This window comes from Bacteroidota bacterium (assembly GCA_037133915.1).
Classification (GTDB): Bacteria; Bacteroidota; Bacteroidia; order Bacteroidales; family CAIWKO01; genus JBAXND01.
On sequence record JBAXND010000028.1, the window covers coordinates 1 to 54,917 of the forward strand.

31 protein-coding genes are annotated in these 54,917 nt (G+C 44.5%); 18 read left to right on the top strand and 13 right to left on the bottom strand.

Going from position 1 to position 54,917, the window contains the following annotated elements; genetic code table 11:
• The 4 genes from WCM76_10360 to WCM76_10375 all read left to right on the top strand — a co-directional run.
• On the top strand, positions 1-4,958 hold a 4,958-nt coding region (locus WCM76_10360), incomplete at its 5' end, for a gliding motility-associated C-terminal domain-containing protein (GenBank protein ID MEI6766035.1).
• Positions 4,959-4,988: 30 nt separating this feature from the next.
• Complete coding sequence (locus WCM76_10365; GenBank protein ID MEI6766036.1) at positions 4,989-5,942, top strand: type IX secretion system membrane protein PorP/SprF; 954 nt, start codon at positions 4,989-4,991, stop codon at positions 5,940-5,942.
• Between the two features lie 19 nt (positions 5,943-5,961).
• Positions 5,962-7,989 (top strand): OmpA family protein, encoded by a 2,028-nt coding sequence (locus WCM76_10370; GenBank protein MEI6766037.1) that lies wholly within the window; start codon positions 5,962-5,964, stop codon positions 7,987-7,989.
• 589 nt (positions 7,990-8,578) lie between these two features.
• Entirely contained in the window at positions 8,579-17,230 is an 8,652-nt protein-coding gene (locus tag WCM76_10375) for a T9SS type A sorting domain-containing protein (protein ID MEI6766038.1), read from the top strand.
• A 626-nt stretch (positions 17,231-17,856) separates the two neighbouring features.
• Here the strand turns inward: WCM76_10375 and rfaD are convergent.
• Together rfaD and secA are read right to left on the bottom strand one after the other, a co-directional pair.
• Positions 17,857-18,822, bottom strand: coding sequence for an ADP-glyceromanno-heptose 6-epimerase (gene rfaD / locus WCM76_10380; protein ID MEI6766039.1), 966 nt, complete (start codon positions 18,820-18,822; stop codon positions 17,857-17,859).
• A gap of 10 nt (positions 18,823-18,832) precedes the next feature.
• On the bottom strand, positions 18,833-22,129 hold the full coding sequence (gene secA / locus WCM76_10385) for a preprotein translocase subunit SecA (protein MEI6766040.1): 3,297 nt from the start codon (positions 22,127-22,129) through the stop codon (positions 18,833-18,835).
• Between the two features lie 192 nt (positions 22,130-22,321).
• Here secA and rpsF point away from each other — a divergent pair, with 192 nt between their 5' ends.
• From rpsF to rplI, 3 genes are read left to right on the top strand one after another with little or no spacing between them, the layout of a single operon-like run.
• Positions 22,322-22,672, top strand: a complete 351-nt coding sequence (gene rpsF / locus WCM76_10390; GenBank protein MEI6766041.1) for a 30S ribosomal protein S6 — start codon at positions 22,322-22,324, stop codon at positions 22,670-22,672.
• Positions 22,673-22,699: 27 nt separating this feature from the next.
• Entirely contained in the window at positions 22,700-22,975 is a 276-nt protein-coding gene (gene rpsR, locus WCM76_10395) for a 30S ribosomal protein S18 (protein ID MEI6766042.1), read from the top strand.
• Between the two features lie 14 nt (positions 22,976-22,989).
• A complete protein-coding gene (gene rplI / locus WCM76_10400) occupies positions 22,990-23,439 on the top strand; it encodes a 50S ribosomal protein L9 (GenBank protein MEI6766043.1) in 450 nt (149 codons plus the stop codon).
• Positions 23,440-23,537: 98 nt separating this feature from the next.
• Here the strand turns inward: rplI and buk are convergent, their stop codons facing one another.
• The 6 genes from buk to WCM76_10430 all read right to left on the bottom strand — a co-directional run bounded on the left by buk (position 23,538) and on the right by WCM76_10430 (position 33,471).
• The gene (gene buk / locus WCM76_10405; GenBank protein ID MEI6766044.1) at positions 23,538-24,626 is read right to left on the bottom strand and encodes a butyrate kinase; all 1,089 of its coding nucleotides are present in this window, start codon (positions 24,624-24,626) and stop codon (positions 23,538-23,540) included.
• A gap of 79 nt (positions 24,627-24,705) precedes the next feature.
• The gene (locus tag WCM76_10410; protein ID MEI6766045.1) at positions 24,706-26,085 is read right to left on the bottom strand and encodes a hypothetical protein; all 1,380 of its coding nucleotides are present in this window, start codon (positions 26,083-26,085) and stop codon (positions 24,706-24,708) included.
• A 136-nt stretch (positions 26,086-26,221) separates the two neighbouring features.
• Complete coding sequence (locus WCM76_10415) at positions 26,222-29,602, bottom strand: methylmalonyl-CoA mutase family protein (GenBank protein ID MEI6766046.1); 3,381 nt, start codon at positions 29,600-29,602, stop codon at positions 26,222-26,224.
• A 388-nt stretch (positions 29,603-29,990) separates the two neighbouring features.
• Positions 29,991-31,127 carry a Fic family protein gene (locus WCM76_10420; GenBank protein MEI6766047.1) on the bottom strand — a complete coding sequence of 379 codons (1,137 nt, stop codon included), beginning with the start codon at positions 31,125-31,127 and terminating at the stop codon, positions 29,991-29,993.
• A gap of 184 nt (positions 31,128-31,311) precedes the next feature.
• A complete protein-coding gene (locus WCM76_10425) occupies positions 31,312-32,556 on the bottom strand; it encodes an NAD(P)/FAD-dependent oxidoreductase (GenBank protein MEI6766048.1) in 1,245 nt (414 codons plus the stop codon).
• 21 nt (positions 32,557-32,577) lie between these two features.
• Positions 32,578-33,471 carry a cytidylate kinase family protein gene (locus WCM76_10430; GenBank protein ID MEI6766049.1) on the bottom strand — a complete coding sequence of 298 codons (894 nt, stop codon included), beginning with the start codon at positions 33,469-33,471 and terminating at the stop codon, positions 32,578-32,580.
• A 240-nt stretch (positions 33,472-33,711) separates the two neighbouring features.
• Between WCM76_10430 and glyA the strand changes: the two genes are divergently transcribed.
• Complete coding sequence (gene glyA, locus WCM76_10435; protein MEI6766050.1) at positions 33,712-34,989, top strand: serine hydroxymethyltransferase; 1,278 nt, start codon at positions 33,712-33,714, stop codon at positions 34,987-34,989.
• Positions 34,990-35,067: 78 nt separating this feature from the next.
• Here glyA and WCM76_10440 read toward each other — a convergent pair whose 3' ends face one another.
• On the bottom strand, positions 35,068-36,339 hold the full coding sequence (locus WCM76_10440) for a T9SS type A sorting domain-containing protein (protein ID MEI6766051.1): 1,272 nt from the start codon (positions 36,337-36,339) through the stop codon (positions 35,068-35,070).
• 295 nt (positions 36,340-36,634) lie between these two features.
• Between WCM76_10440 and WCM76_10445 the strand changes: the two genes are divergently transcribed.
• On the top strand, positions 36,635-37,126 hold the full coding sequence (locus WCM76_10445; protein ID MEI6766052.1) for a histidine phosphatase family protein: 492 nt from the start codon (positions 36,635-36,637) through the stop codon (positions 37,124-37,126).
• A gap of 83 nt (positions 37,127-37,209) precedes the next feature.
• On the opposite strand, the gene WCM76_10450 is transcribed toward WCM76_10445, so the two are convergent.
• Both WCM76_10450 and WCM76_10455 read right to left on the bottom strand, forming a co-directional pair.
• A complete protein-coding gene (locus WCM76_10450; protein MEI6766053.1) occupies positions 37,210-37,935 on the bottom strand; it encodes a DUF6125 family protein in 726 nt (241 codons plus the stop codon).
• Between the two features lie 15 nt (positions 37,936-37,950).
• A complete protein-coding gene (locus WCM76_10455; GenBank protein ID MEI6766054.1) occupies positions 37,951-38,730 on the bottom strand; it encodes an alpha/beta hydrolase in 780 nt (259 codons plus the stop codon).
• A gap of 128 nt (positions 38,731-38,858) precedes the next feature.
• Between WCM76_10455 and WCM76_10460 the strand changes: the two genes are divergently transcribed.
• The 4 genes from WCM76_10460 (at position 38,859) to WCM76_10475 (ending at position 43,156) form a co-directional block, all read left to right on the top strand.
• Positions 38,859-40,169, top strand: coding sequence for a 4Fe-4S dicluster domain-containing protein (locus WCM76_10460; GenBank protein ID MEI6766055.1), 1,311 nt, complete (start codon positions 38,859-38,861; stop codon positions 40,167-40,169).
• An 8-nt stretch (positions 40,170-40,177) separates the two neighbouring features.
• On the top strand, positions 40,178-41,677 hold the full coding sequence (locus WCM76_10465) for a PHB depolymerase family esterase (GenBank protein ID MEI6766056.1): 1,500 nt from the start codon (positions 40,178-40,180) through the stop codon (positions 41,675-41,677).
• Positions 41,678-41,797: 120 nt separating this feature from the next.
• On the top strand, positions 41,798-42,574 hold the full coding sequence (locus WCM76_10470; protein MEI6766057.1) for an RNA methyltransferase: 777 nt from the start codon (positions 41,798-41,800) through the stop codon (positions 42,572-42,574).
• A 12-nt stretch (positions 42,575-42,586) separates the two neighbouring features.
• Positions 42,587-43,156, top strand: coding sequence for a rhomboid family intramembrane serine protease (locus WCM76_10475; GenBank protein MEI6766058.1), 570 nt, complete (start codon positions 42,587-42,589; stop codon positions 43,154-43,156).
• Here the strand turns inward: WCM76_10475 and WCM76_10480 are convergent.
• Positions 43,153-44,178, bottom strand: a complete 1,026-nt coding sequence (locus WCM76_10480; protein MEI6766059.1) for an FAD:protein FMN transferase — start codon at positions 44,176-44,178, stop codon at positions 43,153-43,155. The genes WCM76_10475 and WCM76_10480 overlap by 4 nt on opposite strands.
• 127 nt (positions 44,179-44,305) lie before the next feature.
• Here WCM76_10480 and lpxB point away from each other — a divergent pair, with 127 nt between their 5' ends.
• The 3 genes from lpxB to WCM76_10495 all read left to right on the top strand — a co-directional run bounded on the left by lpxB (position 44,306) and on the right by WCM76_10495 (position 49,176).
• Positions 44,306-45,424 (top strand): lipid-A-disaccharide synthase, encoded by a 1,119-nt coding sequence (gene lpxB, locus WCM76_10485; GenBank protein ID MEI6766060.1) that lies wholly within the window; start codon positions 44,306-44,308, stop codon positions 45,422-45,424.
• A gap of 67 nt (positions 45,425-45,491) precedes the next feature.
• Positions 45,492-48,314, top strand: coding sequence for an AsmA-like C-terminal region-containing protein (locus WCM76_10490; GenBank protein MEI6766061.1), 2,823 nt, complete (start codon positions 45,492-45,494; stop codon positions 48,312-48,314).
• Positions 48,315-48,378: 64 nt separating this feature from the next.
• Positions 48,379-49,176 (top strand): (Fe-S)-binding protein, encoded by a 798-nt coding sequence (locus WCM76_10495; protein ID MEI6766062.1) that lies wholly within the window; start codon positions 48,379-48,381, stop codon positions 49,174-49,176.
• Here WCM76_10495 and WCM76_10500 read toward each other — a convergent pair.
• Positions 49,171-50,175, bottom strand: a complete 1,005-nt coding sequence (locus WCM76_10500) for a type I phosphomannose isomerase catalytic subunit (GenBank protein MEI6766063.1) — start codon at positions 50,173-50,175, stop codon at positions 49,171-49,173. The two genes, WCM76_10495 and WCM76_10500, sit on opposite strands and share 6 nt — an antisense overlap.
• A 150-nt stretch (positions 50,176-50,325) precedes the next feature.
• Between WCM76_10500 and WCM76_10505 the strand changes: the two genes are divergently transcribed.
• Positions 50,326-52,194, top strand: coding sequence for a methylmalonyl-CoA mutase family protein (locus WCM76_10505; protein ID MEI6766064.1), 1,869 nt, complete (start codon positions 50,326-50,328; stop codon positions 52,192-52,194).
• 32 nt (positions 52,195-52,226) lie between these two features.
• Positions 52,227-54,377: a methylmalonyl-CoA mutase gene (gene scpA / locus WCM76_10510; GenBank protein MEI6766065.1), complete on the top strand. Its 2,151-nt coding sequence runs from the start codon at positions 52,227-52,229 to the stop codon at positions 54,375-54,377.
• Positions 54,378-54,917: the final 540 nt, after the last annotated feature.

A 54,917-nucleotide genomic window follows, 5' to 3' on the forward strand; every position in this document is an offset into this window, starting at 1 on the left:
TTGGCGGCACCGGTGCATATTCATATTCACTCAATGGTGGAACACCACAATCATCCAATGTTTTCAGCGGTCTTTCAGCCGGTAGCTATACAATATTAGTTAGCGATGCAAAAGGTTGTACCTTCTCAATCACTACTCCGATAGTAATTTCTAATCCTGCTGCATTATCAGCAACAGCGGCTGGTTCATCACAGGTTAGCTGTAACAATGCAAGCGATGGTGTTATTACAGTGACCGCAGTTGGTGGCACAGGTGCATACTCATATTCATTGAATGGCGGAACACCACAATCATCGAATGTGTTCAGCGGTCTTTCAGCCGGAAGCTATACAATAGTAGTTAGCGATGCAAAAGGATGTACGTTCTCAATTTCAACTCCGATTGTAATTTCAAATCCTGCTGGTTTATCAGCAACAGCAAGCGGCTCAGCACAGGTTAGCTGTAACAATGCAAGCGACGGTGTTATTACAGTGACCGCAGTTGGTGGCACAGGTGCGTACTCATATTCATTGAATGGCGGAACGCCACAATCATCAAATGTGTTCAGCGGTCTTTCAGCCGGAAGCTATACAATAGTTGTAAGCGATGCGAAAGGTTGTACCCTAACGTTACCTGAATATACAATTGCCAACCCATCGGTAATAACAGTTACTGCTCAGTATTCAGGTCAGGTTTCATGCCATGATGCCAGTGACGGTGTAATTACTGTTACTGCTTCCGGTGGAACCGGTATTCTGAGCTACTCTTTAAATGGAGGTCAGTCTCAACTTTCGAACGTATTCTCGGGGCTTACCGCCGGTATATATCACGTAGTAGTTTATGATGAGAATGGCTGTTCGGGAACGATGGTATTATCTGCTTCAGATATTACCATTCAGAATCCTCCATTGCTTACTATTTCAGTTATTGGTTCATCACAGGTTAGCTGCAACGATGCATTTGACGGCATAATTACTGCGACTGCCAATGGCGGAACTGGTTCATACACTTATTCATTAAATGGTGGTGTGCCACAATTATCCAACGTGTTTAATGGTCTGCCAGCAGGCACATACACTATCACAGTAAATGATGTTTATGGATGCGAGGCCATTAGTGAAGCCATTACAATTGCTAATCCTGATCCGTTATCAGCAACAGCGGTTGGTTCATCACAGGTTAGCTGCAACAATGCCGGCGACGGTGTTATTACAGTGACCGCAGTTGGTGGCACTGGCGTTTATTCATATTCACTCAATGGCGGAACAGCCCAATCATCGAATGTGTTCAGCGGTCTTTCAGCCGGAAGCTATACAATATTAGTTAGTGATGCAAAAGGATGTACGTTCTCAATTTCAACTCCGATTGTAATATCCAATCCTGCTGCATTATCAGCAACAGCTGTTGGTTCAGCACAGGTTAGCTGTCATAATGGTGGTGATGCTTCTATTACTGTAACAGCAACAGGTGGCACCGGTGCATATTCATATTCATTGAATGGAGGTTTGGCACAGGTTTCTAACGTATTCGATCATCTTGCTGCGGGCAGCTACACTGTGGTTGTAACGGATGCAAATGGATGTAGTTTCACAATCATTGATCCTATTATCATTGCCAATCCCGATCAGCTCTCAGCAACTGCAAGCGGTTCATCACAGGTGAGCTGTAACAATGCAAGTGATGGGGTAATAACTGTAACAGCCGCGGGCGGTACCGGTTCTTATTCATATTCGCTCAATGGCGGATTAGCTCAGTCATCTAATATATTTAGTGGCCTGGCGTCCGGTTCATATCTCGTCTCGGTGAATGATGCAAAAGGCTGCATTTTTTCAATTGCCGTTCCCATTATAATTTCCAATCCTGATGCAATTTCGGCAACAGCTGTCGGTTCATCACAGGTCAGCTGCAAAAATAGCAGTGATGGTAGCATTACGGTAACAGCAGTCGGTGGTACGGGTGCGTATTCATATTCACTGAATGGTGGAATTTTTCAAACATCAAATGTGTTTAACGGTCTTTCAGCCGGTTCTTACACCGTAGTTGTAACTGATGCGAATGGTTGTTCCTTCACTCTGCCTTCTCCTGTTGTTATTGCTAATCCTGCCGGCTTATCAGCAACAGCAGCTGGTTCATCGCAGGTGAGCTGCAACAATGCAAGCGACGGTGTTATTACAGTGACCGCAGTTGGTGGCACAGGCGCATATTCATATTCACTCAATGGTGGATTAGCCCAGTTATCGAATGTGTTCAGCGGACTGGCAAGCGGTACTTACAGCGTGACCGTTGTTGACGAGAACGGTTGTTCCGTCACCACTGATGCGCTCACAATTGCTAATCCAACCATTATTACTGTTACTGCTCAAAATTCTTTGCAGGTATCCTGCCATGATGGTAATGACGGTGTAATCACAATCTTTGCCAGCGGCGGAACACCTCATTATACATATGCTATCAATGGTGGACAGCAACAATCATCGAATGTATTCAGCGGCTTATATGCCGGCAGCTATCAGATTATGGTTTATGATCAGAATGGTTGTTCAGGAACCATTGATAATTCGGGTGGCGTAGTAACGATAGCCAATCCGCCTCAAATTACTGTAACTGCGGTATCTACTCCGCAAGTGGGTTGCCACGATGGCGCAGACGGTCAGATTACGGTAACGGCAGCAGGAGGAACAGGTGCCTATTCCTATTCATTGAATGGTGGCGCACTTCAATCAACTGATGTATTTTCTAATCTCGTAAGCGGTACTTATGTTGTGACTGTATTTGATGCAAACAATTGCTCGGTTTCAACATCACCGATAGTAATTGCCAATCCTGCACAGCTAACAGTTTCTGTCAGTGGTTCCACTCAGGTAAGCTGCCATGATGCCGGCGACGGAGTTATTAATGTCGTTGCAGGTGGTGGAACAGGTGCTTATTCCTTCTCTCTGAATGGAGGCGACGTTCAATCATCTCCGGTATTTAATAATCTGATTGCAGGAACCTACACCGTGACCGTATTTGATGCCAATGGTTGTTCTGTAATGTCCGGCTCAGTTGTAATTGACAATCCAAAAGAAATTACTGCAGTCAGTGTTATTACAAACCCTGTATCCTGTAACAACGGAAATAACGGCGTTATTACGGTTTCTGCTTCCGGTGGAACGGGCAGTCTTTCTTATTCATTGAATGGCGGTCCGCTTCAGACATCAAATGTTTTCAGCTTCCTCAGCAGCGGCATTTATACAATTACTGTTTCTGATGCAAATGGCTGTTCCCTGGTAATGGAAGCTGTTGATCTGACCAATCCTGATGCCGTTTCACTCAGTGTTCAGGCGAGTCCTCAGGTTTCATGTAACACTTCCAATGATGGTGTAATTACAGTTAATGCAAGCGGTGGCAACGGTGTCTATTCATATTCACTTAATGGTGGACCATCACAAACATCCAATGTATTCAGTTCATTGAATGCCGGGTCATATTTTGTTACAGTGTATGATGGGAATCTCTGCATGGCAAGCAGTCCTGAGATAACAATTCAGGATCCTGAGCCGATTGTTGTAAGTGCTGTTGGTTCGCCTCAGGTAAGCTGCAATAATTCAAGCGATGCTACAATTAATGTTACTGTTACCGGTGGAACAGGAAGTTATTCCTACTCACTGAATGGCGGACAGTTCCAGCAGTCAGGCATTTTCAGCGGCTTAGCTTCGGGGTCTTATACTGTGGAGGTCTTTGACCAGAATGGCTGTTCAAGCATTTCTTCAGTAATGGATATCCTGAATCCATTGCCCATAAGTTTAAGTATTTCAGCAACAGCCGAAGTCAGCTGCCACAATAGTAACGATGGAACAATTTCTATCATAGCAAGCGGTGGCAACGGTGGCTACACATACTCACTCAATGGAAGCAATCCGTCAGTAACCAATGTGTTCTCCACACTGATATCGGGAACATACAATGTGGTTGTTTTTGACCAGAACGGTTGTACTTCAGGCGAGAATATGGTACAGATTGGTAATCCTGATTCACTGGTTGTTATTCCCTTACAGGCTAAGTATACATGCACTCAGAATAGTCTCACCTCGCTTAATGTAAATGTGAGTGGGGGTGCACAGCCTTATCAGTATTCCATTGACGGAGGACTTACATTCCAGTCATCTTTTACCTTTGATTCAATAATTGCAGGTGTTTATAATATCATTGTAAAAGATGCAAAAGGATGTACTACTGAAGTTCCTGCTTTCCCTGTAAACACACCTAATCCAATGCACGGTTCCGTTGACATCGTTTCGGGAAATCTTTGCAACGGACATTCAGATGCCATCATACAAGTGAATGCCAGCGACGGTGTTCCTCCTTACAGTTACTCACTTGATGGCGCATCATTTGTGAGCAATGATATGTTTGGCAATGTTTCGGCAGGCAATCACACCGTTGATATTATGGATACCAATGGCTGTTCAATCCGTGTTGATTTCAGTATCGAAGCGGCACCCGTTATTGATATAAACCTTGTATCATACAGTGATGCCAATTGTGCCGGGAAAAAAGATGGCGCTATTGAAGTGGCTGTTGATGGCGGACAAAGTCCATACACCTATTCATGGTCAACCGGTGGCAGTGAAGCCTCGGTAACAAATCTTGATGCCGGTGTTTACACCCTTACAATTACCGATAACCTTGGATGCAAGGTGGAATTTACAAAACCTGTACTTACCGGTATCAATGAAGACGAACTGGTGATAAACAATGTGTTCTCGCCCAATGCCGATGGTATTAACGATGTTTGGGTAATCGGCAATATAGATTTATATCCTGAAAATGAACTTGTGGTTCTTAACCGCTGGGGCAATGAGGTATTTACTGAAAAGAGCTACCACAATGACTGGTCGGGAAGCCGCTTGCTTGAAGGTACATACTTCTATGTATTGAAAGTTAAAATGTGCGATGAAGACAGAACGTTCCAGGGATATATCACCATTGTTCGTTAACCAAACCATTTAATTTAAATTCTCATTATCATGAAAAAGTCAATAACGATAATAGCCGCAATGTTGCTTGCACTTTGTGGATATGCTCAGCAGGATGCCGTTTATAATCATTATATGTTTAATGAATTGCTTATAAATCCTGCGTATGCCGGTACCAAGGGACTGCTCAATGCCAATGCTATTTTTGCAACGCAATGGACAGGTTTCTCCGGTTCGCCGACCACTCAGACGTTGAGTCTTGAAGGTCCGGTTTCGCCCAGTATTGGTCTGGGAATACACTTCATCAACGATAAACTGGGCGCTCAAAGTACGCAGGGATTATTCGGAAGTTATTCATATAAAATTAAGCTTGGCGAAAAATTCAAACTATCAATGGGTCTTGCTGCAGGCGTTTCATACTTCACGCTCGACGGTACAAAGCTTACAAGCGAAAATATTGATGACCCGGCGATTCCCAAAAATTCTGTAAGCACGGTGTTGTTTGATTCCAAGGCCGGACTGTTCCTTTACAGCGACAGGTTTTATGCAGGATTCAGTGTAACAGATATGCTGGGTGATGTAATAAAACCAAAAGATTTGCTGGTAACAAGTCAGTCGAGGCATTACTACCTTACTTCCGGTTATGTGTTTGATTTAGGATCAAGGCTCAAACTGAAACCGAGTTTTCTTTACAAAGAGGATTTCAGAGCTCCGTCAAACCTCGACCTGAGTACTTTTCTATTGTACAACGAGAAGATTTGGATTGGTGCTACCGTTAGGGTAGGAGCACAGGTTTTCAAGAACAATGCTCTTGACAACACGCTTAAACACCGCGATGCCATTGTACTGATGACCGAGTGGAACATCACCGACAAGCTCAGAATCGGTTATGCCTATACGCAAACACTTTCGGCATTGAAGAACTACTCGGGTCATGAAATTATGGCAGGGTATTACTTCCCCGTAAAGGAACCGACAAAAATGAAAAATCCCAGGTACTTCTAATCTATTAAAAACGACACCAATGAAAACGAAAAACTTTTTCATGAAATATTTCGCGCTTGTCGTATTGGCCACTTTAATGGCGGGCAGTGTTTCGTCGCAGTCAAACCTTGAGAAGGCCCGGCAAATGAAAGCGAATTTTGAATATACCAAAGCAATAGAATTATACAAACAGGCATTCGTATTAGTGCCGCCCGGGCTTGAAAGCACACGTGATATGGCCGACTGTTACCTCATGAATAATGACACTAAATCTGCCGAACAGTGGTTGGCAAAAGTAGTTCGCTTTCCGGGAGCTACCGTTGAAGATGTGCTGGAATATGCGCATGTGCTGAGGTCAAACGCCCACTATGATGAAGCTATAGCTCAATATAAAATTGTTGAAGACAGATCTCCACAGTCCAAAGCAAGTGCTGATGCATGGATATCAGCCTGCACCAATGCTAAAGATTGGATGGCGCATCCTGAGTACTTTGACGTTTTAAATGTTGCAGCGGTAAATTCCGAGAATTCAGATTTTGGTTTGATTCCTTTCAACAAAGGATTTATTCTTACTTCCGACAGAAAAATACCCGGAAAAAATTATGGCGAAAATGAAATCTCGGGCTGGACCGGAAAACCGTATCTGAAACAATATTATTTTGATGCCGACGGTAATGGCGAACCCGGTCAGGACGGACAGGAAATTGCAGCTCTCAACAACGGGTATCATAATGGTCCGGGTGTGTTTGACCCTTCGGAAGGACGCATATATTTTACCCGCACTAAAATGGTGAAAGTGACCAAAAAACCCGTGAATAGTGATCCTACAAGTTGGTATGATCATTCTAAAACCAAAGATTTTGTAAACAGGCTTGAGATTTATACCGCCGATTATGTAAACGGAAAATGGCAGAATGTGCAGCCTTTTGCATTCAACAAAGTGGAAGAATATTCCGTAGGTCACCCGGCGCTATCGCCCGATGGAAGCGTGCTGTATTTCGTATCTGATATGCCCGGCGGGTTCGGTGGCCCCGATATCTATTTCAGCCGTAAGGGCGACGATGGTAAATGGAGTACTCCGCAGAATGCCGGAAACAAAATCAATACTGCCGGAAGCGAAGTTTTTCCGTCTGTGGGTGATGATGGCGTTTTGTATTTTTCCAGCGACGGCCTTGCCGGAATGGGTGGACTTGATATTTTTTCGGCAAGCGGAAGTCTGAATAAATGGTCGGATCCACAGAACCTGAAATACCCGATTAATTCATCCAAAGACGATTTCGCACCTTACTTTCCCAAACATGGGGAGGGCGGATATTTTGCCTCGGCACGCGACGGTGGACTGGGAAGTGATGATATTTACAAAGTATCGCCCACACCCATCAAAGACCTTATGCTGGCTGTTGTTACAAAAGAAAAACACGACGATGGTTCTCTGGCATTGCTCGACGGAGTGAGTGTAAAGGTTTACAATAAAGTAAATGATCAAACCGATTTGCTGACTACGTCTGCTAACGGCGTGGCATACCTGAAAGCGCCCTGTGGTTCAAACTTTGAATTGACCGGCAGTAAAGAAGGCTATTTTACGAAGATGAATGCTTCCGTTGATGCCGGTCTGTGCAAAACCAGACATGATACGGTTTTCGTAGAACTTGTGCTGGAAAAAATAGTGCTGAATAAACCCATCGTACTGGAAAATATTTATTATGATTATAACAAATGGAACATCAGGCCTGATGCTGCCATTGAGTTGAATAAGCTGGTGGTAATACTCATTCAAAACCCTTCAATCAATATCGAGTTGGGGTCTCATACCGACTGTCGCGGTACAGCGGAATACAACCAGAAGCTTTCGCAGAAACGTGCAGAATCAGCCGTTGCCTATATTGTATCCAATGGAATTGATTCGAAACGAATCACAGCCAAAGGATATGGCGAATCTGTTTCTGTGAACGGATGCACCGATGGTGTGAAATGCACGGAAGAAGAATACCAGATGAACAGAAGAACAGAATTCAAAGTTACAAGTATCAATAAAAATTCCGTTTCTTATCTTGATAATACACCATAGCATTATTGTTTCATTCATCAATTCCGTGAGTGTTTTGTTTTATTCGTTGTGATTTCTAAAAACGCCCTTTTCATTTTTCAGGAAAGGGCGTTTTCACTAAAAAGGCATTTTTGCGCACAATGTTATCATTCAAAAGGTTGATTGTCGATAATTAATGAAAAATATTATTGTCTTTATCTAAACAATGTGCATTTATAATTATATTCTATAAATAGTGTTTCAACACCAAGTCTTTCTAAGAATGCATAAATAACCATTGTTAAATATATGTATTGAGGATAAGTGATAAACAGGTCTTTTAACGCTTGTATTATCAAATAATTAACATCCCGGACTTTGTATTTTAACTTGCTTTTAATATATTTGCTATAGAATTCATTTCTGATTTTTTCAATTTTAAGGGGAGGCGTGAGGGTGCAATCCTGCACATCATGCAAAGTTTGGAAGCACATTTTAGGTTGGGACACGAGTTCATGAATTAGTTGAGCATGGTATGGGAATATTATATTTTTTCTCATGCTGTATTGTTTGAATACTATTTTTTTGATGGCGCTTGAATCAATTATATAAAACCAAACAAACATAACCTATGAGATCACGTATTACTTTCAAACAGAAAAGTTTCAGGGCATTGATAACTGCCTTAACGATGTTAGTGCTTGTTATTGTTACCCTGAATGCATATTCGCAGACTGCTACAGTTGGAGACTATCGCTCTAAAGCTTCAGGCACCTGGGCTACTGCCGGCACATGGGAAAAAAGAACTGCGGCAAATACCTGGTCTACTGCCACTACGGCTCCCACTGCTGCCAACAATGTATATATACAGGCCGGGCATACAGTTACTATTGGCGCTGCTGGCGCTGTTTGCAACGACCTCCATTTCAATGCAACCGGTGTGCTGGCATTAAGCACGTACACATTGTCTGTAAGCGGAAAACTCAGAAATTATTCCGGAACAGTCGTTACCGGAACTACCGATGGAACCTTTTATAGTGGACAGTCAAATTCAACTTCACCAGCAAATAATACAATTATTACAGGCACAGGAAAAATATCTTTTGTCGGTTCAACCCGCACTATTACCACTACCGGTGAATGGGGAATAGGTAGCGGAACTTCTTCTGGCTGGACTCTCGATTTCAGTCTTACTGCTGCCAATACCGGCACACTGCAAACCGCTATTCAGGCCGGTGTGGTAACTGTTACATCTGGTATTGTAGACATGGGTACCAACGGTCTTTTCATCAATCAGAGCGCATATGCAAGCTGTAATGTGACTATCAGTAATGGAGCCACACTAAAATCTTCTGCCACCGGTTCGGGGGCGTCAGCTGTGATGAGTAAAACAACAGGCTCTGCAGCAGGTAAGCTAACTGTTAGTGCAGGAGGAACACTGTTGCTGCTTGGGCTTTCTCCAACCATTGCTTTTTCGGCATCAACGCCTTATGACTTTTCGGGCGTGGTTGAATATGGAGCTGCTGGCGCCCAGACATTCCTTGCAGTTACCAACGGCGGAACATCAGCACCCGGCAGCAGTACGTACCCATATTCAACAGTAAGGCTCAGCGGTTCGGGACAGAAAAAACTGAATCTGAACACAACGATAAATACCAGCTTAATTATGGCAGGTACTGCTACATTTTATTACAATTTAAATACACTTACCTACGGCCCTAGTGCCAGCCTTGAATATGCATCTACTGTCACAATACCAACACCTGCATCAACCAATGAATGGACATCTTCATCTGCATTGCCGGCCAGTCTGGTAATTAATGCAGCTGTTACTGTGCCGACATGGTTGACTCTGGTAGTGAACGGAGGGCTGACATTGCAAAGTGGCAGTACTCTTACAATTGGTAACAATTCGACATTTACCGTTAAGGGAGATGCCGTGAATAATGGCGGAACACTGAGCATGGGTGCAACAAGTACGGAATTTAAATATTCGAAAGGTTCCGCGAATCAAGCTGTGATGGCTGCCACTTACACCAGCCTTACTTTTGACAACTACGCAAAAATCCTCCCGTCTTCGGGCTCCATAATTGTTACCGGTACGTTCACACCGGGAACCGGTACCGGGCATACAATTACCGGCAGTACTTTTGAGTTTAACTCAACCAGCTCGCAGACGATACCTGCCTTCACGTATTATAACCTTACAACCTCCGGCGCTAGAAGCTACAGCACAATAACTTTTGGTACAGGTACTGTAGGTATTGCAAATACACTGACACTATCAGCCACCTTTAGCAGTGGCTATTATTATGCGATGAACAGTTCCAATGTAATTGATTATAACGGAACCGGAAGCCAGGCTGTGGTTGCAATACCAACAGGCTCTTCGGCATACGATTATAATAGTTTAACCATAAGTGGCAACAGGGGTGGGAGCGGAGTAATTACGTTTCCATCATCTATAATAGGTATTGCAAACACCTTCAGCCTAACAGCGACCAACGTGAGCTCATGGGTAATGACGGGGAATACCATTAAATTCAATGGGGGTATGAACCAATTAGTGCCAACTCTTACAGGTTTTTCCTATAATAATCTAACTATTGCCAACAGCTATTATTACTCCACGCTCACAGGAACTCCGACAACCATTACCGGTGACCTTACGGTCGGTTCAAGCTGTAACCTTAAGTGGGGTACGGGAAGTGCGCGTACGGTGAATATTACCAATAGCGGCGCATCAAGTGTTGGTCTTGCAGGTTCCGGCACCCTTGATATGAGTGGCATGGCACATATACTTACACTTTCATCGCAGTCGCCCACATTCAGTGGCACACTCACACCGGGAACTGCAGTGAGTGTTTTTGAGTACAACAGGAGCGGTGCGCAGACAATCCTGGGTTTGGGTTACTATTACCTTAAACTTTCAGGAACCGGAGTGAAAACGGCTTCCTCATATTCAACAGTTTCAATTGCCACTAACGGAACTATGGAAATGGCAGGTACAACCACCCCACCGACATTTGCATTAGGTTCAGGCGCATCGGTTCAGCCCAATATTTCCGGTACTACCCTTAAATATACGGCAACATCAGCACAGACTACCGGCGCTGAATGGTCAACCTCAACCTCATTTGCAACAGTAGAAATTGCGAATGCGGCTGGCGTAACAATGGCTACATCGTTCAGTCCGACCATGGATGGGAATACTCTTAAACTTACCAGCGGGGCTCTGACAGTTGGTGCCAATACAATCACGTTTAGTACGGGAAATACACCTATCTCCCGCACGAGCGGTACACTTACTACTACGGTGAGCTCAAGCCTTGTTTTCGGAACTACATATTATACCGGCGGTAATGCATTTGCTTTACCCAACGGCACGTTCACTTCAAGTCCGGCTATGCTGAGCAATTTTTCTATTTATCGTGACAACGTACTGACTTTCGGTGATCAGGATATCACAGTGGCTTCAACACTTACGATGAACAAAGGCGTGATAGATTTAAACACGAGAACCCTTACTCTTGGAAATAATGCTACTGCAACACTTACCTACTCAGGTTCATACAATCCGGTACTTGCCAATGGTACGTTTAAGCGGTGGTTCATGCAAACGGCTTATCCTTCCGGGCTTGCAACTTCAAAGCAAACCTATCCGGAGTTTCCGATGGGAACAGCTGCCGGCGACCTCCGTTCGTTCTGGGTATGGAAGGCCAGTGGCGGTACTGTCACTGCAGGATACATTGCAATTACACATACCGATGCCGGCGGCATTACAGCCATTGGACCATTTACCGATGCCGGTGTAAATGTGACTGTTCGTTCAAACAGGGTGTGGGGGCTTACTATTCCATCAACCAATCCTTACGGGTGCACGGTTAATTTGTCAGTCAGGTTGAGGCAGAGTTCCAACACATTTACTGTACCCAGCGGCGGCACCGTTTCAGATTTACGCATCGTAAGTACATCCACAGCAGCGCCCGGAACACATGGAACTACAGGTGGCTCAACATCCGATCCTGAAGTTACCAGAACAGCCATCCCGACTCCGAGCTCGGGTACTACCCTGAATCTTTATATAGGCACCAGCGGAGCCAGCATGACCAGTATCATTCATTCCAACGCAGCCGGAAACTGGAGCACGCCTGCAACCTGGGTAGGGAATTCTGTTCCCGGTTCTGCAGATGATGTATTTATTGACCATGCCGTTATAATTGACGGAACCACTACGGGTACACCTGCCTGCAATAATCTCACGATTAGTAATGGCAGTGGCACTACGCACAAACTCACTATGTCAGCCAATACGTTGAATATAGGTCCATCTTGTGGCGGCAACAGAAAGTTTGATATTCTCGGGGCACTGGACCTTTCCGGCACCGGTGTTATCAATGTTAACGGTTATGTGAATGTTGTCGGAAGTGGTTATAATGCCAATTTCAAGATGACAGGTGGTTCAATTAATATTGACGGTAACGACGGAACAACCGCGGGAAGTGTTGACGAGACGGTATCATTGTTTAGTATGGGCAGTTCTGTTACTATTGCTGTTTCGGGTGGGACGATTACATTTATTGACCCGCATTTCGCAACACCAAGCACTAATGGCACCTACAATTACGGATATGGAACTGCTTTTGAATTCAGCACAGGTTCAGCTTCATCATGGACCGGCAACACAATGGTTTTCGGAGGAGCCTCCTGCACCAACGCTTCAACTGCAACTTATGGTTTTGTGGTTGATTGCGGTAGCAGTGGTTATCTGACCTTAGGCAATGTAACTGTGAACGGAGGAACCGGAGCCAGCAGAGCAACTACCGTCAGCAATTACATGACTTCACATCCAATGATAATTGGTGGAGCATTAACAATCAATGCCAATAGCACACTGGCAACTATCGGAGGTTCTTATTCAGGTTCTGATTTATATGCCGGAGGGAACTTGACCAACAACGGAACTCTTACTATTGCGGCAAGTACAGAGCTTGGTTTTTCGAAAGGCAGTTCAACAGCTACGTCTGCTACACAAACTATCGGCGGTACAGGAACCTACACCCTTTCAGGAGACCTCAGGATAAACAATACGAATCCTGTAATAACGATGGGAACCAGCCTTACTCTGGCAGGAGCTCTGACGATGACAAATGGCCGCGTTGTTCTTGGATCCAATGATTTTACGTGGAATAATGCCGGTGCATCCATTGGTGGAAGCACTCTTTCGGCAACTAATATGTTTGCAGCAGATGGTACCGGACAATTCAAGAGACTTGTTTCTACAACAGGCTACAGCTATTATGATTTCCCTGTCGGTGATGCAACAGGTACTGCAGAATATTCTCCCGTTCAGCTTTATTTTTCAAGCAATGCAGCTGCACGCACCATTGGTGTGCGCCTGGTGAACGGCGATCCTTCAAATTATAATACCGGTGGAATCGGATTAAGCTACCTCCACCGCCATTTCTACTTTACGGATAATTCAAGTTCTGCCTATAACTATTCGGGTTACCTGCAATATAAAACGGCAGACGTTGTCAGTACTGAAGCCGACCTGATTCCCATGAACTGGAACGGTTCGGCATGGGCAAGCATAAGCGGAGCATCCATCAACACCACCAATCATCAGATTGTTTTCGGTTCTGGAACAACGGCACTGCTTAACGGCACACAGATGACCGGTCGCACCGGACCGCCGCCCTCGAATGATGCATGCAGCGCGGCCACTACCCTGACAATAACTTCAGATTGTACCTCTCCCATTGCAGGAACTACAGCCAGTGCAACCAATGAAGGTGGTCTCACATCGTGCAGCTCAACTGCAAAAGATGTATGGTATTCATTCACATCGCCCGCCAATGGCACCATGCGCATTGTAGTTAACGGAGCTGCCGGATTTGACCCTGTGTTAAATCTTAGAACAAATGCCACCTGCCCCGGCGCGAGTGTTATATGTTATGATTTCACAGGAAACGGCGCAACCGAAAAATTAAATATTACCGGATTGGCGGCTTCAACAGTTTATAAAATCAGAGTTGCCGCCGGAGGAACCGCCGGCGATTTCACCATCTGTACATCGAGTGCCTATACACCTTCCGGAAACGATAACGTATCGGGAGCTATCACGGCAATTGTTGGAAGTACCACCGGTAATGCAAACAATAATTATGGAATGCAGCTTGGAGAACCTACCGGTTATAACTGGTATACGTATGGTGAACCTCCGACAAACTCACAGTGGTTTGTTTTCACACCTGCGGCTACATCCTGTTATCAGGTGGCATCTACAGGTTTTGATACGCAGCTTGCTATTTATACCGCCGGCAACGTAAATAATTTTGCAACTTATTCGGAAGTTGCCAGCGACGATGATAGCGGTCCGCTGTATTCAAGTGTAATCAGTGCGGTTACCCTGAATGCAGGTACAACTTATTATATTCAGGTGAACGGCTTCCCATACACTAACGGCACACCTACACTCACCATCACGAATCTTTCTGTAGCACCTCCCGTTGCAACGGCAGCAACAAATAACGGGTGCACCGGCTTTACTGCGAACTGGAATACAGTTACCAATGCAGCCGGTTATTTCCTGGATGTGTCAAAAGATAACTTCAGCACCTTCGTTACCGGATACAATAACCTGAACGTGACGAATGTTCTTACCTATCCTGTTTCCGGACTTACAACGGGAACTGCCTATCAATACAGGGTTAGAGCTTATGGACAATGTTCGGGTTCACCCCTGAGCGGTAATTCTAACATTATTTATGATACTACGTTCTATGCACCTTCAACACCTGTATTTACAGCAGGTGCAACCACATTGTGTGCCGGACAGGGAAGTACCTATACTGCAACTTCGGCTTATGCAACGTCCATTTCATACAGCATTGTGGCCGGTTCAGAAAGCATAGACCCTGTCACAGGTGTTGTGATCGCAGCAAGCAATAACTTTACCGTCAGGGCAACCGCCACCAACACCTGCGGAACGGTTACAACCGATTTGCCCGTAACTGTAAACCCGCTTCCTTCAATGAGTATTACAACCAACCCGTCACCTGCAACAATTTGTGCCGGCGGTTCAGCTCAGTTAACTGCAAGCGGCGCTACTATGTATTTATGGTCGCCTGCAACAGGACTTAATGATGAAAATCTATACAACCCAACGGCCACTCCGGCGAATACAACTGTTTACACGGTTACCGGAACACTCACCGGTTGTACTGCTGCAGCGAGTGTTACCGTTACAGTGAACCCGATACCCAACGTAAGTATCAACAGTAACCCCAGTCCTGCAACATTCTGCACGGGTGGCTCTGCACAGCTTACTGCAGGAGGTGCAACCAGTTTTTCATGGTTGCCTGCCACAGGACTCGATGATGCAGGTATCTACAATCCCGTTGCATCACCTACAAGTACTACCGTTTATAGTGTAACAGGAACCAGCCTTGGCTGCACTGCTCAGTCAACCATTACCGTAACGGTTAATCCGATACCTGTTGTCACTGTTTCAAGCAATCCAAGCCCGGCAACGGTTTGCTCCGGCCTGTCAGCACAATTAACGGCAGGTGGTGCCAACTCATATTCCTGGACTCCTTCAACAGGTCTGAATAATGCCGGTATCTATAACCCGTCGGCAAGCCCTTCGGTAACTACAACGTATACGGTTACCGGTAATTCGCTGGGGTGTACAGATACAGCCACTGTTACAGTCACCATTCTGGTTTGCGGTGCCACATGGACAGGTCTTGTAAGTACCGACTGGAATACACCCGGCAACTGGTCGGGCAATAACGTACCCATTCAGGCAACAGACGTTATCATTCCTTCGGGTACGCTGAACCAGCCCGTTATTTCGAACGCCGCGAAATGCAATCAACTGAGCATCGCCAGCGGTGCCACACTTACCATTATGCCGCATAAATCACTTACGGCTTATGGTAATACAACATTAAACGGAGCCCAGTGCCTGATACTGAAATCTTCAGCGGTTGGGACTGCTTCTTTTATTGATAACGGAACAATTGGTGGACCGGGAACTGCTAAAATAGAACGCTACATCACGGCCAATTACTGGCATTATATTTCAAGTCCTGTAGCGTCGGCCACAGCAGTGATATTCAGTGGTCAGTACATTAAAAAATGGCTCGAGCCTACGTACGCATGGCAGAATATCACCACACTTTCAACACCTCTGGCAGTGATGAACGGGTATGCCCTCAAGAGCTCACTTACCAAAGTGTACACATACGTAGGAAAGCCAAACACGGGCACCAAAACCTTTAATCTGACCCGCAACAGCTTACCATCAACCGGACAGCGGGGATGGAATCTGATAGGTAATCCTTATCCGAGTGCCATTGACTGGGATGATAATCTTGGTTGGACAAAGTCGAATGTTGACGGTGCCATTTATATTTACAACCAGACTTACGGAACCTACGCTACGTATAATTATCCTTTTGGAACCAATGGCGGAATAAATTATATTGCCGAAGGTCAGGGCTTCTATGTAACCTGCAATACCAACCCCGGCTTACTCTCGGTGAATAACCATGCAAGGGTTCATAAAGACAGTACCTTCTTCAAGAGTGCGATTCAGGCTGATTTTATCAGGCTGACCATTCACGACGGTCTGATGAATGATGACATGATTGTGCGCATCGAACCTCAGTCAACAGCTGCTTTCGACGGTGATTTCGATGCATATAAAATTGTTGTTCCGGGAAAAAGCCAGTTGTGGTCGAAAGGTCAGGATAACGTGGAATATGCGATTAATACGCTGCCCGATGTTCAGAATAACCCGACGGTACCTGTTGCCTTCATGGCATCCGGAACGGGCTTGTTTACCATAACGGCATCCGAATTTGAGCAGCTGAACCAGAGCACTCAAATCTATCTGGAAGACCTGAAAACGGGTGTTGTTACCAATTTGGCCGACAGCCGCACGTATGAATTTTATGCTGCTCCGGGCGATGACGAAAATCGTTTCATGCTTCATTTTGATAAACCTGCAACAGCAGGCATTCATCAGAATACCGAAGCGGATGGTCTGAGCATTTATCCGAATCCGAACAATGGAATGTTCAACCTGCTATCATCGAAAGCTACCAACGGCAGCATTGAAGTATATAATGTGCTTGGCGAACGGGTTTACAGCCGGACAGCCACCGTTTTCACCGGCATGCAGCTTGACCTCGGCAACCTGACCTCAGGTGTATATTATCTGTCACTGAAATCTAATGATGGAATACATACGCTGAAGTTTGTAGTGAACTAGGAGTTGGTTGTTGGGTACCAGAGATTAGTTATCAGGGGTTGGTGGTCATTACTATTTGTGACAACCAGCCTCTGATGCATTTTAGACTTTGGGTATCCCGAAGTATGAAACCTAAAGAAGAGTCTCGGCATCATACTGGTAATTGCATACAACCCGGCGGCGCACGGATGATGTTTCTTAGTGTGACGTGCTTGCCTGCGCCGCATTAGCCGAATGCCAGGTTATAGTATACGACACCCACAGGCGTGTAAAAAAGCTGCACGGGCTTGTAAGAAAGCTGCACGGGCTTGAGGAAAAGACGCACGGGCTTGAGGAAAAGACGCACGAGCTTGTATGAAAGACGCACGAGCTTATGTAAAAGACGCACGGGCTTATGTAAAAGACGCACGAGCTTGAGTAAAAGACGCATGGGCTTATGTAAAAGACGCACGAGCTTGTGAAAAAGACGCACGGGTTTGAGGAAAAGACGAACGGGCTTGAGGAAAAGCAGCACGAGCTTGTGGAAAAACCGCACGGCTTGCGCAAATAACTCTGTGGTTCTCTGTGGCACTCTGTGCACCTCTGTGAAACTTTTAAAGACCTGTCACGGAGTTGCACAGAGAAAATTCAATCCTTGATTTGCATGACTAGTAGTATGTTCCGCTGCTCAGATATCCCTGAACGTAGTCTTCAATTCCTTCTTCCAATGAATAGAAGGGCATATCGTAGCCGGCGGCACGCAGTTTTGCCATCTTCGCTTCGGTAAAGTACTGGTATTTTTCGCGGATGTCTTCGGGGGTATCAACAAAGGAAATGTTGGGTTCCATCCGTAGTGAAAGGAAGGTGTTTGTGGCCAGATCGAGAAAGGTGCGGGCCTCGCCGGTTCCAACATTATAAATACCGCAGTGATTTCGTTTCAGATAAAAGAACAGACAGATATTCACCACATCTTTCACGTAAATGAAATCGCGCATCTGCTTGCCGTCGCCATAATCTGCGTTATGCGAGCGGAACAGTTTCATGCTGCCTGTTTCATGAATTTGTTTGAAGGTGTGGAAAATCACCGATGCCATGCGTCCTTTGTGATATTCGTTCGGACCATAAACATTGAAGAATTTCAAACCTGCCCAGAAAGGCGGTTTTTGTTCCTGTGCCAGCACCCATTTATCAAAATCATTTTTTGATTCACCGTAAGGGTTCAGAGGCTTGAGCAAATGTATCAGACTTTCGTCGTCGTCATAACCGTTTTCGCCCATTCCGTAGGTGGCGGCAGACGATGCATACAGCATAGGCAGATTGTATTCTGCACAAAGCGCCCATATTTTCTTACTGTAATTCAGATTCAGCAAATCAAATACTTCGTGATTGAATTCCGTGGTATCGGTGCGTGCGCCGAGATGAAAAACAAAATCAACTTCTTCATGATTTTCGGTCAGCCACTGTGGAAACTCCAGGCGTTCAACTCTGCTGATATACGCCTTTTGCAAAAAGTTCATATTTTTCTGACCGTTGCTGAAATCATCAACAACAACAATGTCTTTGATGCCTTTATTATTGAGTTTTGATACAAGGCAACTGCCAATAAATCCGGCTGCTCCGGTAATAATAATCATGCTGTTTGTTTTAAGCTGAAAGACCGTGACAATTTTTATATTTTTTACCACTGCCGCATGGACACAGGTCGTTGCGGTTCACTTTTTTCTCCACCTTTATCGGCTGCACTTTTTCTTCTTCCGAAGTGCGCTGTGCCTTGGCTTGTGCCATGCCGTCGTCGCGGGTGGTCTTGAGCTTGCTCAGGTCGGTACGGGTGCGGCTGGCAATTTGAAGTTCGTCGGTTTCAAGAAACGGCAGGTTGCCTTTGAACAGGAACGAAACAATTTCTTTGTTGATTTTCTGCAGCATGCTTTTGAACAGCTGGAACGACTCGAATTTGTAAATCAACAGCGGGTCTTTCTGTTCGTAGGTGGCATTCTGTACCGATTGTTTCAGGTCGTCAAGCTCGCGGAGGTGGTCTTTCCATGCATCGTCAATCAGCGCGAGGGTAATGCTCTTTTCTGCAGCCAGTATCACTTCTTTTCCTTTACTGTCGTATGCGCGCTTCAGGTTCGCTATAGTCTGCAGTGTTTTCGCACCATCGGTAATGGGAATTGCAATGTTCTCATAATTGCGTGCATTGTTCTCATATACACCTTTAATAATAGGGAAGGAGCGCTCGGCAATAATCTCACCTTTTTTCTTGTACTGAGAAAATACTTCCGTATACAGTTTTTCGGAAAGTTCACGGGCGTTCGCCGAGAAGAATTCTTTTTCCCCAATGGGTGCATCCATACCGAAGTTACGCAATACTTCCATTTTGAAACCTTCGTAGCTGCGGTTTTCCTGAAAGTCGGCAACAATAAGTTCGCAAACATCAAAGAACATATTGGCAATATCAATGGCCAGACGGTCGCCATACAGCGCATGACGGCGTTTGGAATAAATAACGTCGCGCTGAGAGTTCATCACGTCGTCATATTCCAGCAAACGTTTACGAATGCCGAAGTTATTTTCTTCCACCTTTTTCTGGGCGCGTTCAATAGATTTGGTAATCATGGAATGCTGAATCACTTCGCCGTCTTTAAGTCCGAGGCGGTCCATAATGCTGGCGATACGGCCGGAGCCGAACAGACGCATCAGGTCATCGTCGAGTGATACAAAGAATGCCGAAGTACCGGGGTCGCCCTGACGACCTGCACGTCCGCGCAACTGACGGTCAACACGGCGCGATTCATGACGTTCGGTACCTATAATGGCCAGACCACCGGCTTCTTTCACGCCCGGTCCCAGCTTGATGTCGGTACCACGACCTGCCATGTTGGTAGCAATGGTAACCGTACCCGCAGTACCGGCTTCGAGCACGATGTCGGCTTCTTTCTGATGCAGTTTTGCGTTCAGCACATTGTGCCTGATTTTGCGTAATTTCAGCATCTTGCTCAGCAATTCCGAAATTTCAACACTGGTAGTCCCTACCAGCACCGGCCTTCCTGCTTCAACAAGTTTGGTGATTTCGTCAATAACAGCATTGTATTTTTCGCGCTTGGTCTTATACACCAAATCTTCCATATCCTTACGGATAACCTTGCGATTGGTAGGGATGACCACCACATCCAGTTTGTAGATGTCCCACAGCTCACCGGCTTCCGTCTCTGCAGTACCGGTCATACCCGACAGCTTCTTGTACATTCGGAAGTAGTTCTGAAGTGTAATTGTGGCGTAGGTCTGGGTGGCAGCTTCAATTTTTACATTTTCTTTTGCTTCGATTGCCTGATGCAGACCGTCGGAATAGCGCCTGCCGTCTAATATACGACCTGTTTGTTCATCAACGATTTTAATTTTATTGTCGATGATAACGTATTCCACGTCTATTTCGAACAGGGCATAAGCTTTCAGAAGCTGATTGATACTGTGAACCCGGTCTGATTTCACTTCATAATCCTGCAGCAGCTCACTTTTCTTCAGAATCTTTTCTGCTTCGGATAATCCGGTGCGCTCCATCTCCGAAATTTCCAGACCGATATCGGGCAACTGGAAGAATTTGGTGTCTTTTACATCGGCATTGATGAGGTCAATTCCTTTTTCCGTAAGGTCAATGGTATTTTGTTTCTCATCAATTACGAAGAACAGGTCATCGTCAATAATGTGCATGTGTTTATTCTGCTCTGCCATGTAGAAATTCTCTGTCTTGGTGAGCAGGGCTTTCATACCCGATTCGGAAAGGAACTTGATAAGTGCTTTATTCTTGGGTAATCCGTGAAAAGCGCGAACCAGTAATTTGCCGCCTTCTTTTTCATTGTCGGGATTGGACGTATCGGATAATAATTTTTTAGCTTCCGCCAGAATATTGGTCACCAGATTACGCTGGGCATTGTATAATTTCTGGATAAGCGGCTTGAGCTGTTCAAACTCCTGATTTTCGCCTTTGGGTGTCGGTCCGGAGATGATGAGCGGTGTACGTGCATCGTCAACAAGAACGGAGTCAACCTCATCCACAATAGAGAAGTTATGCGGACGCTGTACCAGTTCTTCGGGAGAGCGCGACATGTTATCTCTGAGGTAGTCGAAACCAAATTCGTTGTTCGTGCCAAACGAAATATCTGCCAGATAGGCTTTCCGGCGTTCGTCGGAGTTGGGTTCGTGACGGTCGATACAGTCGACAGACAATCCATGGAACTGGTAAAGTACGCCCATCCATTCCGAGTCGCGTTTTGCCAGATAATCATTTACGGTAACCAGATGAACGCCTTTCCCCGGAAGGGCATTGAGATAAACCGGAAGCGTTGCAACCAGTGTTTTTCCTTCACCGGTAGCCATTTCAGAAATTTTTCCCTGATGCAGCACGATACCACCGATAAGCTGAACGTCGTAATGCACCATATCCCATTTGATAAGGTTTCCGCCGGCCATCCATGCATTATCATATACGGCTTTGTCGCCTGTGATGTTCACATGGGCATAACGGGCAGCCAGGTCGCGGTCAAACTGGGTGGCGGTAACTTCCACCTTCTCGTTCTCTTTAAAGCGGCGCGCCGTCTCTTTCATTACTGCAAAAGCCTCAGGCAGAATGTCGTTGAGTATTTCCTGCGTCTTTTCGTATGATTTTTTCTCCAGGTCATCAATCTGACCGTAAAGTTTCTCTTTTTCTTCAATATCGATGCTGTCGTCGTTATCGATGGCGTTTTTCAGAGAGGCAATCTCATTCTCGAAGTGTGATGTTCCTTCAGCTATCAGCTCACGAAATTCAGTTGTTTTTGCTCTGAGTTCGTCGTTTGTAAGTGTTTTAATGAACTCATAAGCCTGATGTATCTTGCTGACTAATGGCATGATGGCTTTAATGTCGCGGTCGGATTTGGATCCGAATAAAGATTTAAAAATGCTGGGCATATATTGATGTATTTTACGTTCGTATGGATGCAAAAGGGCAAAATTAATTCAAATATGGTACATAGAACACATAAATTTGCGAAAATAAAGATTAGGTAATTTTGCTGATTTCAAAAATGTTATTACCTTTGCACTCCAATTTTTATATTATTAATTCATTAATTATTAACCAAATTAATCGTTGAGTAAATGATCAACCATTACGAAACCGTTTTCATCATGACTCCCGTTTTATCTGAAGACCAGGTAAAGGAAGCGGTAAAAAAATTCCTGGATTTCCTCAAGGAAAAAGGAGCCGAGATTGTCTATGAAGACAATTGGGGACTGCGTAAGCTCGCTTATCCCATACAGAAAAAATCAACCGGTTTTTACTACCTCATTGAGTTTAAGGTAGAGGGTGCCGTTATCGCCGACCTCGAAGTTGCCTTCAAACGTGATGAGCGCATCATTCGTTTCCTGACGATTGCAAGCGAAAAGCACGCAATCATCTTTAACGATAAGAAGCACGCAGAAAGAGCCAAAAAGGAAAAAGCCCAGGCTTAATGTTTAATCTTTAAAACTCAGTAAACAATGTCAGCACAACCAGGCGAAAGCGAAATCAGATATCTGACCCCGATTACGGTAGATGTTAAAAAGAAGAAGTACTGCCGTTTCAAAAAACTCGGTATTAAATACATCGACTACAAAGACGCCGATTTTCTTCTGAAATTTGTAAATGAACAAGGTAAAATTCTGCCCCGCAGAATTACAGGTACTTCGCTGAAATTTCAGCGGAAACTGGCTCAGGCGATTAAACGCGCCCGCCATCTTGCCCTGATGCCGTACGTAGGTGATTTATTAAAATAACAGGAGGAATAACCATGAAAGTGATACTGAAACAGGATGTTCCTAAATTAGGATACGCCAACGATATAGTGAAAGTAAAGAACGGTTACGGCCGCAATTTCCTTATTCCTCAGGGATACGCTATTATTCTTACCGAATCAAACCTCAAAAATCATCAGGAAATGGTGAAACAGAGGTCGTTCAAGGAAGAAAAAATTAAGAAAGAAGCCGAAACTCTGGCTAAAGCACTCGAAAATATTACCGTTAAAATCGGTGCAAAAGCCGGTACATCAGGTAAAATTTTCGGCTCCGTAAATGCTATCCAGATTGCAGAAGCAATAAAAGGACAGTTCGGTTACGATATCGACCGCAAACGTATTCTCGTTGACGGCGAATCAGTAAAAGAATTAGGTACCTACGCTGCAAAAGTGAATCTCCACAAAGAAGTTAAAGTGGATATCAAATTTGAAGTGATTGCCGAATAACGCATTTATCTTGTGATACAACAAAAAGCCCCGGCATCGTCGGGGCTTTTTTATTTAAAGTTTGAAATGGAATATTTTTAATTTTTAATTGTTAATTATCAAAGGTATTCCATGGCTTCGGTCTCACCATTGAGTAACATCACCGCGTTGCTTACCAGGGCATCCATATCGTTCACCGTTGCAAATAAAGCAATGTGTGCAATCTTCTCAACTCTTTTGGTGAGGCATTCGGTGAAATAGGTACAGTGAAACAATTCTCCCGAAAGAATAATCGCATCTATTTTTTCTTCGAATACGGTACACATGGCGCCTATCTCGCGTGCCACCTGATAAGCCATGGCGTATGCAATAAAACGCGCGTGGTCATCATTTCCGCTTATCTTTTTTTCCAGTTCGTCAATGTTGTCAGTGCCCAGATAAGCGTACAATCCGCCTTCGGAAGTTATCATTTTCATGATTTCCTGTTCGGTATATTTTCCGCTGAAGCAAAGCCTCACCAGATCGCCGTTGGGCAGTGTACCGGTACGTGTTATGGCAAAGGGACCGTCGCCGTCGAAGGCCTGATTTACGTCCACCACAAAACCGTTTTTGTGTGCACCCACGGAAATGCCTCCACCGCCCATGTGAGCAACAATCAACGACAGACTTTCGTATGGCGTATTGATGGAACGGGCATAGCGTCTTGCCATGTATTTTTGATTGAGCGCATGAAATATAGATTTCCGTTGGAACATCGGATGACCTGTAATGCGGGCAACGTCGTCCAGCTCATCTACTACTGCCGGATCGGCAATGCAGGCTTTGGCGTTGGGTAATACTTTGAGAACCCTGTCGGCAAGCAAACCGCCCAGATTCACCGCATGCATTCCCTGAACACCTGCGCGGAGGTCTTCCTTCATGGTTTCGTTTACCAGATACACTCCGGAATTTACCGCTTTGGTAAGTCCGCCGCGTGCTATCACTAAATCGATTCCGTTAAGGTCGATATCATTTTCGTACAACTCCCGGATGATGGCTTCGGCTCGGTATTCTTCCTGATCAACCACCATGTTGAAATTTTTCAATTCCTCTTTTTTGTGCTTGATGTTTTTAAGAAAGATGAGCGTGATATTCTTATACAGAGCGATTTTGGTAGAATGCTCCATCGGATAAATCACCAGAATCTTTGAGAAAATATTACTTGTCATAGCTGTAAAAAATAGTGTCTGATTAAGAAAATAAAAATACAGATTATTTTTAGCCGGAGCGAAATAATTTTAATGATGTTTATCTGCGTAAGCTCCAGCGGTAACCGATGCGGATTCCACCCTGCAAAGACGGGAACCATGCTGACTGTGTATAGGTTCGCGGATATGCAGTGGCTATTCCGAAGTAGCTGTCTGAACGGTGATCTCCGCCGCTCAACTCTGTAATCTTGCCACTTCTGTAAAAGGCGCCGAGGCCGAAATAGTAATCAAGACCAATGTGCCTGAAAATGGTGCGCTGCCATCCGTAAAGGAGCGCAAACCCATAAGTGTAGCCGGTTTCATTTTGCATTGCAAATAAATAACCTTCATCATGGTAACCTCTGAGTTGAACCGCCACATTCCGGTTCTTGTAATACAAATCTCTGTAAAAACCTTTGAGGGAAATATACCTGTTGGGCTTGTGCTTAAAAGGGTAAACTTTTATTGCAGCATTTATTTGCCAGCCATTCATTATTCTGCGGTCATAGCTCAAACCCGGTGTGCGTTCAACGTACGTTGCCTCAGGAGCAACTTTCCATGATGTGGGATAATAGATTCCGGGAGAAACCTCCAGCCCGATATATCGGTTAAAGCGGTAACCAATCGTAAGCGTGGCCTGGTTACTTATGTAATCGAAAACCGAAATGCCCGCGTACCACGGAAATTTATATTCGTCCATGCGGCGCAATCCGCGCAGCAGGTTATTGCGGTTATGATCGAGCAGGGAAACGGAAACGGAATCCAGTTCTTTTTTCAATACCGCTACCGGCAAATTCTTTTTTCCCGGAAAGCTACGGTAATGGCTGAATGCGATGGAATCAGCCCTCATCTCAGCCTGTTCTTCAATCTGTATTTTCTTTTCGCGGAGTTCTTTCGCCGTTGTTTTTGTGAACGGAAGCGTACGTTTTTCCGACAATTCTTTTTTTAGTTCATCAATTGTTCTGCGGTCGGACAAAAAGAAATTATTGTCTATGGGCAATCGTTTTCCTGCCCCGATTCTCATTGCGATGGCGCCATCGGCAACCATCAAAACAGGGATTGCCAGAAATGGTCCGGTAACTAGCGTAGAGCCGGCAAGTGCAACACCCGCAAGACTCAACCCGAGTCCGGAATAAAAAATGATTCTTTTTGTTTTCGTGAAGGTCGATATCATCCTGACTGCATGAATAGTGCAGGAGAACGAATCAACGGTCAGCGAATCTGTTGTAAACGCGATTAATCTTCCTTCATGCTTACTGCCATCATTCAGATATATTTTTACCGGCGTTCCTCTTTTAATTCCAAATATACCGATTGTATCCGTATGCTTTTTATGCGGGTGTTTCAGAACTACAACGAAATAATCATTTTTGCTCTGCTGCGCGAATGCCTGCAGCATCAGTATTGTCAGTGTAAAAAGAATCAATATCTTTTTATTCATGACTTTTATAGATTTATTTGTTCCCTTTTTTATTAATTAAATTGGTTACAGCATGCTGAGATTATTTTTCTTTTTGGACTTAATTTTTCAACTCTTCACTTTTCGCTTTTCATTTTTCATTCTTCATTCTTCATTCTCACATGTTTCTTCTGTACTGTCCGCCTACATCAAAAAGGGTTTCGGTAATTTGCCCCAGCGAACAATATTTTACAATTTCCATCAGCAGGCCAAACACATTTTTATTTTTAAGGATGGCTTCATTCATTTCGCTGAGCATTGGCTGAGCCACGTCAGCATTGGTTTTATGGAGTTCGGCAATCATGGCTATCTGGTACTGCTTTTCTTCTTCGGTAGCGCGTATTACTTCCCCGGGCAGTGTGGTGGGTGAGCCTTTTGATGAAAGAAAGGTATTTACGCCCATAATCGGGAGTTCGCCTTTGTGCTTCAGCATTTCGTAATACAGCGATTCTTCCTGAATTTTATTACGCTGATACATTGTTTCCATCGCGCCAAGCACACCGCCGCGTTCGTTGATTCTGTCAAATTCGGCCATCACGGCTTCTTCTACAAGGTCGGTGAGTTCTTCTATGATGAAACTTCCCTGCAGCGGGTTTTGGTTTTTTGCCTGACCTAGCTCATGATTGATGATAAGCTGTATAGCCATAGCGCGCCTCACCGATTCTTCGGTAGGCGTAGTGATGGCTTCGTCGTAGGCATTCGTGTGAAGGGAATTGCAGTTATCGTAGATTGCGTAAAGTGCCTGCAGCGTGGTACGGATATCATTGAAATCTATTTCCTGCGCGTGCAGCGAACGTCCTGATGTCTGAATGTGATACTTCAGCATCTGCGAACGGTCGTTGGCTTTGTATTTCAACTTCATCGCTTTTGCCCAGATGAGCCTTGCCACACGGCCGATAACGGAAAATTCGGGGTCAAGTCCGTTAGAGAAAAAGAACGAAAGATTGGGTGCGAATTTATTGATGTCCATTCCGCGTGAAGCGTAATACTCAACATACGTAAACCCGTTGGCAAGGGTAAACGCAAGCTGTGATATAGGATTGGCGCCTGCTTCGGCAATGTGATATCCCGAAATACTTACGGAATAAAAGTTGCGTATAAGGTTTTCAATAAAGAATTCCTGTACGTCGCCCATCAGCTTCAGTGAAAAATCTGTCGAGAAAATGCAGGTGTTCTGTGCCTGGTCTTCTTTAAGAATATCTGCTTGTACCGTGCCTCTTACGGAACAGAGCGTTTCAATTTTTATTTTTTCATAAACATCTTTCGGAAGCACTTTGTCGCCTGTGATGCCCAGCAGCATCAGACCAAGTCCGTCGTTTCCTTCGGGCAGTTCGCCTTGATAACGCGGTCTTTGGGTGCCTTTGCTTTTATAAAAATCTTCAATCTTTTTATCGACTTCTTTTTCAAGTCCGTTTGCACGGATGTATTTCTCGCATTGCTGGTCAATGGCGGCATTCATAAAGAAGGCCGTCATAATGGGCGCGGGACCGTTGATGGTCATGGATACCGATGTTTTGGGGTCGGCGAGATCAAATCCTGAATAGAGTTTTTTAGCGTCGTCGAGGCAGCATATTGAAACGCCCGAATTTCCTATCTTTCCGTAAATATCGGGACGAATATGCGGGTCATCGCCGTAAAGTGTAACGGAGTCGAATGCTGTAGAAAGCCGTTTGGCAGGCAATCCGTGCGATACATAATGAAAGCGCTTGTTGGTACGCTCAGGACCGCCTTCTCCCGCAAACATACGCGTGGGGTCTTCGCCTTCCCGTTTGAACGGGAATACGCCTGCTGCGTAAGGAAATTCGCCCGGCACATTTTCTTTAAGGCACCAGCGCAGGATTTCGCCCCAGCCTGTATAAGAGGGCATGCTTATTCTCGGAATACGCAGATGTGACAGGGATTCTGTGAAGGTCTTTACTTTTACTTCCTTATCTCTGACTTTATACGAATAGAAATCTGCTTTGAGCGCGTCTTTGCGATGTTCCCAGCCTTCCAGTATTTTTTTACAATGTTTGTCAAGCTGTTCTTCCAGTGTTGTTTTCTGACGTTCAAGTTCGGCCAGGCTTTCAGCTTTATGCGCGTCTTTACTGCCGTTCACCATACTGATGGTTTGAATAACGCCCTGAAGTTTCTGTGCAATTTCCGATTGCTGTATTGCCCATTGGTTGTAGCTTCTCACGCTTTCGGTTATTTCCGAAAGGTAGCGCACACGCTGAGGCGGAATGATGTTTATCTTTTCCGACATCTCATGTGTTTCAGCCAGTTTGCTGGGAAATTCAACTCCGGTTTTTTCTTTTATTTTAAGCAGCAGCGCTTTGTAAAGCCTGTTCGTTCCGGGGTCGTTGAATTGTGAGGCAATGGTACCATATACCGGCATGGTATCGAGTGCGGCTTCCCACAGGAGATGGTTTCGCTGGAACTGCTTGCGAACCTGATTCAGCGCATCGGGAGCACCGCGTTTATCGAATTTGTTTAATGCAATGATGTCGGCAAAGTCAAGCATGTCAATCTTTTCGAGCTGCGTGGCTGCGCCAAAATCCGGAGTCATCACATACATAGCGAGATTGCTGTGGTCAATGATTTCAGTATCCGATTGTCCTATACCGGAAGTTTCAAGAATGATAAGTCCAAAGTCGGCACATTTCACAATATTCAGTGCGTCTTTCACATATTTAGACATCGCGAGGTTGGACTGCCTGGTTGCCATTGAGCGCATGTACACGCGTGGTGTACTGATGGAATTCATACGAATGCGGTCGCCGAGCAATGCGCCGCCGGTCTTGCGTTTCGAAGGGTCAACCGAGATGATGGCAATTTTTGCATCGGGAATATCATCTAAAAAACGACGAACGAGCTCATCTACCAGCGAAGATTTACCGGCTCCGCCCGTACCTGTGATACCGAGTACCGGAATTTTTGATGAGTCCGCTAATTGGGCGGTCTTTACAAGTGCGTCTTTAATGAGTTCGGGATTGTTCTCTGCAGTAGAAATGAAGCGGGCAAGTGTGTTCGTGTCTCCTTTTTTCAGCAGTTCAAAATCAACAGCAACCTCTTTTCCGGTAGGGTAATCCGATTTCTGCAGTACATCATTTATCATTCCCTGAAGACCCATTGTACGGCCATCGTCGGGCGAATACAAGCGTGTGATACCGTATGCGTGAAGCTCATCAAGTTCATCGGGAAGAATAACGCCACCGCCGCCACCGAATATTTTTATATGCCCGCAGCCTTTTTCATTGAGCAGGTCGAGCATGTATTTGTAGAATTCAATGTGCCCGCCCTGATAGGACGTGACAGCAATCGCCTGTGCATCTTCCTGAACTGCGCAATCAACAATATCAATCACGGTTCGGTTATGTCCGAGGTGTATTACTTCAGCGCCTGATGACTGGAATATACGGCGCATGATGTTGATGGACGCGTCGTGCCCGTCGAAAAGTGAGGTGGCCGTTACAATGCGCACCAAATTCGTAGGTTTATATGGTTCTGTTGTCTGCATTATAATATAATAGTGTTATTAACGCAAAAATAGCAAAAAATATCGGTATGAATAGTGTTAATTATCAGCCGATTTCAAAAGGAATGTTTGTAACACAAAGTTAATTTGAAAATTAGTCAATTTGAAAGATGCCTGTCCGCCTTTGGCGGAAAAATCCGGCAATGATGTAATTTGAAAATTGAACGATTCAGCAAACGGACAATTCAATCATTTATCTTTCTCGACTTGTGGTTCTTGGTTAATATCCTCATGTCCAAAAAATGGCAAATTTAGGACATGAAGAAAATCTCATGGGTAAGAAACGGACATGAGAATACGTTCATGTCCAAAAAATGGCAAAATTTGGACATGAACAAAAAGTCATGGGTAAGAAACGGACATGATTGAATCAACCTTTTTTCAAAAGGTCATAGAATTTTTTATAGATATAGATGGTTTCTTTGCCTCTTTCTTCTGATTCCAGAATACCTTCTTTTTCAAGACTTTTGAGATAGTGTGAGGCTGTTTTTCTGTTCATCTTCATGTTATTTACCAAAAATTCGATTTTGCAATAGGGCTGAATAAACAGTTGTTCTACCAGGTCTTTGGAATACATCTTCGGGAATTTCTTCTGAATCTGATGTTGTGTTTTTAAGAACAATGCCTGAATCTGATTGATTTGCTCAATTGTTTCTCTTGAGGTTGCTTCAACAGCTTTAAGCATATAAAGTATCCATGCATGCCAGTTTCCTTTAGTTCTTACTTCCTGTAAGTAACGGTAATATTCTTTTTTGTTTTTAATGATGTAGGCGCTCAGATAGAGGATGGGCTCATCAAGCAATCCTTTCAATACGAGATAAATTACATTGATGATGCGTCCTGTGCGACCGTTTCCGTCGTAAAAAGGGTGAATGCTTTCGAACTGATAATGTTGAATGGCCATTTTAATCAGGGGCGACAGGTTCTCATCATATTCATTCATATATCCTTCCAGATTGCGCATCAACCGTATAATATCCTTGTGATTGTCGGGTGGTGTGTAGACAATCTGATTGCTGGAGCCGCTTACAAGTGCTGTTCCGGGCAGTTTTCGAAGACCGGCGTCATTTTCTTCCAGTTCGCGCTGAATGGCAATAATACCATTGGTATTTAAAAAGCCTTTTTGCTTTACAAGTTTTGTCCCTGATAACAGGGCTTCACGGTAACGTAACACTTCTTTGGTTGCTGCGTCCGGTTTTGCTGATTTTGCAGCCAGTGCCTGATATATCTTGTCGTGAGTTGTGATTACGTTTTCAATTTCTGAACTGGCCCGCGCTTCCTTGAGGACAACGGCATTCAGCAATATCGATGGATTAGGCAGGGTTCGGGCAAGACCTTTAAGTTCTGCCAGTGCTACAGCCGCTTTGCTTTCCTGACGCAATATATCAATAGTCTCGAGTGTTACATCTTTTGGTGGCAAAAACGGCAGTTCATTGAATGGTTTTTTCACGTTTAATTCGGGTTTCATTTCAGCGGAACCTCCGCGTACAATCTTATTTTTTTCCATGATTTATTAGTTATTTGTTTTTTCATGTCCAAAAATAGGGAAAAATTGGACATGAACAAAATGTCATGGATAAGAAACGGACGTGAGTAGATGCTCATGTCCAAAAAATGGCAAAATTTGGACATGAAGAAAATGTCATGGGTAAGAAACGGACATGAGAAATAATAGCGTTTTTACTACAGTATCAGAGCATTTCGTCGGCAACCATATATCCATGTGCCGTTGCGTAGATGAAGCTTCGGGTATATCCTGAGCAATCACCTGCAAATTTTATATGATTAAAAAGGCTGTTACTGAGTTTGTTTGAGTAGAACTTGATTTCGGGAGCATAAACCAGATTGTCATCGTTGGTAATGCCGGGAACCACCGTATTGAGGTTATCCAGAAAATCGATGATGCTTTCAATGATACGACGCGGGTAGGCAAGGTTAATGTCGCCCATTATGTATTTAGAACTGTCGAGCGTTGGCAATACGCGATACATTCTTTTCGTGCGTTTTGAATTCCTGAAATCGCGGTATGTTTGTAGTATCAGTTTATCCTGTCCTGCAAGAATATTGGTGAGTTTGGCAATATGTGAACCATAGCCGATTGGATCGTTGAAGGGTTGGGTGAGTTCTACTGTTGTGAGCACGGCAAAATTGGTATTCTTGCTTTTTTCTTTTGAGTTTGCATGTCCGTTAACGGTTACAAAATCGCCGTAATTTTCAACCACCACAAAGCCTGATGGATTGTTGCAGAAAGTACGAACCATGTAGCCGGTGCGGCTTCTGTACCGAACCTTGAATTCATACATTTCACGGTTCAAATCTTCTACAATATGATTAGGCAGCTCAAAGCGGATGCCGAAGTCAAGTTTAGTGTTTTCAAGGACAAGGTCAGGATACCTGGCAATGGTGGATTTGATGAGTTTATGTCCGCTTCTGCCAACGCATACCACGGCTTTATCAAAACGGTCCTTCCCGTCAAGGATAACGCCCTCGCCATCAATTTCAACCCTTTCAACGTTGCTGTTGAAATGGAATTTTACATTACCGTCTTCAATAAAATAATTATAAATATTTTGCAGCACCATTTGCAACTGATCGGTACCGAGATGGTAAAAATCGGCTGCAACCGGCTGAAATCCTTTATCGTAGAACTGTTTGTAATAGCCGCTTTCGTGAAATGAACGACCGGTTTCGTAAAATCCGTTTCCTGTACGCGAAATGTAAAAATCAACGAGTTGCTTTTGCAGCGCCGGCTCTATGAACATGTCGCCTCCCATTTCGGCAGAAACAAAGAGTTTACCATCGGCCCGGACTCCTGAAATTCCTGATGCAAATATGTCAGGACTTTTTTCATAAACATGCAATTCATGTCCTGCGCCCATCATGCGTTCAATAAAACCGATGGCGGCAGCTCCAAATCCTATAATCGCTATTTTCATTGTTGCGGATTGTAATGATTTTTACGAAAAAATATCGGGTAATTCGCTGAATTTTATCTTATGGTGCTGTTCCCATTCTTTCACTGCATTTTTTCTTGCAAGCGAAAGGATTTTTAGTTTCCCGGTCTTACCGGCCTCTGGTTTGAAGACAAAAACGGGCAGCAGATGCTTCCCCTCATTGATTGCCTTACTTACAACCAAATGATTACCGGCAATGATGAAACTTCTGCCAAGGCTCAGCAGCAATGCCTGCCCAAGACCTGCTTCTGTTTCGGGTTTGGGTGCATCTGATAACAAAGTGCTGATATTTGCCGTTGGTAACAGCGATGACGGTGAAAGCCAGAAAACGTTGTAGGGCTTTCCGTTCTTCCATAAATTGAACTGGCTGATGATAGTCCCGGCAACTTCTTCGGGCGTGGCTGTGGTAGTTTCGACAACGAGATCGTAATTAGACATGTCCGAATAATCTATGTCATAATAACTTTTAAAACGGTTCAGCTCGCTGGTACGGCGGTCCAGAATTTTCTGTTTGGCTTCTCTGACGCTTTTATAACTCTCGCTGGTACGCGTGTCATTGAAGATGCGGGTTGCGGCAATATCGGTATCGGCAAGCAGATAAATTTTAAATGTTTCGGGTGCAAAGTGCCACGCTAATCGGGAATCAAAAATGATGGAACGCTCGTCTTTGCCCAACTGGCTTATTCTTCCGTCGATTTCGTCGTCAATTTCGGGATGCGTTTCGGTATATTTATTTAATTCAAGAGTGGTCATGCCATGCTTTGAGGCAATTTCACGCTGAATGCCACCTGTGCTCACAATCGGAAATCCGGTTTGTTGCTCAAGCAGTTTACAAACAGCACTCTTACCACTGCCCAGATCGCCGGTGACTGATATTTTTGGAAATAATTTTATCATGGGGAATTATTTTGACTATTCGCAAAAATAGGTAAAGACGGCAAGAAAACTAAGACCGCGGTTAAAATTATTATTAAATATTTTATAATGTGGCGACCCTCTATACCTAGAGCCTCCTAGGCAGGGAAAAGGCAGAAAAGACTACGGCTGCTTTCTGAAATTTATCTTTTGCAGAAATGGTATATCTGACTTACTTTTGCATCGTTATCTGAATTAATCATCCTGAAAATTTTCGTTTTTATGAAAAGAGATAAACAGATTTTTGACCTTATTGAGATGGAGCGTCAGCGCCAGCTTGGTGGCATTGAACTTATTGCTTCCGAGAATTTTGTGAGTGACCAGGTGCTGCAGGCCATGGGCTCGTGTATGACTAACAAATATGCCGAAGGCTATCCCGGCAAAAGGTATTATGGCGGGTGCCAGATTGTTGATCAGAGTGAGCAGATTGCAATTGACCGGCTTAAAGAATTGTTTGGTGCGGAATATGCCAACGTACAGCCACATTCGGGAGCTCAGGCCAATATGGCTGCTTTTCTTGCCTGTCTAAAGCCGGGCGATACGTTCATGGGATTGAATCTTTCGCATGGCGGCCACCTTTCACACGGTTCTCCGGTGAATTTTTCGGGAATGTATTTCAACGCAATTTCATACGGCGTGGAAGAGGAAACCGGCATGGTGGATTATGATAAAATGGAAGAACTGGCTCTGAAAGAAAAGCCAAAACTCTTGCTGGCAGGCGCTTCTGCGTATTCACGCGACTGGGATTACAAACGCATGCGTGAAATTGCCGATAAAATTGGCGCCATTCTAATGGCTGATATCGCTCATCCTGCCGGACTGATTGCCGGCGGTATCCTGAATAACCCGGTACCATATTGTCATATTATTACTTCAACAACACACAAAACGCTGCGCGGCCCAAGAGGCGGTATTATCATTGTGGGTAAAGATTTCGAAAACTGGTGGGGCGTTAAAACTCCGAAAGGCGAGACCAAAATGATGTCTGCAATGCTCGATTCTGCTGTATTCCCCGGAGTACAGGGCGGTCCGTTGGAGCATATAATTGCCGCTAAAGCTGTGGCTTTTGGCGAATGCCTTTCCGATGAGTACAAACAGTATGTGATGCAGGTCAAGAAAAATGCTGCGGTAATGTCGAAGTGCTTTGTTGATAAAGGTTACAAAGTAATAAGCGGCGGAACCGACAACCATCTTATGCTGATTGACCTTCGTACTAAATTTCCTGATATTACAGGAAAACAAGTTGAAAATACGTTGGTTCGTGCTGAAATTACCGTGAATAAAAACATGGTTCCGTTCGACAGTCGCACACCATTTACTACATCGGGTTTGCGCGTTGGAACACCTGCTGTTACTACCCGTGGGATGAAAGAAGAACACATGCCCGTCATCGTAGATCTGATTGATGAGGTGATAAGCCACATTGAAGATGAAAAAGTGATTTCGTGGGTAAAAGAACGCGTACACACCCTTACCAAAGATATGCCGCTCTTCGCATAATAGTTGTTCTCAAAAAAATCACCCCTTCTGTTTCCCGCTAATACCGGGCAGAAGGGGTGAACTGTTTTTTATAATTCCTTATTCTATCACAATCTTTTTTGTGATAACACCTGTTTCTGTAAAGATTCGTGCCATATAGATTCCCGGTTTCAGGGCCGACAGGTCAATGCGGTTCGTTTGTTTATCTGAACGAATATTCATTACACTCTGACCATTGAGGGTTAAAATCTGTATTTCGGAAGTTCCCTTTTCGGAAGTAATGATATTTAACATGCCGTTTTGAACGGGATTCGGGAAGATGTTTGCAAGCTCTTTCTGATTTTCAGGCACGGATGAAAGGCTGTCTTTGCTTACATAATAACCAATGTCAAAAGCCCAGGAAACCGATGATGTCATGCGGTCGTTTCGCCAGCTGTTCGAGCCGGTATACATGGTATACCGCACTTCTTTACGCAAGTAATTTGTGGCTGAATATCCGGCATAAGGGTCAACAAAAATGTGCGGGTCGGCATTCACATCATCCGTTGAATACAATCCGACGCGGAATGAATTGACGGTTTGTGTTTCTGTGCCGCTGTATGAATAACCCATATCGCCAAAACTGTATGGCTGACCGGGAACAAAGCTGAGTGAAAGTCCAACCACTTTATTTCCCGTAACATTCAAACCAACAGGAAACGTGATATACTTGCCCAGATTATTGGTTGAATCCTGCGGACCAAGTACATATTTTATTACCTGTTTTGAAGGAGCCGTCATACGGCACTTATAACCGAACTGCTCCGGGTCGCCGTAAACTTTTGGCGGGCTCATATGAAAAGTGTCCGGTGTAAAAGTATAAATGGTATGTCCGAATTCTGGAGCGAAGGTGGGTGTACCGAATTCTATTTCGGCAATCAGCGTATCGGTTCCGGAGTTTACCTTGGTGTACCATGCAAGTACAAAAACAGAATCCACGGTATAATCATACCCATCGTCGATGGGCGCTACGTTCTGTGATGAATCAAACATGGGTGAATAGGGGTCAAGTACGCCGCCAACGCCCATGAGCCAGTGATGCTGAATGGTGCCCGACGATTCATATAATACGGTTGAATCGGGCATAATAAGATTTGCATAATGCGTAACCGCTGCGCCTCCTGCGTAATAATAATCGAGCAGATTCCACGATGGGATAAGCCAGCCTACGGCTTCACTTTTTTGTGGGGATTGCTTGAAATGTTTCATCATGGCTGCACGGTCTATTGCCTGTTCGGGTCCCATGGGCTTCAGAACTTCCGGCCCTGAAAATTGCCCGAAACAGAAATTCTGAATCGCAATAAATGCTATAAGAATGAATATTTTTCTCATAAATGTTAGATTTTGTTTATTGAATATTATGAAAATGTGAACCGTCTGTGAATAACAAAGATAGTAAAACAGAAGGGCGAATCAAACAGAATGAATATGACGGGATTGAATTATTATATATTCAGATGATAAGAAAGGCAAAATATATATAATGTATCGAAAAGAAAATCAGATGTTTGACTTGTGCTTGCACAGGGTTAATGATTATATATAGAACTGGATAGTTAATAAATACGTTAACAACTGTGGACGAACACCTATATATTGGGTATAAAACTAAAATATTTTTGCCTGCATGAAGAAACTATTTCTGGCGAGACATGGTAAGTCATCATTGGGGGACCCGGATGCTGCCGATCATGAAAGAGCGTTGCTTACAGTTGGTGTCAACAACACTAAAAAGATTCAGCAATATATCGGTAAGAAAGAGATTTCTTTTGACCTTATCATCAGCAGCTATGCTCTTCGCGCACTGGAAACTGCGAAGCTGCTTGCCGAAGCAGCCGATTATCCTCAGAATGCCATTAAGATTGATCACCGGATGTATGAGGCTGTTGAAGATGTAATTTACAGAGTACTTGCAGAAATTGACGATACAAAAGAGAATGTATTGCTGGTAGGACATAATCCTACGCTTACACAGTTTGTGAATATTTATCTGAAGCCACGTATCGATAACATGCCTACTTCGGGCTTTGTATGCATCAGTTTTAATACAGAATCGTGGAATGAAATACCATTGTCAAAAGGGACGGTTGATTTTATGGTTACACCACAGACATTATAAAATTTAGGGCGCTGAGAATTGATCAATGTTCATGTTAGATTTAGGGAGGCGAAGGCCGGGAATTGTTCCCGGCTTTTTTGTTGTCAGCCAATCGTAAATTTCCAGGCGCAATAGTGGCTTTCGTCATGTTTATCGGGTGGGCAGCAGATACATTGTGTTGTGATGCGGCTGTCAATAGCGCGTGCGAACTCTCTGTATTCAACAATTCCAGCTGATTTGCACGGATAATCATCCATTCCTTTCCGTTTGCGTGCCGACTGTACGCGACAATCGTTCATCACAAAAACAAAACTGCTGTCGCTTTCTTCTCTGAACGATTGTTTATTGACGTATGCGTAAAGCCGTTGCGACAGTGCTTTTTTCAATCCGTCAAGACCGGCTTCTTCGGGCAGGTTCAGCATACGCTTAATGCTCCATGCTTCAAAAGGAGAGAATTGTGCCCAGCACGAATCGTTGCAGCGTTTGGCTTCGTCCATGCCCATGGCTGATTCAACCGCCTGAAACCATATGCCGTCGCCGGCAAGCCAGTTGGCTGCCAGTGCATCACGCAAAGCGTTTAATTTTTCTTCGGGAAGATTTGCAATTGGCGCGGGAATTCCATCTTTTATTTCAAAGCCGAGCACTTTTGATAAACGGCTCAACTGAATATTACTGCTATTGGTAAATGCGGTATCGAGTATTTCCATAGCACGTTCACGCCCCAGCTGATGATATACTTCCCCAAACCACATGGCGTGATGCATCATGATACGATGCATAAAATCCATCACCTGTTTCACATTCAGTGCGTATTTTGCTTCATCTTCCATATAGAAAGGGTTATGTTAGAGACAATTTGCGGTGATAAAATAAGCCATTTTAGAAAGAACTAGTGCGCGTTGCTGATGATGCGGAACATGACCACAATCGCGAACCATGAATTTTTCTTTATAGCCGTTTATGTTTTGGATGATGCCGTCAACCTGGGCTTCGGTGCCGTATTCATCTTCGCTGCCCTGAATAATCAGCGCGGGAGCGACGATGGTTTGCAATGCTTTGCGTATGTCCCAGTTGCGCATATCGGCCGAAAGCCAGGTGTTGGCCCAGCGATAAAAAATGGAATCTGTTTTATCACCATGATATTTTGACAGCAGTTCTTTGAGGTTAGTGTTCTCATACTTTTCAACTGCCTCGCGGATGCCCTGAAGCGATATTTCTTCCAGAAAAACATGGGCAGCTTCGGTAATCACACCGATAACATTTTCGGGATGTAGCGCCGCATAAGCCAGCGCAATGGTTCCGCCATCACTATGACCAACCAGAACAAACTTTCGCTCGATGCCAAGGGCATTTATGAAATCGGGGAATGAAGTTCTGCCTTCGTGGTCTAGGTAGTTGCATGACGATGGTTGATTCATGGCTTCGGAGCGACCGTAACCGTAACGGTCGTATACAAGTGCCGCTAATCCGGTTGCGTTGCAAAGCTGTTCGGGAAAGTCTTTCCATTGCAGAATGCTTCCCAGACCTTCGTGGAGGAAAATGATGAGTGGCTTTTGTTCATTGACGGATGTGCTGTTCAGATATTCATAATACAGCCTGCGACCGTCGGCAATGATTTTCGGCATTCGATTGATTTTATGTTTGAGCTTCTGCAAATATACGTAAACGAAAATAATTGCTTTGCCGCAACTATGATTTGGTTCAGCTGCGGTTAATTCCTTTTTCTTATTTTTGTGCCACAAAAAGTATTGTAATGATTAAGCAGATTTTCTTTTTTATAATGATGGGGGTTACGTTTGCAACCTTCTTTTATACGACGCGCCGCATCTGGCTCTTGTTCGGCTTTACTAAATCGTTTCCAATCGGTAACTGGGGAAAACGTTTTATCCTGATGATGAAGGTTGCCATCGGGCAAACAAAGATTTTCAGAAAACCTGTTACAGGTTTCATGCATGCTCTTGTTTTCTGGGGTTTTTGTCTGATACTGTTCGGAAGTGTGGAGATGGTGATTGATGGATTTACACGGGGCGAAAGACGTTTTTCTGCTCTGGGCGCACTCTACAATGCACTTATTGCATTGGGCGATGTGTTTGCAGCGATTATTGCGGTGGCAATATTGTTTTTCCTGATTCGTCGTTTATTCCACGGTGTGAAGCGTTTTGAAGGTATTGAGATGAAGAAAAAATCGCACCTTGATGCGAACATCGCGTTGAGCATTATTTTTATTTTGATGATATCGCTGCTTGGGATGAACGCTTTTTATATCGCATTGAATCCGGTTGATTATGCCGGCGTGTTTCCCGTAAGCGTGCATATTGCATCGTTATTTGCAGGCATGTCGCCCGATGGACTGAATACAGGGCATGAAATTAACTGGTGGCTGCACATTGGTATGATTTGCATTTTCGCGAATATTCTTCCGTATTCCAAGCATTTTCATGTGTTCATGTCGATACCGAATGTGTTTTTAAGCCGTCTTGAACCACTGGGAAAACTCCCGACGATGGCACGTATCACCACTGAGGTGAAGATGATGATGAACCCTGATACGGCTTTCGCGGAAGCTCCTGCCGGTGCCGAAAACGCTGTTGAACGTTTTGGTGTGAAGGACGTGGAAGATGTGCATTGGAAAAATTATCTGGATTCTCTGTCGTGCACCGAATGCGGGCGCTGTACTGCCTCCTGCCCGGCGAATACCACGGGAAAGAAACTTTCGCCCCGTAAAATATTTATGGACCTGCGCGCCCGCATGAAAGAAAAAGGCAGCGGCATGGTCAAGAACGGCAAAGACTTTATCGATAACAAATCATTGCTGCGCGATTTTATTACTGAAGAAGAACTCTGGGCTTGCACCACCTGTAACGCCTGTGCAAAAGAATGCCCTGTGAATATCAATCATCCTACGTTTATTGTTGATATGCGCCGCTACCTGGTAATGGAAGAAGGAAGCGCCCCTGCCGGCATTAAATCGATGCTTACGAATATTGAAAATAACGGAGCGCCCTGGCAATTCAGTCCCGAAGACCGCATGAAATGGGCCGAAGAACTTTACATCAATAATTAATAAATCTATTGAAAAATAATTATTTCTTCAATTTGGGGCTGGCAGCCATTGCTGTTTTGTTACTGAGCAATGTGCACAACAGTTTCGCTCAGACGGGCTGGTCGCAGGTTACGGGATTCGGGACAAATCCTGGCAGTTTGCTGATGTATAAATATGTTCCCGTGAATGTGGCTGCCAACGCGCCTTTGGTTGTTGTGCTGCACGGTTGCACGCAAACGGCTTCCGTTTTTGAAACCGATTCCGAATGGGATTCTCTTGCCGAACAAAATAGTTTTTATGTTATTCATGCCCAGCAGCAATATCTGAACAATACCGGTTATTGTTTCAACTGGTACCTGCCGTCTGATTACAGCCGCAATCAGGGCGAAGTGTATTCGGTGAAGCAGATGGTTGATAATATGAAAAGCAATTACAGCATTGACGACAGCAGAGTTTTTACAACCGGTGTTTCAGCCGGAGCCGGATTGTCGGTGGCACTGCTGGGGGCCTATCCGGAGATTTTTAATGCCGGTGCTATTATGTCGGGAGCACCGTATAAATCGGCAAGCGATGCAATTGCTGCTTATAATGTAATGAATGGACTTGTTACCAAAACGGCAGTTCAATGGGGCGATCTGGTGCGAAACGAAAATCCGGGGTACAGCGGAACGTTTCCGCGAGTCGCTATATTTCAGGGAACGAATGATATTACTGTAAGCCCTGTAAATGCAGGAGAACTGGTAAAGCAGTGGACAAATGTTCACGCTGCGGATCAGGTTGCGGATAGTGTGAACAGCGCATTTAACGGGAATAATCTGATTGAACGAAAAGATTATTTTGATAATTCAGGAAATACGGTTGTAAGAAGTTATATGATAAGCAGCATGGCGCATGCCATTGCTGTGGATCCCGGAAATTGCTTCCAGCAGGGCGGTTCGGTCGACACCTACGCTTATGATAAAAACTTTTATTCTTCTTTCTGGGCAGCGGAATTTTTTGGAATTATTCAGTTTCCGTATCAAATCACCGGTCCGATCAATGTATTCTTCGGACAAACCAATATAGTTTTTTCTGTTCCCTTCCATGCCGGTTCGTCGTATAGCTGGAGCTTTCCTGCAGGCGTAACAATTGTTTCAGGGCAAGGAACCAGCCAGATTACGGTGAACTGGGGCACGGTGTCAGGACAGGTTTCGGTATCCGAAACCACTTCATCATCGTGCAAAGTAGGTCCGCTGAATGTTTTTGTTAATGCAACGGTCGGGACGATCGTTGAGAATTTCTCATCAAACGATAAAGAAATTAGTGTTGGGTATACGCTCGGCGATAATCAGTTTACTATCAGCACAACTGATGAACATTATAGCGTGTATGTGTTTGATGCTGCCGGAAAGCTGATTCTTTTGAGGAGCAATCTGTCCGGGAATAATTCAATTCAATTACCGGAGCAACTGGCTCCCGGGATGTACTTGATTAAAATTGTTTCGGGTAAGGAAGTGTTTAACCGGAAATATTTGAAGATGAAATTCTGAAATTATTCATTCGCCTGTTACCGGCTAATATCAGAATGCAATAATTTCTATGAAGTTGATGTATTGTCACACATGATGCAAAAGAAATTCAGAGAGTTCATCGCTTAATCATAAAACAATATGCTTTCAAAAACTCAGATAAAGCACCTCACATCACTCAGGCAAAAGAAATACCGCGAAGAGAATGCACAGTTTATTGCCGAAGGAAGCAAAACTGTGACTGATTTGCTTGAAAGTAATTTCAATGTACTGAGCATATATGCCATGCCGGGATGGATTAAAGAGAACGATGCCCTTCTGCAGAATCACAACGGGGGTATTTTTCCGGTAACGGAAGGAGAGCTGTCGCGCATCTCAAACCTTACGACTCCCAATCAGGTTCTTGCACAAATCGAAATACATAATCATAAACTGGACCCAGCAAAACTTGAACATGAGCTGGTGCTCGTGCTGGATGACATCAGCGATCCGGGAAATCTGGGAACCATCATTCGCATTGCCGACTGGTTTGGTATCAATTATATCATCTGTTCAGAATTCAGTGTTGATGTTTATAATCCAAAAGTAATACAGGCAACCATGGGCTCGGTGTCGCGGGTAAATGTGCATTATGCCTTTTTAGGCGGATTTCTGAAGGAATTGCCATTTAAACCGAAGGTTTACGGAACGATGCTTGAAGGTGAGAATATTTATAAAACGGATTTAACGCCGGAAGGATTTATAATAATCGGCAACGAGGCAAGGGGCATTTCAAATGATCTTCAGCAGCACATCACGCATCGTCTGCACATACCTGCATATAAGGAAGGTAAGATTGATCAGGGAACTGCCGAATCGCTGAATGCATCGGTTGCAGCGGCTTTGGTGTGTGGAGAATTCAGAAGGCGCATGTTATAATTACCAGGTATTATGAAAATAGGCAGAAGTATCAGCGCAACCATGTTTGTCCTTTTTGTGATATGGGCAGTTTTTATTGTGTCGCGGTTTTTCCCCGCAATGCTTGAATATGGCATTGTTCCGCATTCACAGCGAGGGTTGATTGGTATCATACTGGCACCGTTTCTACACGGGAGTTTCGGGCACATCATCGCCAACAGCGTGCCACTCGGCGTGTTTGTTTTTGTACTGTTCCTTTTTTATAACCGTATAGCAGTTCCGGTAATTGTGTTATCCATTGTGCTCGGTGGTTTGCTGGTTTGGCTGTTTGGCCGGCAGGCCTGTCACATAGGGGCAAGCGGACTTATTTACAGCCTTGCCGGATTTTTGGTTACCAGCGGCATTGTACGCAAAAAATTCTGGCTGTTCCTGCTTTCGGTTATTCTGATATTCCTTTACGGAGGACTTATCTGGGGCGTGCTGCCGTCCGACCCGCGCATAAGCTGGGAAGGCCATTTGTTTGGTGCCGTATCGGGGATTCTGCTTGCATTCTTTTTCCGAAAAACACCCTTATCCGAAACGAACAGAATGACCTCAAATTAGTTTTCTTCCAGTATCACCTTTTGAAATCCTTCCGTGGCATAGGTTTTAAGCTTAGTGTCTTTATCGGAATAGATGAAATACGCGTTCAGCTGTTTGTTTTTCTTGAGAAATTCTTTCGACTTTTCTAACCCTAAAACCATAAAAACGGTGGCATAAGCATCAGCCACAGCGCAGGTGGGAGCGAGTACCGAAACACTGAGCAGCGAGTGCTTTACCGGATATCCTGTTGCCGGGTCGATAGTATGTGAATAGCGGATGCCGTTCTCTTCGTAGTATTTTCGTGTGCTTCCTGATGTGGAAACAGCCATGTTTTCCAGTTTTATCGTGGTCTTCACTTCCTGGTTCTGATACATATCCGAACTTGGTTTTTCAACACCCACCACCCAACTTTTACCATCCGCTTTTTTTCCTTTACCAATCACTTCACCGCCTATCTCAATAAGATAATCTGTAATGCCTTTCCTTTCCAGAAAATGCGCCAGCAAATCAACCGAATAGCCTTGAGCTATGGCATTGAAATCGAGGATTATGCCGGGATTGGATTTTACCACTTTATTTCCTTCGAGATGTACATTTTTGTATCCGACATATTGGCGCAGGCTGTCAACTTTTGCTTTCGAAAGTTTAATTTTTTGCTTGAATCCGAAGCCCCATGCATTCACAAGCGGCCCAACCGTAATGTCGAAGGCGCCGCCTGACTTTTCAGAAACATCCATAGCAAGATTGAAAATGGCTTTGAAACTGCTGTCGGCTTCGACGGGTTCATTACGGTTAATGCGTGAAATTATAGATTTTGGGTTGTACATCGAGGCGCAGAGGTCGAAGGCGGAAAGCAGCGAATCCATGGCTTTTTGCGTAACAACCGTATCAGCACCGTAATAGGTTACATTATAAAATGTGCCCTGAGCTTTACCGTGAAAAACAATTTTTTGTTGCGGACGGTTCGTGGCTTTTTTGTCGGGAGCTCCGCATGAAGCCAAAATCGCCAGCGGAATAAGAATCAGAAGTGAAGATGATTTCATAAGCGTGAAATTTGTAACAAATTTATGGTTTCCTGTGTGATTTGCAAACCAAATGCTGATATTCCTTCATATTGGCTTTATGCAGCGTAAATTTGCTAATTTTGTCAGCATAAGTGAGAACGCAATAATGAAATACTATATCATTGCCGGTGAACATTCGGGTGATCTGCATGCATCCAACCTGATGAAGGAGCTGAAAAAGCGCGATGCATCTGCTGATTTCCGCTGCTGGGGCGGCGACCTGATGCAGGCCGAAGGCGCAGTGCTGGTTAAGCACATACGCGATATTTCGTTTATGGGATTTTCGGAAGTATTGATGAATATCCGCACCATTATGGCAAATTTTAAGCTGTGCCGTGCCGATATTCTTGCATACAAACCTGATGTTATTATCCTTGTCGATTATCCCGGTTTTAATTTGCGAATGGCTGAATTTGGTCATAACCAAGGCATTCCTGTGTTCTTTTATATTTCTCCTCAGGTATGGGCATGGAAAAAGGGGCGTGTGAAGAAGATAAAAGCCTTTGTTGACCGTATGTTCGTGATTTTGCCGTTTGAACAGGATTTTTATCGTTCGTATGATTATCATGTTGATTTTGCAGGTCATCCGCTGCTCGATGCCATTGAACAATACCGCATGTCGGTGAATGTAACTTCATTTGTCAAGAAAAACGGCCTTGATGAAAGGCCCGTTATTGCTATACTTCCCGGAAGCCGTCATCAGGAGATATCACGCATGCTGAATGTTATGCTGCAGGTGGTGCCTGCATTTCCCGCATATCAGTTTGTGGTGGCGGGAACGAGTAATTTCGACAGCGGTTTTTATACAAAACTGCTTGGTAACAGTGGCGTGAAAATAGTTTACGGACAAACGTACGACTTACTGTCAAATGCCCGCGCTGCGCTTGTTACATCGGGCACTGCCACACTGGAAACTGCTCTGTTCGGCGTTCCGGAGGTGGTTTGTTATCGCGGTTCCGGAATCTCCTTCCAGATTGCAAAACGACTGGTGGATATAAAATATATCTCGCTGGTGAACCTGATTATGGATAAGCCTGTGGTTACAGAGCTCATTCAGTCTGACCTGAATCTTGAGAATCTGAAAAAGGAATTGAAGCTTATTCTTGATGATACCGATACGATTGAAAGAATAAAAACCGATTATAACGCATTGCGCGAAAAGTTGGGTGGTTCGGGGGCGTCGGCTAAGACTGCCGAATTGATGATGCACTATCTGAAAAAGTAAAAATAGTTAGTTTGAATGCCGATGAATCGATTATTGTTGGTTTATCTTTACCTAAAATCTTCAGCATATGAAAAATAATAAATTGCTTCGCAAAGTTTTGAAAGGTCTTGGAATAGCCCTTATGGTAATTATTGTCCTCGCCATTATTCTTCCCTTTGTATTTCGGAAACAAATTGTGGAAGCCGTTAAAACGGAAATCAATAAAAGTGTGAACGCGAAAGTTGATTTCACGGATTATCATCTCACGCTCTTCCGTAATTTCCCTGATTTTACACTGGGTCTCGACCATGTTACCGTTGTGGGCGTTGATGAATTTGCAAAAGATACTCTTGCAAATATTCAATCATTGAAGGTTACCATCGGTTTGTTCAGCGTCATCAGCGGAAGCCAGTATAACATTAAAAAGATTTCTATCGATCAGCCTAAAATATTGCTGAAAGTGCTGAAGGGTGGCAAGGCCAACTGGGATATTGCAAAACAAACGGCTGCGGATACTGCAAAAGCTGCACCAGCCGCAGAACCTTCCTCATTCAAACTGTCGTTGAAAAAGCTGACCATCACCAATGCTTCTATTAAATATGATGATGCCGATGCAGGTATGTACGCCGACATTAAAAATCTGAATCATCTGCTGAAAGGTGACCTTACGGCCGATTTTACATCGCTGTCTACAGAAACAACGATTGACACCATTGATTTTTCATACGGTGGAATTCAATATCTGCATAAAGGAAACATTTCGCTGACGGCCGATATTGATGCCGATTTAAAGAATTCCAAATACACCTTTAAGGAAAATGAGCTTCGCTTAAATAATTTATTCCTTGGTTTCGACGGATGGGTGGCCATGCCTGCCGACGACATCGACATGGATATTAAATTCAGCGCACGCAAAACGGAATTCAAGAATTTCCTTTCACTGATACCTGCTGTTTATTCCAAAGATTTTGAAAAGGTGAAGACCGGCGGAACGCTTGCACTCGATGGTTTTGCGAAGGGTACGTATAATGATAAGTCGCTGCCCGCATTCGCGCTGAATGTACTGGTGCAAAATGCCATGTTCCAGTATCCTGATTTGCCTAAAGCAGTGACGAATATTAATGTTGATGTTCATATTTCTAACAAAGACGGTAAGCCAAACAGTACGCTGATTGATATTAAAAAAGCGCATTTTGAGATGGCCGGAAACACGGCTGATATCCGCATGAGCGTTGCAACTCCTGTTTCCGACCCTGCTATTGACGGCACCGTAAAAGTAAAGATTGACCTGGCACAGGTTAAGCAGTTTTATCCGCTTGACGCATCGGAACAGCTCAACGGAAAAGTTGATGCTGACGTGAGTATGAAAGGCAGACTTTCTTCTATTGAAAAAGAAAAGTACAACGAATTTCAGGCAAAAGGTCAGATTGGCGTTACAGGTATGAATTACAAAAGTAAGGACTATCCTCAGGGTATCATGGTTAGCGAGCTGAAACTCTTGTTCTCACCTCAGTTTGTGGATATGCCTGCCTGTAATATTAAAATGGGCCGTTCGGATATCAGTGCCAATGGCCGCCTCGACAATTTGTTATTTTACATTTTCAAAAACGATAAGCTGAAAGGTACATTCAACAGCCGTTCGAATGTTGTTGACCTGAATGAATTCACAGGCGGAAGCTCATCGGCAACTGCAACTCCTGCTGCCACAACGCCTCAGCAGAGTTCTGCCATGACGGTCATCGAAGTTCCTGCAAATCTTGACATCGTGCTGAAGTCGAGCTTCGGTAAAATTATATATGATAAGATGGAACTGAGCAATGTTCTCGGTATTGTTAAGATTCAGGACAGAAAGGTTACCCTCGAGAATTTGAAAATGGATTTGCTGGGCGGAAACATGGCCGTGAGCGGCTTTTACAGTACTCAGAAAACACAGCCACAGGTCAATTTTAATTTAGATATCAAGGGATTTGATATTCCGAAAACCTATAAAACCTTTGTTACTGTGCAGAAGCTGGCTCCCATCATGGAGCGCTGCACTGGGAAATTCTCTACCACAATGAGTTTTATTACCGATCTGGATGGGGCGATGAGTCCGGTTTATAATACGATGAGCGGTAACGGTAAACTGAGTGCAAACAATGTGAGCGTTCAGGGATTTGAGCCCCTGAACAAGGTTGCCGAAGTTCTGAAAATTGAAAAATTCAGGAAAATAGGATTTGATAAAACAGAGATTAGCTTTAGTTTTGCAAACGGAAAACTGGAAGTGAAGCCTTATACCTTCACATTTGAAAAGATTAAGGCAACTGCGAGCGGATTTAGTTCTTTGGATCAAAGCATCAATTATCTTGTCAATCTTGAAATTCCGCGCGAATTGTTCGGCGGGCAGGCCAATGGTGTGCTGAACGATTTAGTGGGCAAAGCGAACAGCAAAGGTGCAAATCTGACTCCCGGGAATACCATATTTGTTGACCTCGTAATTGGCGGGACCGTCACAAAGCCAACGGTAAAGGCCGGTGTGAAAGGAAGTGCGAAAGAAGTACTTGAAGACCTGAAAAAAGAAGCCGAGAAGCAGATAACGGATAAGGTGAAGGAAGAAGTGGGTAAGGTGAAAGCCGACGTCCAGGCGAAAATTGACAAGCTTCTGGCCGATGCCAATGCAAAAGCACAGCAAATCCGCGATCAGGCGAAAGCTGCAGGCGATAAGCTTGTTGCCGAAGCGGATGCACAGGGACAGGATCTGGTGAAGAAAGCTTCGAATCCTATCGCGAAAGCAGCAGCAAAAGAAACGGCAAAGCAAATGCTGAAAGAAGCAAAGGATAAGTCGCAGGCGTTGCAGGATGAAGGCAACCGGAATGCACAGAAAGTGCTTGACGATGCTCAGAAAGAAGCCGATAAATTGCGCAATAGCTGATAGAATTACGAATCATAAAATTTAATGCTTCGCTGCAACGGGGCAGCATAATGTTCAGAAAGAAATGTCAGAAAAAGAAAAAGTAAATGTTCCTCTGTTTGCCGATGTTGCCGCAGAAGGAAAAAATCCGGAATATCTGTTTTGGGTGGGCTGTGCGGGCGCATTCGACGACCGCTATAAAAAAGTTGTACGTGCGTTCACGAAAATACTGACACACCTGAAAACAGATTATGCCGTTTTGGGTGCGGAAGAAACATGCTCCGGCGATCCGGCGCGCAGAGCGGGAAACGAGATGCTCTATCAGATGCAGGCACTCACCAATATTGAAACATTCAAGCGTTACAGCATCACAAAAATACTGACGGTTTGTCCGCATTGTTATAATATTTTTAAGAATGAATACCCCGACCTGGGCGGAAACTATGAGGTGGTTCATTACGCCGATTTTCTGCAGCAGATGATTCAGCAGGGAAAGCTCAAAGTAAATCAGGGTATATTTAAGGATAAAAAAATCGTGTATCACGATCCGTGCTATCTTGGACGTGCGAATGATAAATATGAAGCACCGCGTAAAGTGCTTTCCGCTATTCCGTCGGAGAAAGTGGAGATGCCGCGTAACCGGAGTTTTGCTTTGTGCTGCGGTGCCGGTGGTGCGCAGATGTTCAAAGAGGCTGAAAAAGGCGATAAGGAAGTGTTTATTGAACGTACCGAAGAAGCGCTTGAAACCGGTGCGGATATTATTGCATCAGCCTGTCCGTTTTGCATGGTAATGCTCACCGACGGATTAAAATATAAGAATAAGGAAGAAGAAGTTTTTAATTACGACCTCGCCGAACTCGTTGCAATGTCGCTTGATTTATAAGCTTTTTTCCTGCTCACCGTCAATCATAATTTCCAAAATACGGCTTTTTACCGAAGGCTGAAGCTGAATATTTTTTAGCTCAGCCGGTATTAGTACGGCTTCTGCTTTTTCCACACTCACTTTTTCACCTTCGTTGTAAATGATGTCGAAGCTGCCTTCGAGGCAGAGATAGGCAACAAATGAATCAACAGCGGCATAATCGAGTTCCTGCAGCTTGTCAAATTCAAGCAGGCTGACGCTGAAATGCGGCGATTCTGCCAGTACCCGTACATCATTATTTTCAGGATTAACATGGCTTTTGTATGATGGATACGCCTTGAAATCGATTACGTCCAATGCCGATTCAGTATGAAGTTCACGCAGCATGCCTTCGGGCGTGAGCCGGTCATAATCGTACAGGCGATACGTAATATCCGACGACTGCTGAATTTCTGCAAGCAAAATGCCCGGTCCGGTAGCATGAACACGACCTGCCGGAATAAAGAACACATCCCCGGCAAGGGCTTTTTCTACATTCAGAATTTCCTTTAATGTTTTTTGCTCAAGATGCTTTTTATACGTAAACAGGTCTGTTTCTTTCTTGAAACCGCAAATAACTTCGGCATCTTTATCGGCTTCAAGAATGTACCACATTTCTGTTTTGCCCAGACTGTCGTGGCGTTTCATCGCTATTTCATCATCGGGATGAACCTGTATGCTCAACCAGTCCTCTGAATTGATAAATTTTATCAGTATCGGAAACTCAAGCCCAAAGCGGTCAAACACGCTGTCGCCCACCAGATCGCCCATGTAAATTTCAATGAGTTCGCTGAGCAGGTGGTCTTTCAGGAAACCGTTCTCAACTACCGATTCTTTGTCTTCAACACCCGAAAGTGCCCACAGTTCACCACAATTATATAAGGGTGAAAAATCTTTTCCGAGAACGGTACGTATTTTTTGTCCGCCCCAGATTTTATCGAGGTACAGCGGTTTGAATTTCAGTGGATACAATTCATTCATAATAGCTTGCTTTTATGTTTGCAAAGGTACACTAATTATCATTTTCGTGAATGTTTCGTCTTCTTTCAAGCAATAGTGAAAACACATGCTTTTTTTCGTATTTTTGTCCTGAAAACAGGGCTTTTTGCCTTCAAAAATACCGCATAAAAAATGGCTAAGTCAAATAAAGATAAGGAATTATTCAATGATTTTCCGCCCGTAAGTACCGAGCGCTGGGAAGAACAGATTACCAAAGATCTGAAAGGCGCCGATTACGATAAGAAGCTTGTATGGAAACCTTCTGAAGGATTGAATATCAAGCCGTATTACCGTGCTGAAGACCTGAAAAACAAAGATTATCTGAATACCCTGCCGGGAAGTTTTCCCTTCATTCGCGGAAACAATTCAAAAAGTAATACCTGGGAAATCAGACAGGAAATTGTAGTCAATGATATTGCCGAAGCGAATAAAATGGCGTTGAATGCCATTGAACGCGGTGCCGAGGGCATCAGCTTCCGCCTCAAATTTCTGAGCTCCGAAGAAGAACTTGGGAAATTGCTTGATGGAATTGACCTTACAAAAACAGGTCTTCATTTCAGTGCAGTTTATTCGTTCACAATTTTGTGCGATATGCTGCTCGATGTTTTGAAGAAACGGAAAATCAATCCAGCGAAAGTGCATGGTTCATTTAATTTCGATTCATTAGGCTATTGCCTGTTGCACGGACAGTTCTTCAATACACGTGAAGATAATTATCAGGAAGCCCTTTCAATATTTAAAATTGTTTCGGAAACACTTACCGGATTCAGGATTATCAATGTGAAAGCATCCCAGTTTCACAACGGAGGTGCAAGCATTGTTCAGGAACTGGGATTTGCACTGGCTGCCGGAAATGAATATCTGGCTACCCTTACAGGCCTTGGGCTTGATGTTGATGAGGTGTGTAAGCGTATGCAGTTCACGTTTTCCGTTGGGTCCGATTATTTTCTTGAGATTGCCAAGATTCGCGCTGCACGCCTGCTATGGGCGCGCATTGTGGAACAGTATGAACCTGACAGCGAAAGTGCCGGCTGTGCCTATATTCACACAATCACTTCGCTCTGGAATAAAACACTGTACGACCCCTACGTAAATATTTTACGCGGAACCACCGAAACCATGTCGGCTGCCATTGCCGGTACCGATGCAATGACGGTACTTCCGCTCGATATTGCCTACCGCGATGCCGATGAGTTCTCCGGCCGTCTGTCGCGTAACACCCAGATTGTACTCCGTGAAGAAACTCATCTTGACAAGGTTGTCGATGCAGCCTCCGGTTCTTATTATATTGAAAATCTTACCGATTCCATAGCGGAGCTTGCATGGAAATTATTTCTTGATGTTGAAGACCTGGGTGGGATGGGAAATGCCCTGGAATCGGGTTTCGTGAAGAGTGAGATTATGAAAACCCGCATTCAGCGCGATATGGACATCGCCATGCGGAAAAGCCCGATATTAGGCACAAGCATCTTCCCGAACCTGAACGAGAGTATGCTGAATCAGATTCAGCGCGTGGAAGAGGTGGGCTCCAAAGGCGGTCTGCAGATATACCGTGCCGCACATGCATTTGAAGACCTTCGTCTGGCAACCGAAGCATGGGTGCAGGATGGAGGCGTGCGACCGAAAGTGTTTGTTCTTACCTACGGAAATCTCGCCATGCGTAAGGCACGTGCCACCTTCAGCGCAAACTTCTTCGGCGTGGCCGGTTACACGGTGCTCGAAGAAAAGGAATTCAACAACATTGACTGGATGCTGAATGCCGTTCAGCAGGAAAGCGCCGACATCGTTGTGATTTGCAGCTCTGATGAAGACTATGGAAAATATGCCGATGAAATTGCAACAGCACTGAAAAAGAAAGATAAGGATATTCAGGTGGTGATTGCCGGTAATCCGAAAGACCTGATAGAGCCCCTGAAAAAAGCAGGTGTTGATGAGTTCATTCATGTGCGTTCCAATGTTCTCGAGACGCTCAGGAAATTTCACAAACACATCGGTATTTAATTTATTGAAACGATAACACTTAGTATTAAGATATGAGACCAGATTTTAAGAAGGTTAATATTAAAAGTAAGAAAGACGGGCAGCCGGATTTTGGTTCGTGGGAGAAGAAAGAAGGTAACAAAACCTGCTGGGATACTGCCGAAAAGATTGATGTGAAGCCTGTGTACGGCAACAGCGATTTGCTCGGAATGGAGCACTTGAACTATGCCGCGGGCATTCCGCCATTTCTGCGCGGACCGTATTCCACCATGTATGTAATGCAGCCATGGACCGTCAGACAATACGCCGGTTTTTCAACCGCCGAAGAATCAAATGCCTTTTATCGCCGCAATCTGGCGGCAGGGCAGAAGGGACTTTCCGTTGCCTTTGACCTTGCCACGCACCGCGGTTATGATTCCGATCACGAGCGTGTTGTAGGCGATGTCGGAAAAGCCGGCGTGGCCATCGATTCCATACTTGATATGAAGATTTTGTTCGATGAAATTCCCCTCGACAAAATGTCGGTATCCATGACGATGAATGGCGCGGTATTGCCGGTTCTCGCATTTTATATTGTGGCAGCCGAAGAGCAGGGCGTTCCCATGGACAAACTCAGCGGAACCATTCAGAATGATATTCTGAAAGAGTTTATGGTGCGGAATACTTACATATATCCGCCCTTGCCGTCGATGCGCATCATTGCCGATATTTTTGGTTTTACCTCGCGCAATATGCCCAAGTTCAATTCCATCAGCATCAGCGGTTATCATATTCAGGAAGCCGGCGGAACTGCCGATATTGAACTGGCATATACCCTTGCCGACGGTCTGGAATATCTGAGAACAGGGGTTGAGGCAGGTCTCGATATTGATTCGTTTGCACCCCGCCTTTCATTTTTCTGGGGCATCGGCATGAATCATTTTATGGAGATTGCCAAACTGCGTGCCGCCCGCATGCTCTGGGCGAAGATTGTGAATAAGTTCAATCCGAAGAACCCGAAATCACTGGCGCTGCGTACACACTGCCAGACATCAGGATGGAGTCTTACCGAGCAGGATCCGTATAACAATGTTACCCGTACCTGCGTCGAAGCACTTGCTGCCGCGCTGGGCCATACGCAATCACTGCATACCAACGCACTCGATGAAGCCATTGCGCTGCCTACCGATTTTTCGGCACGCATTGCGCGCAACACTCAAATATATTTACAGGAAGAAACCAATATCTGCAAAGCTGTTGACCCCTGGGCAGGTTCGTATTATGTGGAATTCCTCACACACCAGATAGCCCATAAAGCATGGGAGCTGATAGAAGAAGTGGAAGAACTGGGCGGAATGGCAAAAGCCATTGAAACCGGTATTCCTAAAATGCGTATCGAAGAAGCTTCGGCACGCAAACAGGCACGTATCGACAACAGCAAGGAAGTGATTGTGGGTGTGAATAAATACCGCCTCGATAAGGAAGCGCCCATGGATACCCTTGAAGTGGATAATACGGCGGTGCGTGAATCTCAGGTTACACGACTCAAACTGCTCAAAGCAAAGCGCGATAACAAAGCTGTTGAGGCATCGCTCGAAGCCATTACCGAAGCATGCCGCACAGGCGAAGGTAATTTGCTGGAACTGGCCATTGATGCTGCACGCAAAAGAGCATCGCTGGGTGAGATTTCATTTGCATGTGAAAAAATATTCGGGAGGTACAAAGCCGTGATACGTTCTATATCGGGAGTATATTCATCGGAATCAAGTCAGGATCCGAGCTTTAAACAGGCTTGTGAACTGGCCGATAAATTTGCAGAAATGGACGGTCGCCGGCCGCGCATCATGATTGCAAAAATGGGGCAGGACGGTCACGACCGCGGAGCCAAAGTGGTGGCAACCGGTTATGCCGATATAGGATTCGATGTTGATATCGGACCGCTGTTCCAGACTCCTGCTGAATCTGCCAAACAGGCCGTAGAAAACGATGTGCATATTTTAGGCGTAAGCAGTCTGGCGGCAGGACACAAAACCCTTGTTCCGCAGGTAATCGCCGAGCTGAAAAAACTGGGACGTGAAGATATTCTTGTAATTGTGGGCGGCGTTATTCCTGCTCAGGATTATGATTTTCTTTACAAAGCCGGTGCCATCGCTATTTTTGGTCCGGGCACCCGCATTTCCGAAGCTGCTGTGAAGATGCTGGAAATCCTTATAGGTAATAAGTAATAGTTAAAAGTTAAAAGTTAAAAGTGAAAAGTGAAAAGTTGGCGCGTTTGTAACGCGTGCCGGCAGCGGTGTGTTATTTGCAACTATCCCGTTAGGGTTAAAAGTGAAAAGTGAAAAGTGAAAAGTGAAAAGTGAACAGTGAAAAGTGAAAAGTGAAAAGTGAAAAGTGAACAGTGAATAGTTGACTATCCCTGAATAGCGTTGACCGATTTTACGATGCTTAACTGATAATGTTATTTGCAACTATCCCGTTAGGGATATAATATTTCTAGAAACAAAGACGCCACACAAACCGGCGGCGCACGGATAATGATTGTTTAATGTGATGTTATTGCATGCGCCGCAAAATAGGTCATAAATACGGGCTAAGGCTTAAGGTTAAAAGCGAAAAGCTAAGTCAAAGTCCCTTTCACCGCTACGGGGAAAAGCCTGTCCCGATTCATCGGGAGGATTTAGGGATAGGGGCATGATACCTGTGAACACTCCCGGAGATAGTCAACAACATACTCTGATATACCTGTGAACACTCCCGGAGATAGT

What these genes read in the sequence shown, in the direction of transcription:
- WCM76_10365 (MEI6766036.1), top strand. Translation starts at nt 4,989, where the DNA reads ATGAAAAAGTCAATAACGATAATAGCCGCAATGTTGCTTGCACTTTGT.
- WCM76_10370 (MEI6766037.1), top strand. Translation starts at nt 5,962, where the DNA reads ATGAAAACGAAAAACTTTTTCATGAAATATTTCGCGCTTGTCGTATTG.
- WCM76_10375 (MEI6766038.1), top strand. Translation starts at nt 8,579, where the DNA reads ATGAGATCACGTATTACTTTCAAACAGAAAAGTTTCAGGGCATTGATA.
- rfaD (MEI6766039.1), bottom strand. Translation starts at nt 18,822, where the DNA reads ATGATTATTATTACCGGAGCAGCCGGATTTATTGGCAGTTGCCTTGTA.
- secA (MEI6766040.1), bottom strand. Translation starts at nt 22,129, where the DNA reads ATGCCCAGCATTTTTAAATCTTTATTCGGATCCAAATCCGACCGCGAC.
- rpsR (MEI6766042.1), top strand. Translation starts at nt 22,700, where the DNA reads ATGTCAGCACAACCAGGCGAAAGCGAAATCAGATATCTGACCCCGATT.
- rplI (MEI6766043.1), top strand. Translation starts at nt 22,990, where the DNA reads ATGAAAGTGATACTGAAACAGGATGTTCCTAAATTAGGATACGCCAAC.
- buk (MEI6766044.1), bottom strand. Translation starts at nt 24,626, where the DNA reads ATGACAAGTAATATTTTCTCAAAGATTCTGGTGATTTATCCGATGGAG.
- WCM76_10410 (MEI6766045.1), bottom strand. Translation starts at nt 26,085, where the DNA reads ATGAATAAAAAGATATTGATTCTTTTTACACTGACAATACTGATGCTG.
- WCM76_10415 (MEI6766046.1), bottom strand. Translation starts at nt 29,602, where the DNA reads ATGCAGACAACAGAACCATATAAACCTACGAATTTGGTGCGCATTGTA.
- WCM76_10420 (MEI6766047.1), bottom strand. Translation starts at nt 31,127, where the DNA reads ATGGAAAAAAATAAGATTGTACGCGGAGGTTCCGCTGAAATGAAACCC.
- WCM76_10425 (MEI6766048.1), bottom strand. Translation starts at nt 32,556, where the DNA reads ATGAAAATAGCGATTATAGGATTTGGAGCTGCCGCCATCGGTTTTATT.
- WCM76_10430 (MEI6766049.1), bottom strand. Translation starts at nt 33,471, where the DNA reads ATGATAAAATTATTTCCAAAAATATCAGTCACCGGCGATCTGGGCAGT.
- glyA (MEI6766050.1), top strand. Translation starts at nt 33,712, where the DNA reads ATGAAAAGAGATAAACAGATTTTTGACCTTATTGAGATGGAGCGTCAG.
- WCM76_10440 (MEI6766051.1), bottom strand. Translation starts at nt 36,339, where the DNA reads ATGAGAAAAATATTCATTCTTATAGCATTTATTGCGATTCAGAATTTC.
- WCM76_10445 (MEI6766052.1), top strand. Translation starts at nt 36,635, where the DNA reads ATGAAGAAACTATTTCTGGCGAGACATGGTAAGTCATCATTGGGGGAC.
- WCM76_10450 (MEI6766053.1), bottom strand. Translation starts at nt 37,935, where the DNA reads ATGGAAGATGAAGCAAAATACGCACTGAATGTGAAACAGGTGATGGAT.
- WCM76_10455 (MEI6766054.1), bottom strand. Translation starts at nt 38,730, where the DNA reads ATGCCGAAAATCATTGCCGACGGTCGCAGGCTGTATTATGAATATCTG.
- WCM76_10460 (MEI6766055.1), top strand. Translation starts at nt 38,859, where the DNA reads ATGATTAAGCAGATTTTCTTTTTTATAATGATGGGGGTTACGTTTGCA.
- WCM76_10470 (MEI6766057.1), top strand. Translation starts at nt 41,798, where the DNA reads ATGCTTTCAAAAACTCAGATAAAGCACCTCACATCACTCAGGCAAAAG.
- WCM76_10475 (MEI6766058.1), top strand. Translation starts at nt 42,587, where the DNA reads ATGAAAATAGGCAGAAGTATCAGCGCAACCATGTTTGTCCTTTTTGTG.
- WCM76_10480 (MEI6766059.1), bottom strand. Translation starts at nt 44,178, where the DNA reads ATGAAATCATCTTCACTTCTGATTCTTATTCCGCTGGCGATTTTGGCT.
- lpxB (MEI6766060.1), top strand. Translation starts at nt 44,306, where the DNA reads ATGAAATACTATATCATTGCCGGTGAACATTCGGGTGATCTGCATGCA.
- WCM76_10490 (MEI6766061.1), top strand. Translation starts at nt 45,492, where the DNA reads ATGAAAAATAATAAATTGCTTCGCAAAGTTTTGAAAGGTCTTGGAATA.
- WCM76_10495 (MEI6766062.1), top strand. Translation starts at nt 48,379, where the DNA reads ATGTCAGAAAAAGAAAAAGTAAATGTTCCTCTGTTTGCCGATGTTGCC.
- WCM76_10500 (MEI6766063.1), bottom strand. Translation starts at nt 50,175, where the DNA reads ATGAATGAATTGTATCCACTGAAATTCAAACCGCTGTACCTCGATAAA.
- WCM76_10505 (MEI6766064.1), top strand. Translation starts at nt 50,326, where the DNA reads ATGGCTAAGTCAAATAAAGATAAGGAATTATTCAATGATTTTCCGCCC.
- scpA (MEI6766065.1), top strand. Translation starts at nt 52,227, where the DNA reads ATGAGACCAGATTTTAAGAAGGTTAATATTAAAAGTAAGAAAGACGGG.